The organism is Castellaniella caeni NBRC 101664 (assembly GCF_001592225.1).
GTDB classification, from domain to species: Bacteria; Pseudomonadota; Gammaproteobacteria; order Burkholderiales; family Burkholderiaceae_B; genus Castellaniella; species Castellaniella caeni.
Window position 1 is genome coordinate 57,226 of sequence record NZ_BCWN01000007.1, and the last position, 55,884, is coordinate 113,109.

Genomic DNA, 55,884 nt, shown 5'->3' on the forward strand with positions numbered 1-55,884 from the left:
GGGCGACAGGAGCCTGGGCCCGCACCGGCCCCGGCGCCACGATGGACACCTGATAGCGCTGAGCGCCAGTGGCCGTCTGGACGTCGAGCAGCAGATCAGCCAGCGCCCCGGAGAAGGCCTGGCTGGAATGGATGCGCAAGACCCGGCGCGTGCTGCCCCGGGCCTCTGGCGCCACGCTGACACTGAGGCTGTCGAGCGGCACGGGCGGCGTCAGCCCGGCGCTGGCCCAGTCGGCGGCAGCGGCGGGCCGGGCCGACAGCGCCTGCAGGTCGGCGGCCGTCAGGTGCGTGACCGGCACCAGCACGAGCAGCGGCTGGCCGACTTCTGACACCAGGCGCGCGTGGCCGAAGCTGGCGGCCTGCGCCGCGCCGCCCGTGGCCAGCGCCAGCACGGCCAGCAGCCGGGCCATCTGGCGGGTGCCGGCACCCATCAAAGTTCACCCAGCGCAATGCGCAGCATACGGCGCAGCGGTTCGGCGGCCCCCCACAGCAGCTGGTCACCCACGGTGAAGGCACTGAGGTATTCGGGGCCCATGGACATCTTGCGCAAGCGCCCCACGGGAATGTCGAGCGTGCCCGTGACGGCCACGGGCGTGAGCGCCTGGACGGAGGATTCTTTGTCGTTGGGCACGAGCTTGGCCCAGGGCGTGCCCGTGCGCACCGCGTCGTTGATCTCGTCGAGCGGGACGTCGCGGCGCAGCTTGATGGTGAGCGCCTGGCTATGGCAGCGCATGGCGCCGATGCGCACGCACAGGCCATCGACCGGCACCGGCGTAGCGCCGAAACCCGGCCCGCGGCCCAGGATTTTATTGGTTTCGGCCCCACCCTTCCATTCTTCGCGCGACATGCCGTCGCCGAGATCTTTGTCGATCCAGGGGATGAGGCTGCCGCCCAGGGGCACGCCGAAATTTTCTTGCGGCAGGCTGGGGTCTTGCTGCGCCTTGAGCACCCCGCGATCGATGTCAAGGATGGCCGAGGCCGGGTCGGCCAGCTGTGCGCCCACGGCCTGGTTGAGCAGGCCGAACTGGGTGAGGAGTTCGCGCATGTGGCGCGCCCCGCCGCCGGAAGCGGCCTGGTAGGTCATGGAGGTCATCCATTCGACCATGTCGGCCTTGAACAGGCCGGCCAGCCCCATCAGCATGCAGCTGACCGTGCAGTTGCCGCCGATGTAGTTGCGCACCCCGCGCTGCAGGGCGGCATCGATGACGGGCCGGTTGACCGGGTCGAGCACGATGATGGCGTCGTCTTTCATGCGCAGCGTGCTGGCGGCGTCGATCCACAGGCCGTCCCAGCCCGTTGCGCGCAGCTTGGGGTAGACGGCGCTGGTGTAGTCGCCCCCTTGCGCCGTGACGATGATGGGCAGCTTGCGCAAGGCCTCGATGTCGTAGGCATCTTGCAAGGGGCCCGCACCCGATGCCCACGCCGGGGCCGCCCCGCCCGCATTGCTGGTGGAAAAGAACACCGGCTCGAAAAACGCGAAATCGTTTTCATCCCGCATGCGCTGCATGAGCACCGAGCCCACCATGCCGCGCCACCCGACCAAACCTACTGCCTGCGCCATAAAACCCTGCCTGAACAAAAAATTGAGAATCCCGAATTGTTTATTCTAATGCCTTCAGTACGGCATCGCCCATCTCCGTGGTCGAAACGCGCGTCGTACCGTCTTCGTAAATGTCCGCCGTGCGCAAGCCTTGCGCCAGCACCGCCTGCACGGCGGCCTCGATGCGATCGGCGGCGGCCCCCGCATCCAGCGAATAGCGCAGCAGCATGGCCGCCGACAAAATGGTGGCCAGCGGGTTGGCGACGTTCTGCCCGGCGATGTCGGGCGCCGAACCATGACTGGGCTCGTACAGGCCCTGGCGGCTGGCATTGAGCGAGGCCGATGGCAGCATGCCGATGGAACCCGTGAGCATGGCGGCCTCGTCGGACAGAATGTCGCCAAAAAGGTTGCCGGTGACGACCACGTCGAAGGCCTTGGGCGCGCGCACCAGCTGCATGGCGGCGTTATCGACGTACATGTGCGAGAGTTCGACCTGGGGGTATTCGCGCGCCACGTCGATCATGATGTCGCGCCAGAACTGCGAGGTCTCGAGCACGTTGGCCTTGTCCACGCTGCACAGCTTGCCCTGACGCTTGGCGGCGGCCTGGAAGGCCACGTGGGCGATGCGCCGCACTTCGGTTTCGGCGTAGTGCATGGTGTCGAAACCCTGGCGCTCGCCGGCGAACGGGCCTTCGGACAGCGTGCGCACCCCGCGCGGCTGGCCGAAGTAAATGTCGCCCGTCAGCTCGCGCACGATGAGGATGTCGAGCCCGGCAACGACTTCAGGCTTGAGCGACGAGGCGTTGGCCAGCTCGGGATAAAGAATGGCCGGGCGCAGGTTGGCGAACAGGCCCAGCGCCTTGCGCAGCCCCAGCACCGCCTGCTCGGGGCGCAGGGCGCGCTCGAGGTGGTCGTATTTCCAGTCGCCCACCGCGCCAAACAGGATGGCGTCGGACTGCAAGGCCAGGTCAAGCGTGCTTTGCGGCAGCGGGTGACCCTGCGCGGCATAGGCGGCCCCACCTACGGGAGCCTCGGCAAAGTCGAGATCGAGGTCAAGCGCGCGCAACACGCGCACGGCCTGTTCGACGATTTCCGGGCCGATACCGTCACCGGGCAGTACTGCAATTTTTGAGGTCATGCGAAATCCAGCAAATTCAAACTAAAACGGCAAGACAGGCCCATCCGGAGATGGGCCACCGAGGATGGGCCGCCGCAGCGCCCGCCCGCGGGCCGAACCGAAACGGCCTGACCGTGGGCTGCGCGCCGACCGCGCTTAGCGGGTGCCCGGTGCCACCTTGACCAGCCAGGGGTGCTGCGCCAGGCGCCTGGCCTCGAAGGCGCGGATTTCGTCGGCGTGCAGCAGGGTCTGGCCGATTTCATCCAACCCCTTGAGCAGGGATTCTTTGCGGTAGGCATCGACCTCGAACGACCAATGCGTGCCATCCGGGGCCGACACTTGCTGCTGCGCCAGATCGACGGTGAGCTGATAGCCTGGCGTTGCGGCAACCGCCTGGAACAGGCCATCGACCACCGCCTCGGGCAGGATGATGGGCAGCAGGCCGTTCTTGAAGCTGTTGTTGAAGAAGATGTCGGCATAGGACGGCGCAATGAGCGCGCGAAAGCCGTACTGCTGCAAGGCCCAGGGCGCGTGCTCGCGGCTGGAGCCGCAGCCGAAATTCTTGCGGCACAGCAACACGGAAGCCCCCTGGTAGCGCGGCTGATTGAGCACAAAATCAGGGTTCAGGGGCCGCTGGCTGTTGTCCATGCCCGGTTCGCCATGGTCGAGGTAGCGCAGCTCGTCGAACAGGTTGGGGCCAAAGCCCGTACGCTTGATCGACTTGAGAAACTGCTTGGGAATGATGAGGTCTGTATCGACGTTGTCGCGATCCAGGGGGGCCACCAGGCCCTGATGCGTGGTAAAGGCTTGCATGATGAAATCCTATTGGAAAGTGCGCACGTCCACAAAGTGGCCCGCAATGGCCGCGGCGGCCGCCATGGCGGGGCTGACCAGGTGGGTACGCCCGCCCTGCCCCTGACGCCCTTCGAAGTTGCGGTTCGAGGTGGACGCGCAGCGTTCGCCCGGGTCGAGGCGGTCGGCGTTCATCGCCAGGCACATCGAGCAGCCCGGTTCGCGCCACTCGAAGCCGGCGTCCAGAAACACGCGGTCGAGCCCCTCGCGTTCGGCCTGGGCTTTCACCAGGCCCGAGCCGGGCACCACCATGGCAAGCTTCACGTTGGCGGCCACGGTGTGGCCCTTGGCCACGGCGGCGGCGGCGCGCAGGTCTTCGATGCGCGCATTGGTGCACGAGCCGATGAAGACCTTGTCGATGGCAATGTCGGTCATGGCCGTGCCCGGCTGCAAATCCATATAGTGCAAGGCGCGTTCCATGCCCTTGCGGCGCACGGCATCGGCCTCGGCGGCGGGGTCGGGCACCTGGCCGCCGACGTTGGTGACCATCTCGGGCGACGTGCCCCAGCTCACCTGCGGCTGAATCCGCGCCGCGTCGATTTCGACGACACGGTCGAAGACCGCGCCCGCGTCGGAATGCAGGGTCTGCCAATCGCTGACCGCCTGATCCCAGGCCTCGCCTTCGGGCGCGTAGGGCCGCCCCTTGAAGTAGTCGATGGTGGTCTGATCGACGGCAATCATGCCCGAACGCGCACCGGCCTCGATGGCCATATTGCAGATGGTCATACGGCCTTCCATGGAGAGGGCCTGGACGGCGCTGCCGCCGAACTCGATGGCGTAGCCCGTGCCGCCCGCCGTGCCGATCTGGCCGATGACGTACAAAATGAGGTCTTTGGCCGTACAGCCGAAGGGCAGCTGGCCATTGACCCGCACCAGCATGTTGCGGCTTTTTTTCATCAGCAGCGTCTGTGTGGCGAGCACGTGTTCGACCTCGGAGGTGCCGATGCCGAAGGCCAAGGCGCCCATGGCCCCGTGCGTGCTGGTGTGGGAATCGCCACAGACGACCGTCATGCCCGGCAGCGTGGCACCCTGTTCGGGGCCAATGATGTGCACGATGCCCTGGCGGCGGTCGTTCATGCGGAATTCGGTGATACCCCAGGTTTCGCAGTTTTTGTCGAGCGTATCGACCTGCAGGCGGGAAATGGGGTCTTTGATGCCCTGGGAGCGGTCGGTGGTGGGCACGTTGTGGTCAGCCACGGCCAGGTTGGCGGCGATGCGCCAGGGCTTGCGGCCCGCCAGCGCCAGGCCCTCGAACGCCTGCGGGCTGGTGACTTCGTGCACCAGGTGGCGGTCGATATACAGCAGACAGGTGCCGTCGGGGCCCTGGTGCACCACATGGGCATCCCAGAGTTTGTCGTACAGGGTTTGAGGCATGGTCGTGGTCTCGGCTAGGAAAAACAAGACCGATCGGGCGGCGCGGCGTGCGGCGGGGCCGCGGCGCGCTGGCGGCAATCGGTCACCTTGAAGCCATTATGCCAGTACCGTTCTCACTGACAAGGCCAGCATTCATCCTAGTATTACAGGTAATTGGTACTCGTTTCACCGGTCGTTTGAGCAGACGCTGGTGGGTCGTATCCATCCACCTCCATCCGGGCCCATCCGCGCCCCGAACGGCCGCAACCATGCCAGCAAGCCCGCGGGCCGATCGCTCTGGTGGCCAGGGAAGCGATGCGTGTTTATTTCTTGGCTTGCTGGTACAGCGGCAGCACCTGGGCTGATACCTTGTCGAGGTCTTGCATGCGGCTGGCCGACGACGGGTGGGTAGACAGGATCTCGGGCGGCGCACTGCCGCCCGCCTGGCCCATCTTCTGCCACAAAGTGATGGCGGCCCGCGGGTCGTAGCCCGCGCGCGCCGCGAGTTCGACGCCCATGTGATCGGCCTCGGTCTCGTTGGCGCGACTGTTGGGCAGGGTGAACATCACCTGGGTCAGGTTCGAGCCCAGGTCGGCCACGGCCTGGCTGCCGGTGATGGCGGCCAGGATCGAAATGCCCACGCTGGCCCCCATCTGGCGCGACACCTGCTCACGGGCGTGCTCGCGCAGCGCGTGTGCGATTTCGTGCCCCATGACGGCGGCCAGCTCGGCGTCCGTGGGCTTGATCTTGTCGAGCAGGCCCGTGTATACCGCGATCTTGCCGCCCGGCATGCACCAGGCGTTGACCTCGTCGGACTTGAGCACGTGGATTTCCCAAGCCCACTGTGCGGCATCGGGGCGAAAGGCGCCCGTTTGCGCAATAAGACGCCGGGCAATGGCCTGTACGCGCTGCGTCTGCGCCGCCGAGGGGTCGAGCGCCTTCTGCGTGCGTGCCTTGTCGAGAATCTGGCGGTACTGGGTGGCCGCTTCCTGGTTCAGTTCGGTGCTGGAGACCAGGCTGGACATGTACTGGGTGCGGTTGACACCCACCAGCCCGGATTGCGTGGTCTGCACCGGGGCGCAGGCCGACAGGCCGACCAGCACCGCTAGAGCCACGGCAGTACGCATCGTCCATGACTTCCAGGCGGGCATCGATTGCATGATTTTCATCAGCTGTCTCCTGCGGGGCGCATGGTGCAGGGTGGACAGTTGCCAGCGCCAGACACGCACACACCTTCTTTAACAGAGTCCACCGGCGGGTTGATTGCTTATCGGGCGCACTGGCCGCGATGGCGCAAGGCGTGATCCATGAGCACGATGGCCAGCAGCGCCTCGGCGATGGGTGTGGCGCGGATGGCCACGCACGGGTCGTGGCGGCCGATGGTCTGCACCATCACCGGATCGTTGGCGCGGTTGACCGAGCGGCGCTCGACGCGGATGCTGGACGTGGGCTTGACGGCCAGCGATACCGTGAGCGGCTGGCCGGAAGAAATGCCGCCCAGCACGCCGCCAGCGTGATTGGCGAGAAAACCGTCGGGGCTGAGCTCGTCGCCGTGTTCCGACCCACGCATGGCGATGCAGTCGAAGCCTGAGCCGATGGACACCCCCTTGACGGCATTGAGCCCCATCATGGCGTGGGCGATGTCGGCGTCCAGGCGATCGTAAATGGGTTCGCCCCAGCCCGCGGGCAGGCCCTCGGCCTGCACCTCGATGCGTGCGCCGATGGAATCCCCGTCGTGACGCAGCTGATCCATGAAGGCCTCGAGCTGTGGCACGATCTGGGCGTTGGGCGCGTAAAAGGGGTTGGTGGAAACGTGATCCCAGGAGTCGAACGGAATGGGGATGGGCCCCAACTGGCTCATGTAGCCGCGGATGCGCACGCCGCATTCTTGCAGCAGCCACTTGCGCGCCACGGCCCCCGCCGCCACCGTGGGCGCCGTCAGACGCGCCGACGAGCGGCCGCCGCCACGCGGATCACGGATGCCGTATTTTTTCCAGTAGGTGTAATCGGCATGCCCCGGGCGGAAGGTATCGGCAATATTGGTGTAATCGCGGCTGCGGGCGTCGGTGTTGCGGATCAGCAGCCCGATGGGCGTGCCGGTGGTCTGGCCCTCGAAGACGCCAGAGAGGATTTCCACGGTGTCGGGCTCGCGCCGCTGTGTAACGTGGCGCGAGGTGCCGGGTCGCCGCCGGTCGAGCTCGACCTGGATGTCGGCCTCGGTGAGCGGCAGGCCTGGCGGGCAGCCATCGATGACGGCGCCGATGGCGGGCCCGTGGGATTCACCGAAGTTGGTCACGCGAAACAGAGTACCCAGAGTATTGCCGGACATGGTCGATATGCGGTGGGAAAAATTGAACGAAAGGAAGGCCCATTATGGCATGGGCATCGCCCAGATTCAGGACGAGCAGCTGACGGCCACCGGCAGGACGTTCGCGTCGGGCGGGCGCGCGTAGGCGTCGAAACCGGGTCGCTCGGCATAGGGCGCGGCCAGCAGCCGCATCAAGCGTTCGATCTCACTGCCGTCGCCAGCCTGCGCCGCGACGATGGCCTGCTGCGCCAGGTGATTGCGCAGCACGTACAGGGGATTGGCAGCGTCCATGGCCCGTCGGCGCTCGGGCGCGGGCACCGGACTTTGCGCCAGCCGTGCCCGGTAGCGGGCCAGCCAGCCCCGCGCCGCCGCCGGATCGGCAAACAGCGCCAGCCAGGCCGAGGCGCCTGCCGGGTCGGCGGCCAGACAACGGAAGGCCAGGGTGAAGTCGGCGCGCTGCTCGTGCAGCAGAGCCCACCAGTCGTCGCCCAGCTGGACGTCTTCGGCGCGCCAGTCGGGCAAGCCCAGTTTGCGCGCCATCCCGGCGTGGTAGGCCTGCAAGAATTCGGCCTCGAAGGGCGCCAGCGCGGCTTCGAGGTCTTCCCGGACGCAGCCCAGCACCATCAGGCTGCCCGCCAGGCGGTACAGGTTCCAGCGCGCCACCGCGGGCTGGGCGTTCCAGGCGTAGCGCCCCTGCGTGTCGCTGTGGTTGCAGACGTGATTGGCCTGGAAGGTATCCATGAAGCCGTAGGGGCCGTAGTCCAGGGTCAGCCCCAGGATCGACATATTGTCGGTATTCATGACGCCATGGCAGAAACCCGCCAGCTGCCACTGGGCGATCAGGCGCGCGGTGCGACGGCAGACTTCGGCCAGCAGCTGGCAGGCCGTGGCGGGCAGGTCGGGCGCCGCATCCGGCCCGACCAGGCACTGCGGATACCAGTGCCGCACGACGTAGCACAGCAAGGCCGCCTGATCGTCGTGCGAACCCGCCCAGTGCTCGAAATGGCCAAAGCGTACGAAGGTGGGCGCCAGGCGCGTGACGACCGCCGCGGTTTCAAGGGTCTCACGCATGACGGGGTCGCGCGAAGCCACCAGCGCCAACGCCTGGGTAGTGGGAATGCCCAGGCCAGCCATCGCCGCACTGGCCAGGTATTCGCGCACGCTGGAGCGCAGCACCGCCCAGCCGTCGCCCATGCGCGAGAACGGCGTGCGGCCCGAGCCCTTGAGCTGGATTTCAAAGCGGCCCCGCGGCCCCGCGACGTCGCCCAGCAAGTGGGCGCGCCCATCGCCCAGCTGCCCGGCCCAGACGCCGAACTGATGGCCGCTGTACACAGTGGCCAGCGGCGCCACGCCCGGCAAACCGTCCTGCCCCGAGCACAGGCGCAGAAAGGCCGCGGAATCCAGGTCGGCGGCATCCAGGCCCAGCAAGGCAGCCGCCGCCGGATTGGCGTGCAGCAGGCGCGGCTCGGTGAGCGGACGCGGCCGAACCTGGCGATAAAACGTCGCGGGCAGACTGGCAAACGAGCACCCCGTCCGCCCGGGCGCGAAAAGCGCATGTGACGTGCTCATGGTGCCCATGGTCGTGCTCACTTGGCGGCCGCCTTGGCCGCCCGCTTGGCGGGGCGCACGTACAGGATGGCGGCCAGATACAGGCCCAGAGCCAGGACGATTTCAAGCCCCGCCAACGCGCGCGACAGCGGCAGGATGTCCGACCAGGCCCGCACGACCCCTTCCATCAGGTACAGCAGGCTGAGCATCGAGACCCATTGCAGGGTATAGAGGCGCGCGCGCAGGACACCGCGCACGGCAAACAGCAGCGGCACGGCCTTGAGCGCCATGAGCGAACCGTGGGGGCGCAGGGGCGCCCACCAGAGTTCCCAGCCGACGCACAGTGCGATGAGGCCCAGCAGGCAGGCGCAAGCCAGCCGATGCAGGCCTGGATTCAGTTTGGTTTCCATGCTGCTATTATGGCTCGAAACCCGGTAGCCCCTCCATGACCAGCCCGCCACAGACCGCCCCCGAGCCCCCCGCCCAGCGCCACGCCCGTGCGCTGGACATGCTGCGCTTCACGCTCGACTTCGCCGGCCACCGCAAGCTCACGCGCGTGGCCTCCAGCCTCACCTTCACCACGGTGCTGGCTATCGTCCCCACCCTGGCCGTGGTGCTCGCGCTCTTCACGGCGTTTCCGCTGTTCGCGCAGTTTCACCAAGCGCTCGAAACCTTCCTCAGCGAAAGCCTGCTGCCACCCTCGGTGTCCGACACCATCATGCGCTATCTCAACCAGTTCGCCGCGCAGGCCTCGGGGTTGACGGCGGTGGGCGGCGGCTTTCTGGTGGTGACCACGATTCTCCTCATCATGACCATCGACGAGGCCTTCAACGAAATCTGGAACGTCGCCCGCCAACGCCCCCTGCGCCAGCGCCTGCTGGTGTACTGGGCCATCATCTCGCTGGGGCCCATTCTCGTGGGCGCCAGCCTCTGGGCCACCTCGGTACTGGCGCGCGCATCGCTGGGCTACATTGGCGACCTGCCCGCCGGGCTGGGCCTGCTGCTGGGAATCGTACCCTTCCTGGTGTCGGTGCTGGGCTTCACGGCCCTGTTCGTGTTCGTGCCCAACTGCCGCGTGCTCTGGCGCGACGCCCTGCTGGGCGGCCTGGGCACGGCCCTGGTGCTGTCCCTGATGAAGGCCGCATTCACCTGGTATCTGACGGCCTTTCCGTCCTATACCGTCATCTACGGCGCCTTCGCCACGCTGCCCATTTTCCTGCTGTGGATTTACCTGTCCTGGCTGGTCGTGCTGCTGGGGGCCACAGTGGCGTCGCTGCTGCCCGCCCTGCGCCTGCACCGCTGGGCACTGCAGCGTCAGCCCGGCGCCCAGATCATCGATGCGCTGGGCATTTTGCGACTGCTCTGGCGCGCGCGCGACGGCCTGCCGCCTGGCCGCAGCCTGGGCTTTCTCGAAAAACACCTGCGCATGCATCCGGACACGCTGCACGACATCCTGGCGGTGCTGCGCGAACTGGGCTATGCCGTGCCCACCGCCGACAGCGAGCTGTGGGTGCTGGCCTGCGACCCGCAGCGGGCCAGCCTGGGCCCGCTCACCGACCACATGCTGCTCGATCGCGGCCAGGCCACGCTGCGGATCGGCACGCTGGACGCGCTGGCGCGCACGCTGCAAGGCCAGGCGCCCACGCTGGATGAATTCTTCCTGAACGACGCTACCGCAAACCAAGGGGATGATGCACAATAACGAAAATGGCCCGTGTGTGGCACGAAGGAAACCATCATGTTGAAAGTCAATGAAATCCTCAGAGTGAAGGGGCACACTCTATATACCGGAAGCCCCGACATGCCGGTGAAGGATGCAATTTCCACCATGAGCCAGCTCGACATCGGCTCGCTGGTCATCATGGAACACGGCCAGCTGGTGGGCATGCTCACCTTTCGTGAAATCATCAACCACCTGAACGCACACCAGGGGCAGACCGGCGACTACACCGTGCGCAGCATCATGGACGATGCCCCGGTCAGCGTCACGCCCAACACCGACGCCGACGAAGTGCAGCGCCTCATGCTCGACAAGCACGCCCGCTACATCCCGGTGATGGACGGCCCCACCCTCATGGGCGTCATCTCGTTCTACGACATGGCGCGCGCCATCGTCGAGGCCCAGCAGTTTGAAAACGACATGCTCAAGGCCTATATCCGCGACTGGCCCGCCGAAGACGCCAGCGCCGCGCGCTGACGCGACAGGGCATCGCCCGCCCAGCGCCGACGGCTTCGCATCCAGCCTGCGTTCAGGCCTGGATGCGGGCTTCCAAGCACTACGCCGCCATCAAGGTCTGCCAGGCCCGACGCAACAGCGCCGGGCCTTCCGCTTTCAGGGCCTTCGGGTCGGACAGCAGGCGGCGCCATTGGCGCGCGCCCGGGCGCCCCGTGTGCCAGCCTAGCAGGCCACGCACCAGAATGTGCAGCGGCACGCCCTGCGCGTGCTGCTCGGCGACATAGACCAGCAAGCGTTCCAGTATCTGCTCCGCGTCCAGCGGCACAGGCGGCTGGGCGGTGCCCGCCGTCGTACCGGCAGGCGACACGGCGGTACGCGCCGCGTAGGCGGAGACGCCGTGGGAGGCGGCAGGAGCCGCGTCCAGCCCATCCAACCGCTGATCGAGCTCGGCCAGGATGTCCGGATGGTGCCAGGCCGCGCGCCCCAGCATGATGCCGTCCAGGCGCTGCATCCATTCGACGCAGGCGTCCACCTCGCTGAGCCCGCCATTGAGCACGATGACGGCATCGGGGAAGTCCTGCTTCAGGCGCAGCACCTCGGCGTAGCGCAGGGGCGGTTTTTCGCGATTGTCTTTTGGCGACAGGCCCTTGAGTACGGCGTTGCGCGCATGGGCGATGAAGACGCGGCAGCCAGTGTCGTACAGGGTGCCGACGAAGTCGCGCACGAAACCATACGATTCATCGTAATCGAGCCCGAGGCGGTGCTTGACGGTGACCGGCACCGAGACGGCATCTTGCATGGCGCGCACGCAATCAGCCACCAGCCGCGGCTCGGCCATCAGGCAGGCGCCAAAAGCCCCCTTCTGCACGCGTTCGGACGGACAGCCGCAGTTGAGGTTGATTTCGTCATAACCCCAGTCAGCCCCCAGCCGGGCGCTGCGCGCCAGCGCCTGCGGCTCGCTGCCGCCCAGCTGCAGAGCCACCGGGTGTTCGGCGGCGGCAAAATCCAGATGCCGTGCCACGTCGCCATGCAGCAAGGCGCCAGTGGTGATCATTTCGGTGTACAGGCGCGCCCGCGGCGCCAGCAGGCGATGAAAATAACGGCAGTGGCGGTCGGTGACGTCGATCATGGGGGCCACACACAGGCGCCACGACGAATTTTGCAAGGGATCCATCCCGCTATTTTACGGGTGCGGCGGCATCCCGGCGGACACTGCGGCATTTCGGGCACCGGGGCCGCGCGCGCGACGCCGCGGCCCCGTCCGAAGCTTTCGACTAAAATGCCGCGTTGATCGTCTCTCGTGATGGCCGCTCGCGCGGCCTCCTTTGTTCATGGCCGTATTCACTTCCGTCTCCGAAGACGATGCCCGCGTCCTCCTGCAACACTACCGCCTGGGCGAACTCGTTGCCCTGCGGGGCATCACGGCGGGCATCGAAAACACCAACTATTTTCTGGATACGACAGAAGGCGCCTACGTGCTGACCCTGTTCGAGGTGCTGACGGCGCGGCAGCTGCCGTTCTACATCGAACTCATGCACCACCTGGCTACGCGCGGCGTGCCGGTGCCCGAACCGCAGACGCTGCGCAACGGCGCGCGCATCACCGAACTGCACGGCAAGCCCGCCGCCATCGTGACGCGCCTGAAAGGGGGCTACGAGCCCGAACCCGGCCCGGCCCACTGCGCGCTGGCCGGCCGCACCCTGGCGCAGGCGCACCTGGCCGCGCGCGACTTCGGCATCCACCAGCCCAATCTGCGCGGCCTGCCCTGGTGGCAGGAAACGGCGCCCAAGCTGCAGACCTTTCTCAGCGCCAGCCAGGCGACCTTGCTGAACACCACGCTGGCCGAACAATCCGCGCTGGCGGCCTCGGGGCGGCTGGCGTGCCTGCCCGCCGGGCCCGCTCACTGCGATCTTTTCCGCGACAACGTGCTGTTTGACGGCACCTACGAATGCCCCCAGATGGGCGGCTTCATCGACTTCTACTTCGCCGGCTGCGACACCTGGCTGTTTGACGTGGCCGTCAGCGTCAACGACTGGTGCATCCGGCGCGCGTCCGGCGCCTTCATCCGCCAGCGCCTGCAAGCCTGGCTGCAGGCCTACCACGAAGTGCGCCCCTTCACCGACGAAGAACGCGTCGCCTGGCCCGCCGTGCTGCGCGCCGCGGCGCTGCGCTTCTGGATCTCGCGCCTGTACGATTTTTACCTGCCGCGCCCGGCCCAGACGCTCAAGCCGCATGACCCGCGCCACTTCGAGCGCATCCTGCGGCTGCGCAGCACGCAGGCCGCCCCCCCGCTTCCGCTCTGACCCGCATGAACACCTTCTCTTTGCAAGCCGCCCTGCTGCCGCCCAGCGCGGGCTGGGCCTGGATCGCCCAGGGCTACGCCCTCTTTCGCCGCCAGCCGTTGGCGCTGATCTTCTGGAGCACCTTCACCAGCTTTCTCATCAACTTGGGCTCGGCCATTCCCATCATCGGGCAAACGGTGCTGGTCGCCCTGACGCCACTGCTGACTTTTCTCACGCTGTGCGCCTGCCGGACGATCAGCCAGGGGCAGCGCATGCTGCCCGGCCTGTGGCTGCAGCCGCTGAAGACGCCCGGCGTGACGCGCGCCCTGCTGCGTCTGGGGTTCGTCTACCTGGGCTGCATGATGCTGGCGGCGCTGGCGTCGGTGCTGCCCTTTCTGTCGTCGTTGGTGGCGGCCATCGGCACCGGGGCACAGCCCGACTATGAAGCCCTGGCGGACGCCATGACCCGGCCCTTCATCGTCTTCGGGCTGTTCTATGTGCTGCTGTCGGCCCTGTTCTGGCATGCTCCGGCCCTGATGGGCTGGCACGGCCTGCCCCTGCGCCGCGCCCTGTTCTACTCGATGGTGGCCTGCTGGCGCAACAAGTGGGCCATCGCACTGTACGCGAGCAGCTGGGCCGCCCTGTTCTTCGGTCTGCACAGCTTGCTGGATGCCCTGCTGGCCGCGGGCGCCTCGGCCACGGCCCTGGCCTGGGCAACGCTCATACTGGACATCCTGATCACCGCCCTGCTGTATTGCACCTTCTACCCCATCTACGACACCATCTTCCAAAGTCGCACGGCCGATTCCGCCTGAGCCGCCCAGCCGGCCTGGCGGCAGTAGCCGTCCGGCAGCTCCAGCACGCAGGCGGCGCGGCGGCACCCGACCAGCCGGTTGGGCGGCACGCCGCCCGCCAGGCGCAACACCCGGCCCGCCGCATCCAGAAACACCACGTCGAGCGCGCGCCGCAGCCCCAGGGTATGCACGCTGCGGCAGGTGGGCAACAACAGGCCCCACGGCGCGGCGCCCCACCGGGGCGAGCGATGCAGCCCCCAGAAGCGCTGCCCGAACGTGCGCGCCACCACCAGCGCCAGCGGGCCGCTGGCAGGCCCCCAGGCCGGGACGTCATCCGGCCCGCCCCAGCAGCACCCGCCCTGCTCGCGCCCGCTGCGCATCCCTGGATCAGAACCCGGCATCCAGCAGCTTGACGGCAATGGGAAAGCCGATGACGAGGAAGGTACAGGGAAAAATGCAGACCACCATGGGAAACAGCATCTTCACCGGCGCCTGCAAAGCCAGGGTTTCGGCACGCAGAAAGCGTTCGCTGCGCTGACGTTCGGCCTGCGCCCGCAACAAGGGCCCCAGGCTCATGCCCAGCCGGTCGGCCTGCGCCAGCGCCAGCACCAGATTGCGCACGCCCGGCAGATCGGCCCACTGTGCCCAACGTTCAAGCCAGTGCGCGCGCTCGACACCGGTGCGTTCGAGCGCGGCCGCCTCGCGCAGGCTCTGGCGCAAAGGCCCCGCGGGCGCGTGCTCGGCCACCTGGCGCAAGGCGGCGGACAGGCTCAGGCCGGCCTCCACACACAGCGTCATCAGGTCGAGCATGAAAGGCAGTTCGCGCAGCATCTGCTGACGCCGGACGGCCGCCTTGCGGCGCAGCGACTGGCCAGGCAGGCAGTATCCCAGGCAGCCCGCCGCCACCACCAGCACCAGGGCCACGCGCACCGAGGCCTCCAGCATCCAGGCCGAGGCCCCGGCCAGCAAGCCGCCCAGCGCGGCCAGCAGCAGCTGCGCCGCCAGCCAGCGCTCGGGCAGCCAGACGGACGCCAAACCCGCGCGCGGCCCCCACTGCTGCAGCCAGCGGCGCATGGCCCAGGTGACGAAGGGGGCGCACCAGGGGGCCAGCGCCGCGACCCAGGGCCACCAGAGGGGTTGTGCGCGGGCCTGTGGCGCGGACAAACGGGCCCAGGGCCATCCCAGGGCCCAGCAGGCAAGCCATACGGCCACGGCGGCCAAGCCCACCCCCAGCCAGAACCAGATCATTCCTGCCTCCTCTTCATCTCTGTCCCTCTTTGCCTGACGCACCGCGCGGCTGCGGCGTCCGGGCCCGTTCATGATGCTCAGACCTGGATGGCGGCCACGCGCCGAATCCAGAAGATACCCGCCCCTTCGAGCAGCACGATGCCACACAGCACGAGCCAGCCGTACCAGGTCTGCCACAAAAGCGCCATGGCCTGCGGTTCGAGGCGGCTCAGCACCAGCAACAGCAGCAGCGGCAAGCCCGCCATCAGGTGGCTTTGCATGCGGCCTTGCGCCGTCAACGCCCGGACGCGGCCCAGCCAGTGCTGGCGGGTGCGCAGGGTTTGGGCGATGTTTTCCAGCGTGTCGGCCAGGCTGCCGCCCGTCTGCGCGGCAATCCCCAGGGCGGAGACCACCAGGCCGCAGGACTCGGTGGGCATGCGCTGGCGCAGCTGTTGCAAGGCCGCGTGAAAGCCCAGCCCCAGGCGCTGCTCGCGCAGCATGAGGGCGAATTCCTGCGCCAGCGGCGGACGCGACTGGGCAACCAGATGCTGCAGGGCCGCCTGCAGGCCGGCCCCGGCGCGCAAGGCACCGGCCAGCGCCTGCATCAGGTCGGGCAGCTGAGTGTCGAACAGTTGCTCGCGGCGGCGGCGCAGCAGGCGCAAGGCCACGGAGGGCGCCAGCAACATCCCGCACAACAGCGGCAGCACGCCCCACCAGCGGCCCAGCAGCCAGGCGCACAGCAGCAGGAACACCGCCCCGACGCCGAGCACGGCGGGCCGCAGCTGCCGCACGTCGAGAAAGAGAAAGGCGGCGTCCAGCGTGCGCTGGGTTTCGGCGTGCAGGCGATGCTGGTAGTGTTCCCAGGCCTGGAGCGCGCGGCGCAGCAGCAACCAGGCCGCATAGGCGACGCACACGCCGATCACGGGCAGCAGGATCAGCATCAGCATGGCAGCTCCTGGAGGCGCGCGCCGTCCGCCAGTACCGCGTGGCCCTGGCGCACCGTGCGCTGGGAAAACAGGCCGATGTCCAAGGCGGCAAGCCCGGAAAAGCCTTCCGGCAAAAGCCCGCAGCCCTGGAAGACGGCGGGCGGCCCCGCCTCACCGAGAAACAGATCCTGCAACTGGATGCGGCCGCTTTCGATGCCCGTGACCTGAACGATGGCGGTGAGCAGCCGTCGGCCATCCGCCGCCCGGCTCAGTTGCACGATGAAATCGATGGCCGCGGCGATGTGCTCGCGCACTGCGGCCAGGGGAAGATCCATGCCCGCCATCAGAATCATGGTTTCCAGACGTCCCAGGGCGTCGCGCGGGCTGTTGGCGTGCAAGGTGGTGAGTGAACCCTCGTGCCCAGTATTCATGGCGGCCAGCATGTCGAAGGCCTCGCCGCCCCGGCACTCACCGACGACGATGCGGTCGGGCCGCATGCGCAAAGCGTTGCGTACCAGGTCGCGGATGTCGATACGGCCCCGGCCCTCGAGATTGGGCGGACGCGCCTCCAGGCTGACCAGATGATCGTGGTTCAAGCGCAGTTCGGCGGCATCTTCGATCGTGATGATGCGTTCGTGCGCCGGGATGGCGTTGGACAGGATGTTGAGCAGGCTGGTCTTGCCCGAGCCGGTGCCGCCCGACACCACCAGGTTTTTTCGCTGCCGGACGCAATGCGACAGAAAGCGGGCCATGGGCACGTCCAGTGCGCCCGTCGCCAGCAAGTCGTCCATGGTCAGCCTGCGCGCCGGAAACTTGCGAATGGTCAGGCTCGCCCCGCGCAAGGCAATGGGCGCGATGACCGCGTTGACGCGCGAGCCGTCCCGCAGGCGGGCGTCCACCATGGGAGCGCTCTCGTCGATACGACGCCCCAGGGGCGAGACGATGCGTTCGATCACCCCGAGCACCGCCGCTTCGCCGCTGAAGCTCGCGGTGTCGCGCACGAGGCAACCACCCCGCTCGACGAAAATCTCGTCGTGCCGGTTCACCATGATTTCGGTTACCGCCGGATCGGCCAGCAGGGGTTCGAGCGGCCCCAGCCCCACGGCCTCATCGACCAGCTCGCGCAGCAGCCGCGCCGGATCGATCTGCGGCGGCAGCGCGGCGTCTGCGGCCATGAGGTCTTGCAACACGCGCGTCGCCTCGGCGCGCAAGGCGGCATCGCTCATGCCGGCGATGTCCCGCCGCCGCAGCTGCAAGGCAGCGATGAGACCCTCGTGCAGGCGCCGCCGGATCTGCTGCCCCGCGGGCGAGTGTGCGTACCGGTGCGCCGTCACGGGTTCGGGCTCGTGCAGCTCGCAGGCCGCATCCGCGAGGGACGGCACGACCAAAGACGGGGACTGGGCCGACACTGCGGGCGGCGGGGAGGCGGCGGGCGGCACCGCCGGGGCATCTTCGAGCCGCTGGCGCACCTGCAGCAGGCAGGGGCCGATCACCAGTTCGTCCTGCGGCTCGATCGGGCCGAAGGACGCCACCCGGGCGCCATTGACGATAGAACCGAAAATCGAGCCACCGTCCTCCAGCCAGAGCTGATCTTCGCGCAGCACGATCTGCGCATGATGGCGCGCCACCCGCCAGGTCTTCAGATTGAGGCTACACGCCGGGTCCCTGCCGATCGAGACGGGCAAGGGATAGCACCCGCGCTCGATGCGGCCATCCTCAAAACGCAGTTCCAGTTCCACCTGAGCCATGTTGACCTCCAGTTGCCTGATGTTCGTTCGTCTCGCGGCTGTCGCTCGGCAGGCGCGCCGCGGACGACGCAGCGCCCCCACCCTGGCCGTCCCGTGTCCCCACCGGCGTCCGCCACTGGGAGCCGGGCCCGGACGCGAGCGGATCCCAGCGCGGCACGGGCCGGGCAACGGGCAGGCTGCTCGCGGGACGGATCGGGTTCACGAGGCTGGGCGCGGCGGGAAATGCCTGCCGCAGGACGGCAGCTGTGCGCCCGACCCGGGCGCGTATGTCCGGGTGCTCGGCGGTGACGAGCTGCGGCGTGACGAGAATGGCCAGTTCGGTGTCGTTTTTCTGAAACCGCGTTGAACGAAACAGCGCACCGAGAATGGGCACGGATCCCAGGCCGGGCACCCGATCGACGTTGTCCGCCGTTTCGCGCGACAGAAAGCCCGCGAGCACCAGCGTCTGACCCGAGCGCACGTTGAACTCGGTGGCTGTCCGGCGCGTCTTGAGCGAGGGCCCTCCGGGCACCGAGAGCGCCGTATCCACCGAACTCACCTCGACCTCGATGCGCGAGCGCACGGCGCCGTTGCGTTCCACCGAGGGCGTGATCCGCAGGGAAACGCCATAGGGCTTGAAAGCCGTCTGGGTGTTGCCGTTGTGATCCACCGTGCTGTAGGGCACCTCGCCCCCTGCCAGGAACTCGGCGGTAGCGCCGCTTCTGGCCAGCAGCTGAGGCTGGGCCAGCACCACGGCGCGGCCCTCCTGGGCCAGCAGATTGATCTGCGCGGAGAGCAAGGCATTGATGCCGAAATAGCCCGCCGCCCGGGCTGCGGGAAACGCCAGGGGCAGCACGCTCTCGCCCGGACGTTCGGCCAGGCGGCGCGAACCGCCGTCCCAGCCCAGGGCCGCGGTCAACCCGCCCGTGCCTTGCGGATTCCAGCGCAGACCCAGCTCACGCAGCAGGGTTTTGGGCACCTCGACGACCTGCACGTCCAGCAGCACCATCTGATCCCAACCGACCGTGCCGGTGAAATCCAGCAGCTGCGGGTAGCGGCGGCCCAGCTCGGCCAGGCGCTGCCGGTCGCCGTCGGACAGATCATCGCCCTCGATCAGCAGTTTTTCGCCCAGCGCCGTGACGCGCGCCCCCGGAATGCGCTCGAGCACTGTGCGCAGCTCGTCCTGCAGCTGGCGCATCCCCTCGGGCGCCACCTCGACGGCATAGCGCTGCACCTGGCCATCGGCCGTCCAGGCATGCAGGGTGCTGAAGCCAGGCTTGCGTGCGAAGATAATGACCTCGCGGTCGTCCGTACTGACTGCGTTGAGCACCTTGCCGTCGCCCACCGCCACCCGCGCCACGCCGGGGATCCCCAGCACGCGCACTTCACCCGCCTGCAAGGCAAGCGGCGTCTCGCGTTCGCGTGCCGTGGCCGCCACGGCCGGGTTCCACAGCCAGACCCCCAGCCCCGCCAGCAGGCACAGGCGCATGACCTGCCGACGACCGCGCGCGCCGCCCCAGCGTCTCAGAATACGGCTCATGGTCGCTCTCCCGGCTGCTCAAGCAGCCCTTCATGCAGTTCATCCCCCGATTCTTCTTCCGGGCCATCTGTCAACGCCGCACCCGCCGCCAGGCCGTCAGCCCATGGCGCAGGCGCGTCGGACGACGCGGGGAAGCGGCCACGCAACGCCTGCATCCAGGCACTGCTCAGTGCCTGGCCCGGCGGCAGGTCGAACAGGCCCAGGCCCGGGCCTGGCTGCGCCACTTCGCCACGCGCCCAGGCAGGCAGGGCCCGGGCGGACGCGGCGCCGTACAGGATCACGGCCTTGCGCGGCGTCGGCGTACGCGGCGGGTTCACGCCCAGCAGGGCCGCCAGATCGCCCCGGGCCGCGCGACGATCAGCCTGAGCATCTTCGGGGTGCCGCAGAATCGCCGTCAGGGTGCCCGCCTGGCGCGCGGCCACCAGCTTGACCACATCGTCGGGCGCCGCGTCCAGCGTCACGGTCGAGTAGTGCTGCTCGCCCGCGCCGCTCTCTCCCGTGCGCGTCTCGCGCCCGGTGGCCAGCACCAGCACCCCTTGCAGCAGCGGGGCCGTCAACCGTCGACGCTGATGATCGAAGGACACGTAGAGATCGATCAGATCGCCCGGCTGCAGCAAACCCGATAAGGAGTTGACCTGATCCACCGGCAGCGTGATGGCGCGCCGCCCGGGGGCCAGCTGCGCCGAGAAGGCGGTGTGCTGCTGATGCACGTGTACAGGCAAAATGGCCTCGCCCGCCGACAGATTCGCCGTCAGCAGGCGCCCCTCGAGTTCACCGTAGCGCGCGGCGGGCAAGGCATCCCGGCTGACCCACTGCGCGGGAAAACTGCGCACGGCCAGGTGGGACGGCAGCAGCCGCGTGCCCGCCGCGAGATCGCCAGCGGCCACCACGCGCTCGACCATCGCCAGACGCGACTGGTCTTCGATCTGCCGCACCCGGTCACGGACGTGCAGCGCCAGGGCACCCGCCGCCAGGCCGCCGATCAGCAGGGCCAGGACGGCCAGCACCACGGTTTTGGGCAGGCGCATGAGGAAGCGTGTCATGGGGTCTCCCGCGGATAATGCCAGAAGGTCACGGCCACCGAGCTTGTCCGGGGCCGGATGTGCAGGGCCAGGCCGCCCAGTTGCGCATGACGCCAGCGGCTGATGCCGGGCGCCAGCCCGGCGGGCGGCGGCCCATCGGACACCAGGCCACCGGACTCTGGGCCACCTGGTGCCAGGCCGTCCGGCACCAGGCCATCCGACAGCGGGCGGACGGCGGCCTGCTCGGGTTGCCAGTGATCTTTTTGCAAGGCCCGGCGCAAGGCCTGCTCCACCTGCGCCAGCGTGCCGTCGCAATCGAAAGCGCTCAGCACCACGCCTGCGGCCTGGCCGTCGTCGCGCGTCCGCAGCACCTGGCGCGCCCCGGGCGGCACGAGGCGCGCCGCATCGAAGGTCGGCATGCCGGAAGGTGGCGCGGCGGGTGTCAGCGAAGACAGCAGGCCGCGCGTGCCTTGCGGGTCGCCCTGCAGCTGGGCCAGCCAGTGGCTTGGCCCCTGCCCGCCGGACAGCAGCAGGACGCCGCCCGCCCATTGCAGGCGCGCAAAGCGCGCCGGGCCCGAGGCAAGAAGCCGCCGGGCAACTTCCAGCGGTGGCTGGCGCGCCTGGAAGCGATAGAGCGTGACGTCAGCCCCTGGCAGTCGCGGCATTGCTTCGCGCGTCCAGCGCCAGCCCTGATCCGCCAGCGCCTGGACGGGATCCCAGGCGGGCAGGCTCGCCCCGGCGCTGCGACTTGCCAGCAGCGCCAGGCCCAGCAGGATCGCGGCCACCGGGCAGCGCAGTCTATGGGCGCGCGGAACGCGCCCGACGCGTGCGCATCTGTGTGTATGCCTGTCGTTCATGGCTGGTCTCCGGGGTACAGATGGGGGGCGGGCACCTCTGCCGTCCAGGCTCTCAGCCAGTCCCATTCGGGGAGCGCGCGCCCCCAGGCTTCATCGATCCCCCGCAGCCGCTGCGTGACCTGCCGGCCCACCGCCTGCGATTGCCGGGCCTGCTGCCCCCAGGCCTGGCCGCTGGCCCCCAGCACGGCCTGAACCGCCGCATCGCCCGCGGCGGCCCCGGCGCCACGCAGAATGACCGTCTGCCGCCGCAAGGACAACGTGCGCAGATCGACGTCCCACAAGGCGCCCGTGGGCTGCGCAGTACCGCGCGTCCGGGCGCTGGCCTCGGCACGCCAAAGCGCCCCATCGCCCAGGGCCAGCTCCTGGCGCAGCGCGGCAGCTCCCGGATACGAATTGCCAGGCCCGGACACGGCGGCCCCAGGCAAGGGTTCGACGTGCGGCGGGGGAACCGCGGCCAGCAGAGGATCGCCGCGCCGATCCAGACGCCGCGAGGCCCAGGCCGAAGGCCGGGCAGCCCACGTGGCGGCAAGCTCGGCGGGGCTCATTTCCTGGTGCGCGAAGGCAAAGGCGGCTTGCCGGCTGTCGTGCGACAGCTGCAAGGCGGCATCCTGCACCCGCCCCAGCCAGAGCACGCCCACCCACAGGCTGCCCAGCGCCAGCAGCACTGCGAGCGCCTCTGCCACAGCCTGCCCGCGCTGCATCCGCAAACTCCGCCAACGTGCCTGTCCGCGCATCATCTCAGTCTCCGGGCAGGCGGGCCAGCGGCGCCGCCAGCCGGGCCTGCCAATAAGGGTGAAACAGATTGGCGGCTTCACGCTGGCCGTCGGCGCGACGTTCAGGCCGGGAAAACAGTGTCTCGGCGGCGCTGCGCGCATGCAGGGAAGGCCCCTCGGGCATGTCGAGCGTCAGCTCGGCCACGAATCCGGCGGCGGCCTGCGCGCCCTGCCCCGGCGCCACGTCAAAGTAAGCGGCCAGGCCGCGCGACGGCCAGGAAAACTGCTCGAACATGGCGTAGGAATTGGCCAGCGGGTTGGACTGGCCGCCCAGCAGATCCCAAGAAGTGGACGCTTGCACCCAGCGCCAGAAATCCTGCGCGGAAAAATCGGCGGGCGCATCGGGGCTGTAATCGGGGCTGATTTCCTGCCCAGCCTGCGCAGGCATCCAGGCCCAGCCCATGGCGTATTCGCGGTAATAGCACCCGATCCACGGGTTGGAGCGCAGCGCGTGGTACGACACGGTGTCGCCGGCCTGCCAGCGCCCCGAGGCATCGAGCGCGGTGGCGCCTCGGCGGCGCAGCTCGTGGCGCAAACTGGGGCAGCGGGGGCTGACTGACCAGGGATTGCGCGCGGTCGAGTCGCGCGGCCCCAGAAAGGCATAAGGGGCGGCCACCTTGCGCACCAGGGCAAACAGGGCGGCATCGGGTGCGTGGCGTTGCAGCAAGGCAGGCCAGCCATCGCTGGATACCACCGGCCGCAGCGTGTCGGCCGCGCGTTCCGGATAGTGTGCGGCCAGCACCGCTTGCATGGCGGCCAGTCGTGTCTGCGGCAGTTCGCGCACCAGCGCCGCGGACAATTCACGCGCATAGTCGTGCACGAAGGATTCGTGCGCCGCAAAGGCTTGGCCCAGCGGCCCCTGGGTGCGCACCTGCGCCTGCAGGCCGACGGCGGCGGCCGCGCTCAGGTAGGCGCGCCCCTGCCCGGCGCCAAACAGCATGCCGATGAGGTAGGCCGGTGGATTGCCCTGCGCCAGCCGACCCGCCTGCGTGCCGCCAAAATGTGCCCAGCTGCCCAGGGTGAGCAGGTGCGCCATGGCCAGCTGATGGGCCAGCTGCGCCCGGTTGAGATAAGACAGCAGGTTGAGCGTGCGCGCCTGTACCAGCGCGCCGCTGTAGGTGGCCGCATCCAGCCCGTGCAGCAGGCGGGTCTTGGCGGCAACCGTCTGGCCGGTGGCGAAATAGCGTAGCCAGGCCAGGCCCAGCACGGCCACCAGCAACATGCCCAGCACCAGCACCTGGCCCTGTTGCGCACGCACGGCGCCCACGCCCGCCACGTCACTGCCCCGCGGCGGCATTGCCGGTGAACGACTTCAGTGTCTTGGCCGCCGCCTGCGCCGCAGCCGATTCGGCGGCCGACTGCGCCATGCGCGACTGTTCGCTGCCGTCTTCTCCGGCGATCTCGCGCGCCATCGCCGCCGTCTGGGCGCGGATGACCTGGCCAAAAAGCTGATAGACCGCGATGGCGGCCACCGCGACCAGGGCGACCACGATCACGTACTCGACCATGGCCTGCCCACGCTGTCGGTGCAGGCCCCGCGCACGGCTTGAAGGCAGCCCCAGGCCGACCCGCGAGGCAGGCCGCGCAAGGCGATGAGAACACGAGAAAAAGCGACGGTGCAAGCGCATGGCGGGCTCCTGGGAAACGATGGCACTCAGTGTGCCTCGCCGCCAGGCGCCCGCCTATTCGCAGTTTCCGAGCTGGATAAAATCAGCCTAGCGCCGCGGTGCGCAACACGGTGGCCGCCAGCCGGAGCGATTCGCCAAACCCAGGCGTCCGACCCGACGACCTGGTGACCCAAAGAGCCCGCAGGGCTGCTTAATCGATGCGCAGCCGCAGCGTGCCCAGGCCCTCGATGCGGGCTTCGAGCCGGTCGCCTGCCACCACGGCGCCCACGCCCGCGGGCGTGCCGGTGAACACCAGGTCGCCTGCCTTCAGCTCGAACAGGGTGGACAAATATGCCAGCGCCTCGGGCACCGACCAGATCATGTCGGACAAATCGTCCGACTGGCGCGCTTCGCCATTGACCGACAAGCCAATATGCCCGGCACGCAGCAGGCCGGTTTCGGCCACCGGATGCAGGGGGCCCAGCGGCGCGCTGTGATCGAAGCCCTTGGCTGTCTCCCAGGGACGGCCCGCCTTCTTGGCTTCGGCCTGCAGGTCGCGGCGCGTCATGTCCAGGCCGATGGCCTGGCCCCACACGCAGGCCGCCGCCTGTTCAACCGAGAGGTCGCGCCCCCCGCTGCCCAATGCCACCACGAGCTCGACCTCGTGGTGCAGATTGTGCGTGGCGGGCGGATACGGCAACACGCCCTCGGTGCCAGGAGCCACGTTCAGCACGGCATCGGCGGGCTTGGCAAAGAAAAACGGCAGCTCGCGGCCCGTGCCGCCCATCTCGCGCGCGTGCTCGGCGTAGTTGCGGCCCACACAATAGATGCGCCGCACCGGAAACCGCGCCATGCTGTCCTGGACGGCCAGCGTGGCAGCCTGCAGCCGGGGAATGACTGTTTCTTCCATCATGAACTCCAAAAAAATCGCGCCACATGAAATACACCCCCGCCGTGGAACCTGGCCACGCGCGGGGGTGCGGTGCGCGGGCCGCCCATGAGGCGAACGCCCGCGCGGTCTCTGGCCACAGGCTGGCTCAGGCCTTCTTGCCCTGGTGGTAGCGCTGGGCCGAAGCGGTGATTTCCTGCTTGGCGGCATCCAGGCCGGACCAGCCCTGCACCTTGACCCACTTGCCCTTTTCGAGATCTTTGTAGTGCTCGAAGAAGTGCTGAATGCGCTGCAGGTCTTCGGCGGGCAGATCCGCCGTCGATTCGATGTGGCGGTACGGGGGATAAAGTTTGTCCACCGGGCGCGCCAGCAGCTTGGCATCCTTGCCCGCTTCGTCTTCCATGTTCATCACGCCCAGGGCCCGGCAGCGGATGACCGTGCCGACCTGCACGGGAAACGGCGCGAGCACGAGCACATCGACGGGATCGCCGTCTTCGGAAAGGGTCTCCGGGATGTAGCCGTAATTGCAGGGGTAATGCATGGCGGTCATCATGAAGCGATCGACGAACACGGCGCCGCTGGCCTTGTCCACTTCGTACTTGACGGGATCGGCGTTCATCGGAATTTCGATGACCACGTTGAATTCTTCGGGCAGCTTGTCGCCTGCCGGCACACGATCTAGGCTCATGGGGTTCCTTGGTTGACGGTTTAAGACAATCTCTTTACTGCTGCGCGCCGCGATCGGACGTCAGCGACATGTCCACCCCGGGGATGGGGGCGGTGTCGAAATAATCTTCTTCGGGAGCCGCCGCACGCGCGGGCGGTGCGCCTGCTGCCGGGGCCTGGGCGGGCAGCGGCTCGTCGGCCATTGCGTCCTGCCCATAGACGCCGCTGGCGGCTTCGGGGGCCTGCGCGGCCTGCGCAGTGTCGGGCAGCGGCGCGGCCTGCATGAAGCCGGGGTCGTCGCTCAGGTCAGCGGCGGGCAGCACGCGCGGCATCGGGGGCAGCACGGCGTCCGCGGCCTCGGCGGCCTGGCGCCAATGGGCAACGGCCTGCTCGGGATGGCCCAGGGCTTCTTGCAAATTGCCCAGCAAGGCGTGGATGTGGGTATCGGTGCGCAGCGCCAGGCTGCGTTCGAGGTAGTGGGCTCCCTGGCCCCAGAGCTGGGCTGTCAGGCACAGCTGCCCCAGCGCGGCCAGCAGCCCCGCGTGCTGGGGGGCGGCGCGCAGCCAGAGCTCGGCATGCCCCAGGCGCTGGCTGGCCTGCGCCGCATCGCACCGGGCGTATGCACGCAGCAGGCGGTCGTCCAGCGCGCGGTTGAGCGCGGCTTCGAGAATACGCGCGGCTTCTTCGGGATGGCCGAAGCGTTCTTGCGCGCGCGCGCCCGCCAGGGCCACGATGGGATCCAGGCGCTCGGCGGCCGTCAGGTCTTTCCAGAGGGGGGCCCAGTCGGCAGCGGTGGCGGCGTCGAGGCGCTGCGCGGCGGCTTCGCAGATGAACTGGTGCGCCTGAGCCTCGTCGATGGCGCTGCGCCGCAGCAGCAGGCGCGTGAGCGCGTAGACGCGGTCAGCATGCCCCAGCTGGCGGTGCGCGCGCAGCAGCAGACGGGACGCATGCAGAAAGCGCGAGGAGGCATCCTGCAGCGGTTCGAGCAGGTCGAGCGCTTCTTGGGCCCGATTCTGGTCGAGCAGCATTTCCGCGGTGACGGTGTCCACCGCCTGACGCAGGCGGGTATCCTGCCCGGCCCCTTCCTGGGCCAGGCGCAGGGTCTGGTCGCGCCGCGTGTACTCGCCCAGCAAGTGCAAGGCGCGCGCGGCGCTGAGTCCGGCCAACACTTTGCGGTCGGCGGAACGGGTGCGCGCGAGCAGACTGGAGAGGTCTTTTTCGGCCTGGACGTAACGGCCTTCAAGCACGTTGATCCAGCCTTGTTCGAGCAGTTCGACGTCACGCCGCTGTGCCCGGCGCCGACGCCAGGAACTCAAGCGTCCGGGGCTGTCGCCCATCCAGCGCAACAAGCCCAGCAGGCTGTGCAAGACGACGAAAGCCAGCAGTGCCAGCACCACGGCCAGCGGCAGGGAGAGTTCGACGCGCCAGGGCTGCGCCACGACGATGACGTTGCCGCTGTGATCGTGCACGGCCAGCGCCAGCGCCACGGCTGCCGCAAGGAGGATGAGAGTCCAGATCCAGGATCGCATCATGCCCCCTTAAACCGTGCCGGCGCCAGCGGGTGCCTGAACCGACGGCAGTACCCCGGAGCTGGGCGGATCGGCCTCTTCCTGAGGCGCGGCATCGGGGGCCTGCTGCTCGTCTTCGTCGGGGGCGTCGTCTTCCTGGGCTGCTTCGGCGTCACGCGCCGCGGCAATGGCCGTCAAGCTGTTGTTGACGCTGGGCAGACTGACTTCGATGGGAGTGTCGTGCAGCGATCGGGCGATCTTGAGCGCCTGGCGCGAGGATTCGGCGCGCATGTCGTAGCGCTGTTCGATGGCGCTGGCGATGCGTTCGAGCTCGGCCTTCCAGATGTCGGACTGGTGCATCATGAGCGCCAGCTGCGCGGTGACGGCCCGTTGTTTGAGACCTTCGCGAAAGCGCAACGCCTGGTCGGGCGACATTAGCAGGGCCGCCGAATCATCGACCCGGCGCACGTCCATGAGGCCACGCAAATCGTGGGCAACCTGTTGTGTGAACGCCCGCGTCCAGCGCCAGGCTTCGTCGGCGGCGGCACGCCAGCCCGAGGTGACCTCGGCCGCAGCGGCCTCAGGCGCGACAGCGGCTTGCGCCACGGGTTCGGGCGCCGCCTGCGCGGCGGTATCGGGCACCAGCAGCGGCGCCGATCCGACCAGCCCGGAGAGCTGGTTGATCTGCGCCGACAGCGCCGGCAGATTGATGGTGGCCACGGCCCGCAGGCGGTCGAGATCGCCATTGATGGTCTGCTGCAAGGCGGCCAGATTGGGGCGATTGGCCCGCGCAAGCTGCGCCTGGGCCGCTTCGAGGGAAATGATGGCATTGGCCACATTGCCGCCCAGGGCCAGCTGCTGCTGCGCCATCGTGACCAGGTGATCGATGTCGTTGAGCAGCAGCAGGTCGGAGCCGCTGTCGGTCATGAGCTGCAAGGCCTGGTCGAGCTCTTGCACCTGGTTGCTGGTGGCTTCGAGCACCGAGCGCATGTCATCGACCTTGGCGGTCTGCGCCTGCGCCAGCGCCAGCGCCTGGGCGGCCTGATCGCGGGCCTGGGCGATGAGCTGGGTATTGCTGGCGTGCTGCTTTTGCAAGTCGGCCTGCAGCGTCTGGTACTGGCGGTTCTGCTCGTACAGGGCCGCGGCCAGGATGATGGCCAGCAAGGCCAGGACGACCAGCAGCACCCGGCTCAGCCCGGTGGGCTGGCGTTTGCCTGCCGACGCGCCTGCCGGACTGGGCGTCGGGGCGCTGGAATCAGAAGATGAAGAGGACGTGCTGTGCTCGTGATCGCTCATGACGGCGTTCGGATCCTTCAGGGTAACTGCCGGGATGCTGCCACTATAGCCTGAAACAACGCACTCTCATCCGGGCCGCTGAGCACCAGATGCAGGGCCGCGTCGGGCCGCTGGGCATAAAGGCATTGTAAACGTCGGCCGATGCGCTCGTGCAGCGTCACCGCCCAGAGTTGCGCGGGCCAGGCCAGGCCCTGGGCCCGCAGGCTGGCGTCGATGGCGTCCAGGGCCTCTTCGCTGGTCACCAGCAAAATCGTTCGCGCCCCGCGGGCGAGCCGATGGCACTGGGCGGCGTCCCAGGGCTGGGGGCCGCGCTCATAGAGGGCATGAAAATCGACGCGCCAGCCGCGCGCGCGCAACTGCCCGGCCAGCCAGTCGCGCCCGTGCCCCGCCCGCAGGATGTGCGCCGCGCCAGGGGCCGACAGCCGCTGTTCGATGACGGCCAGCAGGGATTCGGAGTCGGCGGCCTGCCCGGCCGACGGCGCCAGGATCCGGTCGCCCGGCACGTGCGCGGCAAGCGCCCGGGCCGTGGCCACGCCGACGGCGCCCGCCCAGGCCCCGGTCGGCCAGGGCTGGCGCATCCGCGAAAAATAGGCCGCCACCGCCTGGCCGCTGACGAACATGAAAAGTTCGCCCGCGACAGGCACGGGCCTCGGCGTATCCAGTTCGCGAATGCGCAAGGCGGGCGCCTCGACCACCGTCAGGCCCGCTGCGCGCAAGCGGTGCCCCAGGGTCTCGTTGCGCCCCAGGGGACGCGTGAGCAGGACACAGGCGCGCGCGCGGGGCTCCATCGGCGCGGCTAGGCGGATGGCGTTGCGAGGCGCGCCAGGATTGCGTCCGCCCCTTGTTCGATGAGCGCGCGCGCGGCCTGTTCGCCCAGCTGCTGCGCCTGCCCACGCGGGCCGCTGGCCTGTGCCCGCAGCACGCGCTGCCCATCGGGTTCGGCGACCAGGGCGCGCAGGGAAAGGGTATCGCCCTGCACGGTGGCGTAGGCGGCCAGCGGCACCTGGCACGAGCCGCCCAGGGCGCGCGAGACGGCGCGCTCGGCCAGCGCGCAGGCCGTGGTGTCGGCGCAGGCCAGCGGCGCCAGCCAGGCCCGCAGCTCGCTGCGGTCGGCCATGATCTCGATGCCCAGGGCGCCCTGCCCGGCGGCGGGCAGGCTGTCTTCGACGGGGATCACCGCGCGGATGCGCTCGGCCAGCCCCAGGCGCTGCAGGCCGGCGGCGGCCAGCACGATGGCGGCGTAATCGCCGCGGTCGAGCTTGGCCAGACGGGTGTCAAGATTGCCGCGCAGGGGCTTGACGAGCAGTTGCGGGTAGCGCGCGCGCAGCTGGGCTTCGCGGCGCAGACTGGAAGTGCCCAGCACGGCACCCGCGGGCAGTTCGTCGAGCGAGGCGACCGTGTTGGACACCAGGGCATCGTGCGGGTCGGCCCGCTGCAGGATCGCGGCCAGATCGAAGGGATGCGTCAGGTCGACCGGCACATCCTTGAGCGAGTGCACGGCCAAGTCGGCGCGGCCATCCAGCAAGGCGGTTTCGAGCTCTTTGACGAACAGGCCCTTGCCGCCCACCTTGGACAGCGTGCGATCCAGGATCTGGTCGCCGCGCGTGGTCATTTCCAGCAGCTCGACCCGGCACCCGGGATACAGGGCCTGCAGGCGGGCCTGCACGTGGCGGGCCTGCCACAGGGCCAGGCGGCTGGCGCGGGTGGCGATGACCAGTTTTTCAGGAGAAGACATCAGAGGGTGATCCTTGAAAGCATCAGGCGGGCGACGATGCCGATGGCGGCAAGCACGATGAGCGTTTGAAGCAAAGAGGGACGTTTCAGTTTCATGGCGAACACGTGGCGCGGCCCGTGCCTGTCCTGCCAGGGCCAGGGCCGCCGACGGCGCAGGACGGTGGTCGGGCAGGATGAACAGGCGCGGGTTTATGAAGCGCGGATTCCAAGCCCACAGTTTAACAAGGGATACGGCATCGCTGTCGTCCCCCGCCCGCGCGGCACCGCGCGGGCACCGGGCACGCACCGCGCGGGAGCGCCGTGCAAGAAAAAAACACCGCCGCGTGTACGCCACGTAGCGGTGCTTGCAAAACGCAGACAAGTGCGCGCAAGGCCTGGCGGGCCGACGCCGGGTATGCGGCAAGCCGCAAGGCCCGGGCGCCGGTGCCAGATGCGCGGACTTACAGCACGGTCTTCAGCAGTTTGCCCATTTCGGACGGGTTGCGCGTCGTGCGGATGCCGCAGGCTTCCATGATTTCCATCTTGGCGTTGGCCGTGTCGGCCCCGCCGGAGATGAGGGCGCCCGCGTGGCCCATGCGCTTGCCCGCCGGTGCCGTGACCCCGGCGATAAAGCCCACCACGGGCTTTTTCATGTTGTCCTTGGCCCACTGGGCGGCGTTGACTTCGTCGGGGCCGCCGATTTCACCGATCATGATGACGGCATCGGTGTCGGGGTCGTCGTTGAACATCTTCAGCACGTCGATGTGCTTCAGGCCGTTGATGGGATCGCCGCCGATACCCACGGCGCTGGATTGCCCCAGGCCCAGTTCGGTGACCTGCGCCACGGCTTCATAGGTAAGCGTGCCCGAGCGGCTGACGATGCCGATGCGGCCCTTGCGGTGGATGTGGCCCGGCATGATGCCGATCTTGATTTCGTCGGGCGTGATGAGGCCCGGGCAGTTGGGGCCCAGCAGCAGCGTCTTGCGGTTTTCGTCGCGCATGCGGTTGCGCACGGCCAGCATGTCACGCACGGGAATGCCTTCGGTGATGCAGATGACCAGATCGAGGTCGGCCTCGACGGCTTCCCAGATGGCGTCCGCGGCCCCCGCGGGCGGCACGTAGATGACCGACACGGTGGCGCCAGTGTGATCCTTGGCGTCTTTGACGGAGGCGTAGATGGGGATGCCTTCGAAGTCCTGGCCGGCTTTCTTGGGGTGCACCCCGGCGACGAAGGCGGCCTGGCCGTTGGCGTACTCGCGGCACATGCGGGTATGGAACTGGCCGGTCTTGCCGGTGATCCCCTGGGTGATGACCTTGGTGTCCTTGTTGATCAGAATCGACATGTTCTATTCCCTGTGATGCTTATTTCGCAGCGGCGACGACGGCGGTCGCAGCTTCGGCCATGGTGTCAGCGCTGATGATGGGCAGGCCCGAGGCCGCCAGCATCTGCTTGCCCTTTTCTTCGTTGGTGCCCTTCATGCGCACCACCAGCGGCACGCTGAGGTTGACCGCCTTGCAGGCCGCGATCACGCCTTCGGCGATGACGTCGCAGCGCATGATGCCGCCGAAGATGTTCACCAGGATGGCCTTCACGCCTTCGTTGCTGAGCATGATCTTGAAGGCTTCGGTGACTTTCTCTGCCGTGGCGCCGCCGCCGACGTCGAGGAAGTTGGCCGGTTCGCCGCCAAAGAGCTTGATGGTGTCCATGGTGGCCATGGCCAGGCCCGCGCCGTTGACCAGGCAGCCGATGTTGCCGTCGAGCTGGATGTAGGCCAGGTCGTACTTGCTGGCGGCGACTTCCGCCGGGTCTTCTTCGTCGAGGTCGCGGTAGGCGACGATCTCGGGATGACGGAAGAGCGCATTGGCGTCGAAGTTGAACTTGGCGTCGAGCGCCTTGATGCCGCCATTGCCTTCAAGGATGAGCGGGTTGATTTCGGCCAGCGAGGCGTCGGTATCCCAGTAGGCTTTGTAGAGCTTCTGGAATTCGGCGGCGGCCCGGGCGACCGAGGTCTCGGGCACGCCGATGCCGCGCGCCAGGCCCTCGGCATCGGCGTCGGTCAGGCCGGTGGCCGGATCGACGAATACCTTGAGAATCTTTTCAGGAGATTTTTCCGCCACGACTTCGATTTCCATGCCGCCTTCGCTGGAGGCCATGACGCACACGCGCTGCGAGGCGCGGTCGGTGACGATGCCGACGTAATATTCTTTCTTGATGTCGGCGCCTTCTTCAATGAGCAGGCGGCGCACTTTCTGGCCTTCCGGGCCAGTCTGGTGCGTGACCAGCTGCATGCCCAGGATTTCGCTGGACAGCTGACGCACTTCGTCGATGGAGCGGGCGAGCTTCACGCCGCCGCCCTTGCCACGCCCACCGGCGTGGATCTGGGCCTTCACGACCCACACAGGCCCACCCAATTTTTCGGCTGCCGCCACGGCCTCGTCGACCGAGAACGCGGGAATGCCGCGCGGGACAGTCACGCCAAACTTCTTCAGCAATTCCTTGCCTTGATATTCGTGAATTTTCATGAGTTACCTGTCAGTGAAGAGAAAAGAAAACCACCAGCGGGCCGTTTCGGCACGCCGGCCAGGGCCAGGCCCGGAAGTCTAGCCTTCATGCTGCTCGGCCTGTGCCGGTTCGTACCAGGGTACGTAGTACTGCCGCACCACCGGGCCATCGACGCGCAGAGCATGACAGCCGTCCAGCTGAAAAGGTCGCTGGCCGTCTGGGTCTTGACGCCGCCGACCGGCCATGGTCTGGATGGCGACGGTCGGCAGGACATTGGTGAGTTCGGTGACGTGCGTGCACCCGGCGGTGCGGCCAAAGCGTTCGCGCACGTGCTTGCGAAACTGATTAAGGAGGTTCAGCCCCACCAGCTGGCCGTATTCAGGCGCAATGGCGCTGCAGAATTCGCCATAGGGCGCGGCATCGTAGGCCACCTGGGCATCGGTGATGTTGAATTGCGCATCGATGGTGACCCGCAGGTGCATATGGTGCACGGGGGCCCCCGCCGGATGCACCTGCCCGCCCCGGATCGGAAAGTCGTATGCCTTGGTGTCGATGAGTTCGGCTTCGAGATCGAACTGGCCGTCGTCGCGCACGTAGGTCTGGACACGAATGGATCGTGTGTGCAGGGGCTGGCGGTTACACGCTGGCGCGGTCAGGGGCATGGGAAGGCAGGCGAACGGATACGGTTTAACCGGTGGATTATACCGTGCATATGAATTCGCTTATGGTCGCTTGCGGGCGCGCACAGGCAAGGGCCTGCGAGGCCCTTGAGGCCGCTGCCGACAACAGCCCGCTCAGGCCGCCTTGCGCAGGGCCTTGGCTGCCTGCACCATGGACTCGAGCGCGGCGCGGGTCTCGGGCCAGGCGCGGGTCTTCAAACCGCAGTCCGGGTTCACCCACAGGCGCTCGGCGGGCAGGCGCTGGGCCGCCTTGTGGATGAGGTTGACCATCCATTCTTCCTTGGGCACGTTGGGCGAGTGAATGTCGTACACACCCGGGCCGATGTCGTTGGGGTACGAGAAGTCCTCGAAAGCACCCAGCAGCTCCATGTTCGAACGCGAGGTCTCGATGGTGATGACGTCCGCATCCATGGCGGCAATCGCCTGGATGATGTCGTTGAACTCGGAATAGCACATGTGCGTGTGGATCTGCGTATCGTCGCGCACGCCGCTGGTGGTGAGGTGGAAACTGTCCACGGCCCAGGCCAGGTAGGCCGCCCAGTCGCCGCGGCGTAGCGGCAGGCCCTCGCGAAATGCCGGCTCGTCAATCTGGATGACGGTGATGCCGGCCTTTTCGAGATCCTGGACTTCGTCGCGCAAGGCCAGGGCGATCTGGCGGCAGGTCTGCTCGCGCGGTTGGTCGTCGCGCACGAACGACCACTGCAGAATCGTTACCGGGCCAGTGAGCATGCCCTTGACCGGCTTGTCGGTGAGCGACTGGGCGTAGGACGACCAGGCCACCGTCATGGGGGCTAGGCGCGCCACGTCGCCATAGATGAGGGGCGGCTTGACGCAACGTGAACCATAGCTTTGCACCCAGCCATAGGCGGTGAAGGCAAAGCCGACCAGCAGTTCGCCGAAATACTCGACCATGTCGTTGCGCTCGGGCTCGCCGTGCACCAGCACGTCCAGGCCGATTTCTTCCTGGAAACGGATGACGCGCTCGATCTCCGCGCGGATGGCCTTCTCGTAGGCGGCGTCGCTCAACGCGCCCGAACGCCAGTCGCGGCGCAGAGTACGGATGTCGGAGGTCTGCGGAAACGAACCGATGGTGGTCGTGGGAAAGCGCGGCAGGCCCAGGCGCTTTTGCTGCGCCTGGATGCGCTGGGCAAACGGCGTGCGCTGACGCGCAATGGCGGCAGACTCGGTCAGGCGCTTGGCCACGTCCTGGCGGTGGATGCGGCTGGAGCGCGCACGATCTTGCACAGCCTTGCGAGCGGCTGCGATGGCCTGCTTGTCCTGCTCGCTGGCGCCGCCGTCCAGCAACACCTGCAACAAATGCAGTTCGTCAAGCTTCTGGAGGGAGAAGGCCAGCCAGCTGCGCAGCTCGGCGTCCAGGCCGGTTTCCAGATCGAGGTCGATCGGTGTGTGCAACAGCGAGCACGACGGAGCCAGCCACAGGCGCGCGCCCAGGCGTTCGACGGCGGGCTTGATCAGTGCTTGCACTTTGTCGAGATCAGCGCGCCAGACGTTACGCCCGTCGATCACCCCCAGCGACAGGACTTGATCGTCCCGCACGCCCGCCAACACGACATCCAGTTGGCCGGGGGCTCGCACGAGATCGACGTGCAGGCCCTGCACCGGCAGCGCGCGCACCGCGTCCAGATTGGCGCCCAGGCCGCCGAAGTAGGTAGCCAGCAGCACCTTGGGGCCTTGCTGGCTCAGGCGCGCATAGACCTCGCCCAGGGCCTTTTGCCAGGCGGCCGGGAGATCCAGCACCAGGATGGGCTCGTCGATCTGCACCCACTCGACCCCTTGCGCGGCCAGGCGCTGCAAGACCTGTTCGTACACGGGCAGCAGGGCCGACAGCAGGTCGAGCTTGGCGGCATCGGCGGCGCCCTGCGCGAAGGCGTCGCCCTTGCCCAGCCACAGCCAGGTCAGGGGGCCGGGGATGACGGGACGGGCGCGGTAGCCCAGCTTCTGCGCCTCGGCCACTTGTTCGAACAAGGCCTCACGGGCGATGCGGTAGGTTTGCCCCGGATGCAGCTCGGGCACGATGTAGTGGTAGTTGGTATCGAACCATTTGGTCATTTCGCAGGCGGCGGCCGGGGTGCCCGAGGGCGCGCGGCCACGGCCCATGCGAAACAGGGTGTCGAGTTCGACGGGAGCGGCGTCGTCCTGGCCGAAGCGCGCGGGCACGGCGCCCAGCAGTGTCGTCCATTCGAGAATGTGGTCGTACCAGGCGAAGTCTCCCACCGGCACCCACTGCAGTCCGGCCTTGGCCTGGGCGTCCCAATGACGCGACCGCAGTTCGCGGCCTGTTTCGAGCAGGCTGGCCTGGTCGGCCTTGCCGGCCCAATAGGCTTCTTGCGCGCGCTTGAGCTCACGGGCGGCACCGATGCGGGGAAAACCTAAATTATGAATTACCGTCATGACAAATCCTGATAACATTAAAATCATTCAATGAAGCAATTGTGCACGGGATCGAGAAAAATAAAAACTCAAATACCGCACACTTAACTTGAGAAAATTTCATGATAGAAGTTCGCCACCTGGAAACCCTGCTGGCTATCCGCGACGGCGGCAGCCTGCAAGAGGCCGCCGAGCGCCTGCACGTGACGCAATCCGCCCTCTCGCACCAGCTGCGCGACCTCGAAGTACGCCTGAAAACCCCCTTGCTGAACCGGCGCACCCGTCCCGCCCGCCTGACCACCGCGGGCCTGCGGGTGCTCGCCCTGGCCGAAGACGTGCTGCCACGCATCCGCGCCACGGAACTCGAACTGCGGCGCCTGTCGGCCGGGCGTGCTGGACGCCTGCACGTGGCCATCGACTGTCACTCGTGCTTTCAGTGGCTCATGCCCACACTGGATACGTTTCGCAAAGACTGGCCTGAGGTCTCATTGGATCTGTCGGCGGCCTTTTCGTTTGCCCCCCTGCCCGCCCTGGCTCGCGGCGACCTGGACGTGGTGATCACCTCCGACCCCGAGCCCCTGGAGGTCGTGCAGTACATGCCGCTGTTCTCGTATGAGATGGTGCTGGCCGTACCCAGCCAGGGACCGCTGGGCGCCGCGCGCCAGATCGAGCCCGCCGACCTGGCAGATCAGGTGCTGATTACGTATCCGGTCGAGCGCAAGCGCCTGGACATTTTCAACGTCTTTCTCGACCCTGCCAACGTCGAGCCCGCCGCCGTGCGCACGGCGGAACTCACCCCCATGATCGTGCAGCTGGTGGCCAGCGGGCGGGGCGTGGCCGCCCTGCCCAGCTGGGCGTTGGACGAATACCGCAACTTGCCAGGTATGAAAATCATCCGCCTGGGCAACGGCATCTGGCGCACCCTGCAGGCCGGGGTGCGCGCCGAAGACGCCGATACGGCCTATGTGCAGGCCTTTCTGGAGCAGGCCCGCAAGACCTGCTTCGAGACCTTGCCCGGCATCCGGGCGGCCCAACCGCAGGCAATGGCCGCGAAGGCGGCCAGCCTGCCGCCGCCTCACCGCCTGGGCATCGTGTGATGACCAGGCCAGATCCGTGCCCGGCCCAAAAAACTCGGGCCCGTCACCTTTGATGCGGCTAGAAACCGGGTGTCAGGATTCATCCGGGGGCGGGACGTCGCCATCGGGCGGCTCGAACCGCGCCGACAGAACGCGGCGGATGCTGTCGGTGGAAAAACCGCGCCCGGCCAGGTAGCGGTACTGGCGGGCGTAATCGCGCGCATCGACCGGCGGCTGGCCAAACTTGCGCTGCCAGACAGCCTGCGCCCGGGCGGGCTCTGAGGTTCTGAGCGCTTCTTGCACGTCGGCCAGCTGTTCGTCGCCCACCCCTTGCTGACGCAGTGCCTGAACGATGCGCCGGGCGCCTTGGCGGGGCGCTGTGCGATGCACATAGGCCTGTGCGTAGCGGGTGTCCGACTGCCAGTGCGTGCGCTGCAGTTCGTCGAGCACGGCCTCGATTTCGGCGGGGTCGTCGCTGTACGCCGCCAGCTTGCGGCGCAATTCGAGGCGCGAGTGTTCGCGCCGGGACAGATAAGCAACCGCCCGGGCCTTCAGGCTGGGCCCGGGCCGACTTGCGTCATTCGCCATCCGCGGGCGCGGTCGCGGGGGCTGCCGCGCTGCCTGGCGCGCGGGCGGGCTCGGCGCGCAGGGCGATACCCAGGCTTTCGCGCACGCGGTTTTCGATCTCGAAGGCCAGGTCGGCGTGTTCTTTGAGGTAATCGCGCACGTTGTCCTTGCCTTGGCCGATGCGGGTGCCGTTGTAGCTGTACCAGGCCCCGGACTTGTCGATGAGGCCCGCCTGCACGCCGAGGTCGATGATTTCGCCTTCGCGCGAGATGCCCGCGCCGTACATGATGTCGAATTCGACCTGCTTGAAGGGCGGCGCCACCTTGTTCTTGACGACCTTGACGCGGGTTTCGTTGCCCACGACCTCGTCGCCTTTCTTGATGGAGCCGATGCGGCGGATGTCGAGGCGCACCGACGAATAGAACTTGAGCGCGTTGCCGCCCGTGGTGGTTTCGGGGTTGCCGAACATGACGCCGATCTTCATGCGGATTTGGTTGATGAAGATGACCATGCAGTTGGCGCGCTTGATGGTGGCGGTGAGCTTGCGCAGCGCCTGGCTCATGAGGCGAGCCTGCAGGCCGGGCAGCGAATCGCCCATGTCGCCTTCGATTTCGGCCTTGGGCACCAGAGCGGCCACCGAGTCGATGACGATGAGATCGACCGAACCCGAGCGCACCAGGGCATCGGTGATTTCGAGGGCCTGTTCGCCCGTGTCGGGCTGCGAGATGAGCAGGTCTTCGAGGTTGACCCCGAGGCGCGCCGCGTACTGGACGTCGAGCGCGTGTTCGGCATCGACGAAGGCGCAGGTGCCGCCGATCTTTTGCATTTCGGCGATCACCTGCAAGGTGAGCGTGGTCTTGCCCGAGGATTCGGGGCCGTAGACCTCAACCACCCGGCCACGGGGCAGGCCGCCCACGCCCAGGGCGATATCGAGCCCCAGCGAACCGGTGGACACGACCTGGATGTCGTGCTCGACCTGGTTGTCGCCGTAGCGCATGATGGAGCCCTTGCCGAACTGCTTTTCGATTTGCGACAGCGCGGCGGCCAGCGCCTTGGCGCGTTCGGGGTTGGCCTTGCCGGTGCGTTCGTCCATGGAGAGGTTCCTTTTCTTGGGTACAGAGTTGTTTGCTGACATAAGGGAAATTATGGCACTAAATTGTACTGTATAAATGATCAGTTGTGCTGCTTATGTCCCGCCTCTCGCCACCCGGCGGGCGCACCATACCGCGGGCCGCCATCGTTAACCCTAAATGACGCGCCCCGCCCACCCATGAGACAATCCGCAGCATTCGGGCGCGTCCGCGCCCACTCCCTTCCCTGGATGTCTTTCCCGCCATGCGTATCCTGATTGCCGAGGACGACAGTATTCTCGCGGATGGGCTGTCCCGATCGCTGCGCTACGACGGCTATGCCGTGGACGTAGTCCACGACGGCTCCAGCGCCGATTCCGCCCTGCAGCTGCAAACCTTCGACCTGCTCATCCTCGACCTGGGCCTGCCCAAGATGAACGGCCTGTCGGTGCTGCGCAAGCTGCGCCAGCGCGCCACCCCGGTGCCCGTGCTCATCCTCACAGCGGCCGATTCCATCGAACAGCGCGTCGAAGGCCTCGATCTGGGCGCCGATGACTACATGTCCAAGCCCTTCGCCCTGAGCGAACTCGAAGCGCGCGTGCGGGCGCTCATCCGCCGCCACGGCGGCGCGCGGGCGTCCATGCTGCGCCACGGGCGCCTCAGCTTCGACCTCAATGGCCGCATCGCCACCATCGACGACACGCCCATCGAACTCTCCGCCCGCGAAACCAGCCTGCTCGAAATCTTCCTGTCGCGCAGCGGGCGCATGATCAGCAAACACCAGTTGGTCGATCTGCTGTGCGAATGGGGCGAAGAAGTCACCACCAACGCCATCGAAGTCTACATCCACCGCCTGCGCAAGAAGATCGAACCCGCCAACGTGCGCATCCTCACGGTGCGCGGCCTGGGCTACTGCCTCGAACCCGAGAACCGCAGCCAGGCCGTTGACGCGGCGGCCGTCGACTGACGGCCCATGTTCGCCGACCATCGTCTCACCCGCCGTCGGCGCGCCGGACGCCACGCCACCCTGCTGGGCCGCATCCTCCTGTGGATGATCGTGCCGCTGTTCGTCCTCTGGTCGATCGGCATCGTCATCACCTATTTCATCTCGCTGAACATCGCCAACTCGCCCTACGACCGAACGCTCGCCAGCCACCTGCGGCTCTTGCGCCACGAGGTCGAGCTGCAGCGCCTCACGTCCGGCGTGACGCTCTCCGAATCAGCAAGCACCGTGCTGGCCGGCAATAGCGACGATCCGGCCACGCTCTGGCAGATTCTCGACGCCAACGGCCACCTGATGGCGGGCGACCCGCACATCCCCACGCCGGAAAACTGGACCTACGACATCGACCAGATCCGCTTTCGCAACGCCACGCTCGAACACCAGGCCATCCGCCTGGCCTACATGTGGGGCGGGCGCGACCGCGACGGCGCGGGCTTTCTCACCGTGGTGGCCGAGCCCGCCGAGGCCCGCGCCACCCTGCAGCAGGAAATCCTCACCGGCATGCTCACGCCGCAGCTCATCATCTTGCCGCTGGCGGCCATGCTGGCCGGGCTGGGCCTCACCCAGGGGCTCGAACCCCTCAGCCTGCTGCAAGAGCACATGCGGCGGCGCAAGCCCAGCGATCTTTCGCCCATTCGCGACGACCTGGCCCCGGCGGAGATCGTGCCGCTCATCGCCGCCATGAACAACGTGCTGCAGCGCCTGGCCGCCTCCATCGAGTCGCAGCAGCGCTTCGTGGCCAATGCCGCGCACCAGCTCAAGACGCCGCTGGCGGGCATCCGCACCCAGTGCGAGCTGGCGCTGCGCGAACCAGAGCCCGCCCGCCTGCGCGCCAGCCTGCAGCAGCTGATCGCGGGTTCGCAGCGCGCCACCCGCCTGGTCAACCAGCTGCTGCTGCTGGCGCGCGCCGAATCGCTCGACCCCAACCAGTCGCGCAACACCGAGCAGATCGACCTCTACCCCCTGGCGGAAACCTGTACGGGCGAATGGGTGCGGGCCGCCATGCAGCGCAATATCGACCTGGGCTTCGAATCGCCCGGCGAACCGCTGCCGATCTTTGGCAACCGCACCATGATCTGCGAGCTGCTCAACAACCTCATCGACAATGCCTTGCTGTATACGCCCCGTGGCGGGCAAGTAACCGTGCGGGCCTTTGCCGAGGACGAGCAAATCTGCCTGGAAGTGCAGGATTCCGGCCCCGGCATCCCGCCCGAAGAACAGACCAAGGTCTTTGACCGCTTCTACCGCATCCTGGGCCACGAGGCCGAGGGCAGCGGCCTGGGGCTGGCCATCGTGCGCGAGGTGGCCGAACACCACCGAGCCACCGTCGCGTTCGTCCCCCCAGGCAACCACAGCAACCCGGCCAGCGCCGGCACCCGGCTACGCGTGTCATTTCCGCGTGACAACGTCCCGAGAACCCGCACATGAACCAGACCCGCTTCATGCCGCCCGATACCGCCGACGACGCCAGCCGCCCGATGACGCACGAAGAGCGGCGCGTCATCCTGGCTTCGTCCATGGGCACCGTCTTCGAGTGGTACGACTTCTACGTCTACGGCTCGCTGGCGGCCATCATCGCGCAGCACTTTTTCTCCAGCCTCAACCCCACGGCGGGTTTCATCTTCGCGCTGCTCACCTTCGCCGCGGGCTTTGCCGTGCGCCCCTTCGGCGCCCTGGTCTTTGGCCGCCTGGGCGACATGGTGGGCCGCAAATACGCCTTCGTGGTGTCCATCCTCATCATGGGGCTGTCCACCTTTCTGGTGGGCGTGCTGCCCTCGTCGTCGTCCATCGGTTCGGCGGCCCCCATGATCCTGCTGCTGCTGCGCCTGCTGCAAGGCCTGGCGTTGGGGGGCGAATACGGCGGCGCCGCCGTCTACGTTGCCGAACACGCCCCGAACAACCGGCGCGGCTTTTTCACCAGCTGGATCCAGACCACCGCCACCACCGGCATGTTCCTGTCGCTGGTGGTGGTGCTGGGCACCCGCGCCACGCTGGGCCAGGAGGCCTTCGACGACTGGGGCTGGCGCGTGCCTTTCCTCATTTCCGTCCTGCTGCTGGTGATCTCGGTGTGGATACGCATGCGGCTGCATGAATCGCCCGCCTTCACCCGCATGAAATCCGAGGGTCTGATTTCCAAAGCGCCCATCAAAGAGGCTTTTGGCCGCTGGCGCAACCTGCGCCTGATCCTGCTCGCCCTGATCGGCCTGACGGCGGGCCAGGCAGTAGTCTGGTATACCGGCCAGTTCTATGCCCTGTATTTCCTGACGGAAACCCTGGGCGTGGACGCCAACATCGCCAATATTCTGGTAGCGCTGGCGCTGCTGCTGGCCTGTCCGTTTTTCCTCATCTTCGGCGCCTGGTCGGATCGCATTGGCCGCAAGCCCATCATCATGGCGGGCTGCCTGATCGCCTGCCTGACGTATTTCCCGGTTTTCAAGGGGCTGACGCACTACGCCAACCCGGCGCTCGAACGCGCCCAGGCGCGCGCGCCGGTGTACGTCGTGGCCGACCCCGGCAATTGCTCGCTGCAATTCAATCCGGTGGGGATCGCTTCCTTCACATCCTCCTGCGACCTGCTCAAGGCCTTCATGGCGGGTCACGCCGTGCACTACGTGAACCAGGCCGCCCCCACGGGCACGGTCGCCTATGCGCTGGTCGGCGACCAGCGCATCGACAGTTTCGAGGGCACGACCCTGCCGCGCGCCGAATTCGCCCGGCGCAACGCCGTGCTGCAGGCCACCTTGCGCCAGGCGGTACGCAGCCACGGCTACCCGGCCTTTGCCGACCCGTCACAGATCAATTACGGCATGGTGCTGTTGCTGCTGTTTTTTCTCGTGCTGCTGGTCACCATGGTGTATGGCCCCATCGCGGCCATGCTGGTGGAAATGTTCCCCACCCGCATCCGCTATACCTCCATGAGCGTGCCTTACCATATCGGCAATGGCTGGTTCGGCGGCTTCCTGCCGCCAGTGGCCTTCGCCACTGTGGCCACGACCGGCAGCATGTACGACGGCCTGTGGTATCCCATCATCATCTGCGCCATGACCCTGGTGGTGGGCGTGCTGTTCGTGGACGAAACCCGGCACAAGGATCTGAACGCGCCTTGAGCGGCGACACAAACGGGGCAACATCATTCAGCCAGGCTTCAGGGGCGGTTCAGAGTGTCGTCAGCGGTCTGGCCTTAGAATGCACGGGTGCGCCGGTCTCTGGTTCAGGTGTCTCGTTCCCCCTTGCCACCCCAGCCTTTCCGCACCGACGCGCCTGCGCCTGCACGCCCCCCGCGAGCTTTTTGTGTGCAGACGACAGCCCTCCTGGCCCGGTTCAATCCGGGCCATTTTTTTGGTGCGCCCGCCTGCCCGGCCTTCTGCATGCCGCAGCAGTTCTCGTTTGCGCGCTACGCCCCAGCGGCAGCCTGAGACGTCAGATGCCAGACACCTCTTCAAACCCCATCGCGTACAATCAAGGCCCTCTTTCATTGCCGCCCGCCGGGCTGTCCAGACACGACCATGTGGTTCAAAAATCTCAAGCTCTATCGCCTTGCCCCCAACGCCTCCTTCTCCGCCGCCGAACTCGAAGCCGCGCTCGAACCGCTGGCGTTCCAGCATGGCGGCAGCCAGGATAGCCAGGTCTCGGGCTGGCTGGCGCCGCGGGAAGACAGCGGGCTTGCCTTCATGCAGCACGGCCAGATCCTGCTGCGCCTGCAGACTGAAAAGAAGCTGCTGCCCGCCACCGTCATCAACCAGGCCAGCCGGGCACGCGCAATACAAATCGAAGAGCAGCAGGGCTACAAGCCGGGCCGCAAGCAGATGAAGGACATCAAGGAACAGATGACGATGGAGCTGCTGCCGCGCGCCTTCGCCATCACGCACGACACGCACGTCTGGATCGACACGGTGAGCCGCTGGGTGGCCATCGACGCCGCCGCCACGGCGCGCAGCGACGAAGTGCTGGGCCTGCTCGCCAAGACGCTCACGCCCTTCCCCATCATGCCGCTGCACGTAGAGATGTCGCCCGCCGCCGCAATGACGCTCTGGCTCACGGACGACGAGCCGCCCGCCGGATTTTCCATCGACCAGGACACCGAGCTGCGCTCGACGGGCGAGTCGCGCGCCACCGTGCGCTACGTGCGCCAGACAGTGGACGCCGACGAGGTGCGCCGCCACATCGACGCGGGCAAGCAGTGCACACGCCTGGCCATGACCTGGAACGACCGCGTGTCCTTTGTGCTGACGGACAACCTGGACATCAAGCGCGTCGCCCCGCTGGACGTGCTCAAGGACAATCAGGACGCCCAGGCTGCCAACGAAGCCGAGCAGTTCGAGGCCGACTTCGCCCTGATGACCGGCGAGCTTGCTCGCATGCTCGACGACTTGGTGGCCGCGCTGGGCGGCATGCGACAAGAGACCAAATAAGCCGCCCCCCGCACACGCATTTCTCGCACATCGAACCGGGAGCAGGCGGTTCTCAGGCCGCGCGCCGCCCCCGGAACGCGTCAATACATCCCGTGAAACACGCTGTCGTCGGGCCCGATGTGTGATGGCGGCGCCCAGGTGACATCCCGCAGGGAATGCTGCACCAGGCCTTCCACCCCCAGCAGCACGGCGAAGATCGCCATCCGCACGGGGATACCGTTGTCGGTCTGGCGGAAAATCGCCAGACGCGGATCGTGGTTCAGGTCGGTGCTGAGGTCGTTGGCCCCATCGCGGCTGTCGCGCGGCAGCGGGTGCATGACGATGACGTCGGGCCCGCAGCAGGCATCGACGATGGCGCGGTTCACCTGGAAGTCCGCCGTGTAGCCCTCCAGGCTCTCGCCGCTGAAACGTTCTTTCTGCACGCGCGTGGCGTAAATGACGTCCGCGCCCTTCAGGCCTGCGGCCAGATCGTGGGTCTGCTCGATGACGTGGCCGTTCCGGCTCACCTTGTCGAGCAGATAGTCGGGCATCTCCAGCCCCGGCGGCGAGACCAGGGTGAACTTCAGGCCACGATAGAGCGCCAACAACTTGATGAGCGAGTGCACGGTACGGCCATATTTCAGGTCGCCCGCCATGACGATGTGCGCACCGTCCAGCAGCTTGCCCAGACGGGAAAACTCGGTGAGGATGGTGTAGAGGTCGAGCAGCGCCTGGCTGGGGTGCTCGCCCGCGCCGTCGCCGCCATTGACCACCGGAATGTTGGTCGCCGCCGCGAACTCGGCCACTGACCCTTTCTCGGGGTGGCGGATGACCATGGCGTCCACATAGCCGCTCATCACGCGGCTGGTATCGTAGATCGACTCGCCCTTGGCCATGGACGAAAAGGTGAAGCCTGTGGTGTCGCACACCGAGCCGCCCAGGCGGCAGAAAGCGGCCCCGAAGCTGACCCGCGTGCGCGTGCTGGCCTCGAAGAACAGGTTGCCCAGCACGGCGCCTTCCAGCACACGCGACACCTTCTGGCGTCGGGCGATGGGCTGCATGAGATCGGCCACGCGAAAGAGCTCTTCGGCGGATTCGCGGGTGAACTGATCGACGGACAAGAGCTGATGCTTGTTATCGGCTGCGATTCGGTCGCGCAAGGGGCCGGACTGTGCGCTTTGCGCATATTTCTGCATCAGGCTGTCGTTCTCGACGATTTCGGTGACGAAACGCGCGACGACTTCCGGCATGTTGCGCGCTTCTTGCGAACCTTCAGGCAACAGCCAGGTGTCCAGCGCACGGCGCTTGACCCCGATGCGGGCGGCGAACACGTCGCGGGTGAGGTTGAGGCGACGCATGGCGTCGCGCAGGAAAACTTGTTGAGAAACCGCCATGACAGGCTCCGATATACGCAATGCGTAGATTTTTACTCAACAAGATATCGATTGGCAAGCGGAAATCCGAGAAATTTTCTCTTTCTGTCTAAAAAACGACGGACGCCGCCTTGGCTACCGCACCCCGGCCACCGAGCGCGCCGCCAGCTCGGCGTTGTGCACCGAGCCCACACCAAAGGCCAACTGCTGCTGGCGGATGGGGGCGGCGTACGCCGGCGCGGCCAGCATGATCTTGTCCACCACCAGCGCCAGGCGCAGCCCGGGGTGCGCCGCCGTGGCGGCCCGCAGCTTGGCCAGGCCTTCGTCCTTGAGCACCAGCACCAGAATGCCACCGCCGTTCTGGTCGGAGGCCGACTGGATGCCCATCAGATCACTGCGGTCGATGATGGCGTCGGTGCGGACATACAGCAGCCCGGAAGGCTTAAGCGGGACGGGCGTCCAGCCGGGATGCGCCTTCGTATCGGCCAGGAAGACGCGCAGGTCGGCGGCCTGCGCAGCCGTGTCGCCCGCCGATGCCACCGGCAACGTCCGGGAAACCGTCCGTCCCGCTGGCGCACCGGGTGCCTGCGCTGCCAGCCCATGCCCCACAGGCCCCTGACAGGCTGCAAGCAGCGCAGCCGTCACGCACGCCGCCGCACAGGCCGCAGGCCTGCGCACACGCGTCCCAATTTTTATCCATGATCTGTGCATTGTGCCGCAGCCCCCTCCTCGTGTGCGTCTTGACGGATTCCGGCCCAGAGTAACGCATCCGCGTGGGCAGAGGCCAGCGGGACGCCCCCGCTTTGCCTGGAAAACCGCCACCAACGACCAAAGTGACTAGACCATTTGGCCTGACGCGCTGCCCCATGAGACCAATAGGCAGCGCGGCGCGCCTTGCGTAGTCTGGAGCCCGATAGATTCTCCGTCCGCAAGGTTCATACCATGTCATCCTCCCACGCTGGAAAAGCCATGTCCGTGCTGCTGGCCAGCACATTCGCCTTCACCATCTGCTTTGCCGTCTGGACGGTATTCTCGGTGCTGGGCATCCCGATCAAGCAGCAACTGCAGCTGAACGAAACCGAGTTCGGCCTGCTGGCCGCCATGCCCGTGCTCTCGGGCGCGCTGGTACGCGTCCCCCTGGGGATCTGGACTGACCGCTACGGCGGGCGGATCGTCTTTCTTCTGACCATGCTCGCGGCAGTCGTGCCGCTGTGGCTGCTGTCCTATGCCACCCACTACTGGCAGTTCCTGATTCTGGCCGTATTCATCGGGCTGGTCGGTGGCACCTTCTCCGTCGGAACCCCCTACGTGGCGCGCTGGTTCAAGCGCGAACGCCAGGGCTTTGCCATGGGGATATTCGGAGCGGGCAATTCCGGCTCGGCCGTCACCATGTTCGTCGCCCCCGCCCTGATCGCCGCAGCGGCGGGCGCCTGGACGATCGTCCCCCAGGTGTACGCCGCGAGCCTGCTCGCCACGGTCGTGCTGTTCTGGCTGTTCACCGCCACCAATCCGGCGCACTTGCAAACCACCGCCAGCACCGACTTTCGTGCCCAGCTGCAGCTGCTGAAAGACCCGCGCGTCTGGCGTTACTGCCAGTACTACTCGGTCGTCTTCGGCGGCTACGTCGCCTTGGCTCTGTGGATGACCCGCTACTACATCGGCGAATACGGCTATTCCATGAGTTCGGCTGCCTTCCTGGCTGCCTGTTTCTCTTTGCCCGGCGGGGTCTTGCGCGCCCTGGGCGGCTGGATTTCCGATCATGTCGGCGCCTACCGTACCACCTGGTGGGTGATGTGGATCATCTGGGTCGCCTTTTTCATCCTCAGCTATCCGAACACCGAGTTCACGATTCAAACGGCACACGGCGCGCAGACATTCCACCTGGCGCTGAGCCCCACCTTGTTCACGCTGCTGATGTTCACCGTCGGGATTGCCATGGCCATCGGCAAGGCCTCTGTGTTCAAGTTCATCTCTGACGACTTTGATGGCAACATCGGCGCCGTCTCCGGGCTGGTCGGCCTGGCCGGCGGCCTTGGCGGATTCATCCTGCCGATCCTGTTCGGCATCTTGCTGGACTACACCGGCATCAATTCCAGCTGCTTCATGCTGATGTACGGCACCGTCTGCGTCTCGCTGATCTGGATGCACTACGGCTTCCCTGGCAAGGATGCCCGCGCCACCCAAAAAGGGCCCAGCACCGCAAGCTCACAGGAGATCCCCCAGGCCGACGCTATACTGGGCTGATTCGCCCCACGCCTTGCGCCCAGCATGCAAGCTCCCCAGCCTTCATACTTCGACACCGCCAGCCCGCGCAACCGCCTATCGACACGCATCATCTGCACAACGGCGGTCGTGCTGCTGCTGGGGCTGGGCATGATCGGCTGGACGCTCTGGCTGTCCTGGCTGCTGGAAGGTGCGGGTGCCGCCATCAACAACGCCGGCAGCCTGCGCATGCGGGCCAATCAGGTGGCAATTGCCCTGCAACAAGAAAAAAACGGCGCCCCGCCATTTGTCGCCGACACCGACACGCTGCTGCAGGCCCAGGCGCAGATGCTCGAACACCTGCGCGCGGAAGAAGCCCGGCACTCGCAACTGCTGCCCAAAAGCCCGGCCATCCAGATGCGGATGACGCAGGTTGCCACCTTGTGGAACACTCAGCTGGCGCCCCGCGCGCGGCGCGTCCAGGCGGGCGCCCCCCTGGCGGTATATCTCGATCATCTGAACGACTTCGTGACCCAGGCCGACCAGTTGGTGCGGGCGATCGAAGCCGACAGCGCCCGCAAGACCAGCCGACTGCGCTTTTCCCAGGCCACGCTCATCGTCATGGCATGCGCCGCCACACTGGCGCTCGTCTGGCTGCTCTACGTCTGGATCATCCATCCTGTCCGACGCCTGCAAGGCGGCTTGCGCGGCATGGCGCAGCGCGACTTCAACCTGCGCCTGCCCGTCGACCGACGCGATGAATTCGGCGTGCTGGCGGTCGGCTTCAACCGCATGGCCGACGAGCTGCAAAGCCTGTATACCGGCCTGGAGGCCCGAGTCGCCGAAAAAACAGCCCAGCTCGCCAACCAGAACGCCACGCTGGCGACACTGTACGACATGGCCGCCTTTCTCAACCGCCCCAACGACATCGAAACGGTCTGCAAGGGCTTTCTCGACCGCATCCTGCAGCGCTTCCAGGCCGATAGCGCCACCCTCCAGCTCAGCGGCCCGCCGGGCAGCCCGGGGACGCACACCACGCTGTCGGTCGGCTGCACGACATCTCACGCCGCCAGTGACCAGGCCCGCTTTCCGGTGCGTTCGCACGAAGAAGACATGGGCAGTTTTGCGCTTTTCTTTGCCGCCCAGCGCCTGCTGGACGACAGCCAGCGCCACCTGCTGGAAACCCTGGGACAGCACCTGGGCATTGCCATCCAGAACCGGCGCCTCAGCAGCCAGGCCCGCCAGCTCGCCATGGAACAGGAACGCTCGCTGGTCGCCCAGGGCCTGCACGACAGCATCGCCCAGGGCCTGAACTTTCTCAAGCTGCAGCTGCAGCTGCTGGATCGCGCGGCTCAGCGGGGCGATCTGGCGGAAATCGACGAAATCATCCCGCTGTTGCGCACCGGGGTGGACGAAAGCTACCAGGACGTGCGCGAACTGCTGAACAATTTCCGCTCGCAGCTGGGGGACGGCGGCCTGCTGGACGCGGCCGAAGAAACCGTCGCCCGTTTTCGTCGGCAAACCGGCATCGAAGTGGCCCTGCGCGCCGATGGCCTGGCGAGCGGCCCGCCCCTGACCCGCGTCCAGCAACTCGAGGCCCTGTTCATTTTGCAAGAAGCGCTATCCAATGTCCGCAAGCATGCCGAAGCCAGCAAGGTCGAGATCCACCTGAGCAACCGTCAAGGCTTCCGGATGAGCATCAGCGACGACGGCATTGGCTGCGACCCGGGGGCGCTGGAAAACACGCGCACCGACGACCCCATCGGCCACGTGGGGCTGCGCATCATGCAGGAACGCGCCCGACGCATGGGCGCCCGTCTGAACATTTCAGCCGCGCCTGGCCAGGGGGTGGCCATCCTGCTGGCGCTGCCCGCCGAACGCCAGGCACCAGCCTGAGACCCCACTTTGACGCCACCGGCATGACCATACGCATCCTGCTCATCGACGACCACAGCCTGTTTCGCACCGGCATCCGCCTGTTGCTGCAGCGCCACCCCGACTTCAGCATCGTGGGCGAGGCCGCCGATGGCGTCGAAGGCATCAAGCTCGCGCGCAAACTGGCCCCCGACCTCATTTTGCTCGATCTGAACATGCCTGGCCTCTCGGGCCTGGCCACCTTGCAGATTCTCACGCAGGAAGCCCCCGACTGCGCCGTGCTGATCCTCACGGTGTCCGAAGACGCCGACGACCTGGGGCAGGCGCTGCAAGCCGGGGCCAACGGCTATCTTCTGAAAAACGTCGACGGCGACGCGCTGGTGGCGGCCATACATCGCATTGCGGCAGGCGACGCCATCGTTGCCGACGAGATGACGCGCAAACTGGTAGAGCAGTTCCGCCAGCGCGGCGGGTCAGAATCCGCCGCCCCCCGCGGATCACGCGACCGGCTCACCCAGCGCGAACGGGAAATCGTCCAGTGCCTGGTGCGCGGAGAAAGCAACAAGCTCATCGCCCGCTCGCTCGATCTGTCTGAGAGCACGGTCAAAATCCACATCCAGAACATCCTGAAAAAACTCAACCTGAACAGCCGGATCCAGGTGGCTGTTTACGCGGTAGAGCACGGTCTGCTCGATGGGAATCCAAGGGGTTGATCCAGATCATTATCCACATTTTTCGTAGGGCTTAAGGTTTGGATTCCCCTCTCAGGAGCATCCTTCATGAGTACTCCGCTCACCCCTCAGGCCACCCATGCTCGCCGTGGCCACTTGCTGACCATCTGGACACCCGAAGACAAGGCCTTCTGGGCTCGCGAAGGCAGCGCCATTGCCAACGTCAACCTCTGGATATCGATCCCCGCCCTGTTTCTGGCCTTTGCCGTCTGGCAAATGTGGAGCGTCGTGGCCGTCAATCTGCCCAATCTCGGTTTCAAATACAACAGCAACCAGCTGTTCTGGCTCGCCGCCCTGCCCGCCCTGTCGGGCGCCACCCTGCGCATTTTCTACTCGTTCATGGTGCCCGTCTTCGGCGGGCGCCGCTGGACGGCCCTGAGCACCGCCAGCCTGCTGCTGCCCACCATCGGCGTGGGCCTGGCCGTACAAAACCCATCGACACCCTACTCCACCATGCTGATCCTGGCCCTGCTGTGCGGCCTGGGAGGCGGCAATTTTTCGTCCTCGATGTCCAACATCAGTTTCTTTTTTCCTAAGGAACGCAAGGGCTCAGCCCTGGGGCTCAATGCCGGCCTGGGCAACCTCGGGGTCTCTTCGGTGCAATTTCTCGCCCCGCTGGTCATCAGTCTGGGCATTCTGGGGCCCTGGGCCGGCAGCCCTCAGCTGGCTCAGCTGACGGGCCAGCACAGCGCTCCCGCACAAATCTGGGCACAAAACGCAGCCTTCATCTGGGTGCCCTTCATCATCATCGTTTCCATGATTGCCTGGGTCGGCATGCACGACATTGCCGACGCCAAGGCTTCGTTTCGTGAACAAGCCGTCATCTTCCGTCGCAAGCACAACTGGATCATGAGCTTTCTGTACCTGGGCACCTTCGGCTCGTACATCGGCTTTTCCGCCGGATTTCCGCTGCTCATCAAATATCTGTACCCGGACATCCGCCCGCTGCAATACGCCTGGCTCGGGCCGCTGGTCGGCGCCCTGGTGCGCCCCGTTGGCGGCTGGCTGTCCGACAAACTGGGGGGCGCGCGCGTCACCTTCTGGACATTTGGCTGGATGATGATCGGCGTGCTTGGCGTCATGGCCTCACTGCCCGGCCCCCAGTCCCCAGGCAGCTTTACCGGCTTTTTGTTGGCCTTCCTGTTCCTGTTCTTCCTCACCGGCATCGGCAATGGTTCTACGTTTGCCATGATCCCGGTCATCTTCACCACGCAAGCCAAGCGCCGCTTGCCAGACCCCGGCCAGGCCGCGCAGGCGGAATCCGAAGGCGCCAAAGAATCCGCGGCCGTACTGGGCTTCAGCGCCGCCATTGGCGCTTACGGCGGCTTCTTCATCCCCAAGAGCTTCGGCACGTCCTTCGACCTGACCGGCACCCCCTACGCGGCCCTGGCTTCATTCATCGCGTTCTATGCCATTTCGGTTGGCATCACCTGGTGGTACTATGCTCGCCGCCGGGCGGAGGTGCCTTGCTGATATGTTGCCCGCGGCAAACAGAACCCCGGTTTATGCGATAATTTGAAGCTTTCCGGCGGCGTTGTCGTTGTCGAACCGCCCGGCGGCCACTGGCACGCAATGCAGTCATGCGCGCCGGTCATGCCGCCAACCGGCATGTCATCACACGGTTTCGGGCCTCTAGCTCATGCCTGGTTAGAGCAGTGGACTCATAATCCATTGGTGCCGAGTTCGACTCTCGGGGGGCCCACCAAAAATGCAAGGGGAATCAATCGATTAGGTGACTGGTTCCCCTTTTTATTTTCCGTTGCGTCGTCAACTGTCAACGAAGTGTCAACGGATTTTGGGCGAGTCCTGTTGTAGTGCGCCCAATACTTCGGAACAGGTCGCCCCATTGTTTGGAATGGTAAATTGCCTCCGTTACCGCAGCGTAGCCAAACGACAGAACCGCAACTATGGGCAAGACGATAATCCCCAGCCCGAACAGGATGACCCCCAAGTCGCCTTCCGCCAGGAAGTCGATCATCCCTTCCCTGTCTACCTCGGTGGCTTTCCACACGCGCTGCAAGATAGTCATGGTCTCCCCTTCTCTCACCCTACTTCGCGCTCGGTAGATAGGATCGGACGCCGACGATCACGGCGTCGAGACCGTGGTCACACGCAACGTGGCCGATTTCAAGCCGACGGGAGTGGCCATCGCCAACCCGTGGGGGCCGTCGCCATGACTTCCCGCAGGTTCAAGATTGCCCGGAAGGCGGTACGCCAGCGGTATGAGGTTTCATACGCCCAAAGCGTCAAGCGGACGCATTCAGATACAGCCAACGCCCGTCTACTCGCACAAATTGGCTGATTTCGTGCAAGCGTGTGGCACGCCCCTGAACACGCACGCGGGCAACGAATTCAACCATGGCATGATCCGCATCTGTCTGGCTATAACGACGTACATTCAGCCCCAGCCAGCGCGTGCCGGGTTCATTGGGTTCCAGCGTATCCGGGCGTGTATCCGGGTGCCAGGTTTGCAACACATAGTCGAGCTCATCCAGCACATAGGCGCTATAGCGCGAGCGCATCAATGTCTGCGCATCGGGCGCCTGCAGATGCAAAACACCGTGATGCCAGCGTCCACAGCACGCGGCATACGCAGCGGGCAAACCGCAGGGACAGGGAATGATGGCGGGGACGCGTTTCATGTCGGGGTAGGCTGGGGAATCCTGACTTCCCCGAGTTTACCAAGCACCCGACAAGGACAAGCGCGCTATTGCACCAGCGGATTGCTGACGGCACCCAGATCGGCCCCCTCGATCTTGGCGCGCCCCGCCAGCACACGCACATACTGCTCAAGCGCGCGCTGCTCGGACGCGTTGCGCAAATCCTGGGCCACGCGCTCGGCCACGGCGTCAAAGGGCGGCAGTTCGCCGGGGATGCGTCGATCGACGGCCACGATGTGAAAGCCATGGCGGCTGCTGATGAGCTCGGGCAGCACGCCCAGATCGGTGCCGCCGAACACCTGGCTGGCAAACTCGGGCATGCAGTCGTCCTTTCGCAGCAGACCCAGTGTGCCGCCCTGGGCACCCGAGGGGCAGTTCGAGCGCTCGCGCGCCCGGGTGGCAAAAAGCGCTGGTTGACTATAGAGTTCGGCAAGCAGCTGCTCGGCCAGGTCACGGATGGCACCCACGGGCACCCCAGGCGTGACCTGCAGCAAGATGTGGCGCGCCTCGACCTGATCGCCGTGGCGATAGCGCCCAGGACGGGCGATGTAATAGCGGCGGCATTCTTCCGGCCTGGGGACGGGCACCTTCACCTGCCGGCGCAACAGCGCCTCGATGGCATCCGACACCAGCGTGTTGTCCTCGCCATCCGCCGCCGACAGCAGTTTTTCTTGCAGCGCTTGCTGACGCAGCAGTTCGTGGATCGCCGCCAGCGTCGGATCGGGCCAGACGCTGGTATCGACGGCAACGCCGTTGACGCAGACAGTCATGATGGAATTCTCCAAAGTAGCGTGAAACAGGCCGACCGCCACGCATGAGGCTCAGCAGCCTGGCCCTGGATGATGGTCAGTGCTGCAGCCGCTTGCGCGTGCGCACCAGCTGATAGGGCCGCGCCAGATAGGCAAGGCTGCCCACGCCGCTCCAGACGTGCACCATGCGCGTAAAGGGCGACACCAGGAAAATCGTGAACCCCAGCAAAATGTGTACCTGGTACACCCAGGGAGTGCCCTGCAGCAGGGCGGCAACGTTGCCCTGAAAATACACGATCCCCTGCACATAGGCGCACAGGCGCTCGAACATGGCGCCATCCAGATGCTGCGCCGAGAGCGGCACGGTGGCCAGGCCCAGCAGCAGTTGCAACAGCAGCATCAGCACGATGGTGATATCCCAGCCGCGGCTGTTGCGCCGCACGCGCGCGTCGCCCAGGCGGCGCATGATCAGCAGCACGATGCCAACCAGGGCCAAGGCACCCGCAAGCCCGCCTACCACCATGGCCAGCCACTGGTGCTGCGCCGGGCTGAGCAGCCAGTCGATGGCCCAGCCGGGGGTAAGGAAACCGGCGAAATGCCCCAGTACGACGGTCAGGATGCCGACGTGAAACAGGTTCGAGCCCCAGCGCAGCGTGCCCGTGCGCAAAGTCTGCGAGGAATCGCTTTTCCACGAGTAAGGTTCGCGGTCATAGCGCACCAGGCTGCCCAGTAGCAGCACGGCCAGACAGATATAGGGATAGATCGCGAACAGCAGGAAGTTCAGGGTATCTGGCAGTCTCATTCAAGCGTCTCCTGAAGCAATGACTTCATGCGAATTTTCAAAGGCCGGACGCTCTTCCCACTCGCGGTCGATGTCTTCGCGCGGCACGACCGTGGGGCCGTCCTCGAACGGCGCCTGCCCCGCCAACTGCAGCAGCGCGGCAATGATCGCGGCATAGGCGCTTTGCCGATGCCGCAGCGCGGCCCCCAGGCGCCGCAGCACGTGGGCGCATTCTCCCAGCAGCGCGACCGTCTCGTCGGGCTCGCTGCAACTGAGGTATTCCAGCATCAGCGGCAGGTAGTCCGGCAGCTGGTAGTCGGCCTGCGCCAGGCCGACACCCGCATAGCGCTCGCGCAACGCCAGCATGGCCTCGCCCCGCGCGCGGCTGTCGCCATAGACGTGCTCGAAGAGGTTCAAAGACGTCGAGCGGCCATGGTCGAAGAGATCGACATAGCGCATCTGGCTGTCCAGCAGCTCGTCTTGCGCCAGCGCATCGAGCAGCGGCATCAGCGCCTGGCGCTCGGCCTCGTGCAGCGCAGGGCTGGCCCGCAGTGCGGCGTCGATTTCAGGCAGTGCGGCTTGCAGGTCTGCGTCGGGATACACCAGCAGCGCCGACAGGGCGCGCAAGAGCGCGGTGTGCTCAGTGAGCATGATGTTTCTCCTGTTCGGCCTGCAGTGATTCCAGCCGCGGCAGCACCCTGGGGCGCACGCCGGGTTTGGCCCCCGCCGCGCCGGGCGGCTGCATCGCGCGCCGCCCCATCTTCCCACCGAACAGCCCTTCTTTGGCATCGATGCCGTCGCAGCCATTGCCAAAGGTAAAGCCGCAGCCACCGCGCAGCTGATAGGCCTTCTCGGCCTCTTCGCGGTGGGCAGTGGGGATGACGAAACGGTCTTCGTAGTTGGCGATCGCCAGGTAGCGGTGCATGTCCGCCGCCATGGTCGGCGTCATGCCTTCACGCTGCAGCAGTTCGGCATCCTGGGGTTCGCCCAGCTTGGCCGCACGGAACCAGGCGCGCATGGCCAGCATGCGCCGCAAGGCCGCCACGACGGGGGTCTCGTTGCCGCCCGCCAGCAGATTGGCCAGGTAGCGCACGGGAATGCGCAGCGATTCGACGTCGGGCAGCCCGTCGCGCGCCTGGACGTTGCCCGAATTGGCGTGCGACTGGATGGGCGACAGGGGTGGCACGTACCACACCATGGGCAGGGTGCGGTATTCCGGGTGCAGGGGGAAGGCGATTTTCCATTCCACCGCCATCTTGTACGCGGGCGAGTTTTGCGCGGCATCCAGCCAGTTTTCGGCAATGCCATCGGCGCGCGCCTGCGCGCGCACCTGCTCGTCGTAAGGGTCGAGGAAAATGTCCAGCTGCGCCTGATAGAGGTCTTGGGGGTTTTCGGTGGCGGCGGCCTCTTGGATGCGGTCGGCGTCGTACAGCAGCACCCCCAGGTAGCGGATGCGGCCCACGCAGGTCTCGGAACAGACCGTGGGCATGCCCGCCTCGATGCGCGGGTAGCAGAAGGTGCACTTCTCGGCCTTGCCGCTGGCCCAGTTGTAGTAGATTTTCTTGTAGGGGCAGCCGCTGATGCACATGCGCCAGCCGCGGCATTTGTCCTGGTCGATCAGCACGATGCCGTCTTCTTCGCGCTTGTAGATCGAGCCGGACGGACAGGACGCGACGCAGGTGGGGTTGAGGCAGTGCTCGCACAGGCGCGGCAGATACATCATGAAGGTGTTTTCAAACTGACCGTAGATGTCTTTCTGGACAGCTTCAAAGTTGTAGTCCGCCTTGCGCTTTTCAAATTCGCCCCCCAGGATTTCCTCCCAGTTGGGACCCCATTTGATCTTTTGCATCGGCTTGCCGGAAATCAGCGACAGGGGCCGCGCCACGGGCGCCGCCGGGCCTTCGGGCGCAGTCTGCAGGTTTTCGTAGTCGAAGGTGAACGGCTCGTAGTAGTCGTCGATCTCGGGCAAGACCGGGTTGGCAAAGATTTTGGCCAGCAGGCGAAAGCGTCCGCCCTGTTTGGGCACCAGCTTGCCGTTGGGGCGGCGTTCCCAGCCGCCTTGCCAGCGGTTCTGGTTTTCCCAGTCTTTGGGATAGCCGATGCCAGGCTTGG

General features: G+C 66.8%; 52 protein-coding genes, 1 tRNA gene and 1 pseudogene (2 of these 54 cut by a window edge). 14 read left to right on the plus strand and 40 right to left on the minus strand.

The annotated features are described in order from the left end of the window. From CCA01S_RS06345 to CCA01S_RS06385, 9 genes are all read right to left on the minus strand, one after another. On the minus strand, window positions 1–430 hold the beginning of the coding sequence (locus CCA01S_RS06345) for a type IV pilus assembly protein FimV (protein WP_066455690.1). The gene continues 1,127 nt to the left of window position 1, outside the view; the window shows 430 of its 1,557 coding nt (coding positions 1–430); it begins with the start codon at window positions 428–430; its stop codon lies off the left edge, out of view. Continuing rightward, window positions 430–1,560, minus strand: a complete 1,131-nt coding sequence (gene asd, locus CCA01S_RS06350) for an aspartate-semialdehyde dehydrogenase (RefSeq protein ID WP_066455693.1) — start codon at window positions 1,558–1,560, stop codon at window positions 430–432. The genes CCA01S_RS06345 and asd overlap by 1 nt, the downstream gene beginning before the upstream one ends. 40 nt (window positions 1,561–1,600) lie before the next feature. Next, a complete protein-coding gene (gene leuB / locus CCA01S_RS06355; RefSeq protein ID WP_066455695.1) occupies window positions 1,601–2,677 on the minus strand; it encodes a 3-isopropylmalate dehydrogenase in 1,077 nt (358 codons plus the stop codon). Between the two features lie 135 nt (window positions 2,678–2,812). Continuing rightward, a complete protein-coding gene (gene leuD / locus CCA01S_RS06360; protein ID WP_066455698.1) occupies window positions 2,813–3,469 on the minus strand; it encodes a 3-isopropylmalate dehydratase small subunit in 657 nt (218 codons plus the stop codon). Between the two features lie 9 nt (window positions 3,470–3,478). After that, the gene (leuC, locus tag CCA01S_RS06365) at window positions 3,479–4,882 is read right to left on the minus strand and encodes a 3-isopropylmalate dehydratase large subunit (protein WP_066455899.1); all 1,404 of its coding nucleotides are present in this window, start codon (window positions 4,880–4,882) and stop codon (window positions 3,479–3,481) included. Window positions 4,883–5,184: 302 nt separating this feature from the next. Next, the gene (locus CCA01S_RS06370) at window positions 5,185–6,030 is read right to left on the minus strand and encodes a M48 family metallopeptidase (RefSeq protein WP_373278624.1); all 846 of its coding nucleotides are present in this window, start codon (window positions 6,028–6,030) and stop codon (window positions 5,185–5,187) included. Window positions 6,031–6,128: 98 nt separating this feature from the next. Further along, the gene (aroC, locus tag CCA01S_RS06375) at window positions 6,129–7,190 is read right to left on the minus strand and encodes a chorismate synthase (protein WP_066455700.1); all 1,062 of its coding nucleotides are present in this window, start codon (window positions 7,188–7,190) and stop codon (window positions 6,129–6,131) included. Between the two features lie 66 nt (window positions 7,191–7,256). Continuing rightward, the gene (locus tag CCA01S_RS06380; protein ID WP_066455904.1) at window positions 7,257–8,738 is read right to left on the minus strand and encodes a protein adenylyltransferase SelO; all 1,482 of its coding nucleotides are present in this window, start codon (window positions 8,736–8,738) and stop codon (window positions 7,257–7,259) included. A gap of 17 nt (window positions 8,739–8,755) precedes the next feature. Continuing rightward, a complete protein-coding gene (locus tag CCA01S_RS06385; protein WP_066455702.1) occupies window positions 8,756–9,127 on the minus strand; it encodes a DUF2069 domain-containing protein in 372 nt (123 codons plus the stop codon). 35 nt (window positions 9,128–9,162) lie between these two features. On the opposite strand from CCA01S_RS06385, the gene CCA01S_RS06390 reads away from it, so the two are divergent. Both CCA01S_RS06390 and CCA01S_RS06395 read left to right on the plus strand, forming a co-directional pair. Next, the gene (locus tag CCA01S_RS06390; RefSeq protein ID WP_066455705.1) at window positions 9,163–10,419 is read left to right on the plus strand and encodes a YihY family inner membrane protein; all 1,257 of its coding nucleotides are present in this window, start codon (window positions 9,163–9,165) and stop codon (window positions 10,417–10,419) included. A 36-nt stretch (window positions 10,420–10,455) separates the two neighbouring features. Then, window positions 10,456–10,914, plus strand: a complete 459-nt coding sequence (locus CCA01S_RS06395) for a CBS domain-containing protein (RefSeq protein ID WP_066455708.1) — start codon at window positions 10,456–10,458, stop codon at window positions 10,912–10,914. Between the two features lie 79 nt (window positions 10,915–10,993). Here the strand turns inward: CCA01S_RS06395 and dusA are convergent, their stop codons facing one another. Then, window positions 10,994–12,058: a tRNA dihydrouridine(20/20a) synthase DusA gene (dusA, locus tag CCA01S_RS06400; protein ID WP_084386564.1), complete on the minus strand. Its 1,065-nt coding sequence runs from the start codon at window positions 12,056–12,058 to the stop codon at window positions 10,994–10,996. Window positions 12,059–12,224: 166 nt separating this feature from the next. Between dusA and CCA01S_RS06405 the strand changes: the two genes are divergently transcribed. Continuing rightward, window positions 12,225–13,196, plus strand: coding sequence for a homoserine kinase (locus CCA01S_RS06405; RefSeq protein ID WP_066455912.1), 972 nt, complete (start codon window positions 12,225–12,227; stop codon window positions 13,194–13,196). A gap of 5 nt (window positions 13,197–13,201) precedes the next feature. After that, window positions 13,202–13,990 (plus strand): BPSS1780 family membrane protein, encoded by a 789-nt coding sequence (locus CCA01S_RS06410; protein ID WP_232304987.1) that lies wholly within the window; start codon window positions 13,202–13,204, stop codon window positions 13,988–13,990. Here CCA01S_RS06410 and CCA01S_RS06415 read toward each other — a convergent pair. The 20 genes from CCA01S_RS06415 to metE form a co-directional block, all read right to left on the minus strand. Continuing rightward, window positions 13,948–14,349, minus strand: a complete 402-nt coding sequence (locus CCA01S_RS06415; RefSeq protein WP_066455717.1) for a DUF192 domain-containing protein — start codon at window positions 14,347–14,349, stop codon at window positions 13,948–13,950. The two genes, CCA01S_RS06410 and CCA01S_RS06415, sit on opposite strands and share 43 nt — an antisense overlap. Before the next feature lie 7 nt (window positions 14,350–14,356). After that, on the minus strand, window positions 14,357–15,217 hold the full coding sequence (locus CCA01S_RS06420) for a type II secretion system F family protein (RefSeq protein ID WP_066455719.1): 861 nt from the start codon (window positions 15,215–15,217) through the stop codon (window positions 14,357–14,359). A 77-nt stretch (window positions 15,218–15,294) separates the two neighbouring features. After that, window positions 15,295–16,143: a type II secretion system F family protein gene (locus tag CCA01S_RS06425; protein WP_066455722.1), complete on the minus strand. Its 849-nt coding sequence runs from the start codon at window positions 16,141–16,143 to the stop codon at window positions 15,295–15,297. After that, a complete protein-coding gene (locus tag CCA01S_RS06430) occupies window positions 16,137–17,870 on the minus strand; it encodes a TadA family conjugal transfer-associated ATPase (RefSeq protein WP_066455731.1) in 1,734 nt (577 codons plus the stop codon). Before CCA01S_RS06430 ends, CCA01S_RS06425 begins: the two co-directional genes overlap by 7 nt. Further along, the gene (locus CCA01S_RS06435) at window positions 17,839–19,338 is read right to left on the minus strand and encodes a type II and III secretion system protein family protein (protein WP_084386567.1); all 1,500 of its coding nucleotides are present in this window, start codon (window positions 19,336–19,338) and stop codon (window positions 17,839–17,841) included. The genes CCA01S_RS06430 and CCA01S_RS06435 overlap by 32 nt, the downstream gene beginning before the upstream one ends. Before the next feature lie 47 nt (window positions 19,339–19,385). Continuing rightward, window positions 19,386–20,432, minus strand: a complete 1,047-nt coding sequence (cpaB, locus tag CCA01S_RS06440) for a Flp pilus assembly protein CpaB (RefSeq protein WP_232304989.1) — start codon at window positions 20,430–20,432, stop codon at window positions 19,386–19,388. Next, a complete protein-coding gene (locus tag CCA01S_RS06445) occupies window positions 20,429–21,196 on the minus strand; it encodes a hypothetical protein (RefSeq protein ID WP_066455733.1) in 768 nt (255 codons plus the stop codon). The genes cpaB and CCA01S_RS06445 overlap by 4 nt, the downstream gene beginning before the upstream one ends. Before the next feature lie 68 nt (window positions 21,197–21,264). Continuing rightward, the gene (locus CCA01S_RS06450) at window positions 21,265–21,969 is read right to left on the minus strand and encodes a hypothetical protein (protein ID WP_066455735.1); all 705 of its coding nucleotides are present in this window, start codon (window positions 21,967–21,969) and stop codon (window positions 21,265–21,267) included. A 37-nt stretch (window positions 21,970–22,006) separates the two neighbouring features. Beyond that, window positions 22,007–23,338, minus strand: a complete 1,332-nt coding sequence (locus CCA01S_RS06455) for a hypothetical protein (protein ID WP_066455737.1) — start codon at window positions 23,336–23,338, stop codon at window positions 22,007–22,009. Continuing rightward, complete coding sequence (locus tag CCA01S_RS06460) at window positions 23,319–23,549, minus strand: hypothetical protein (protein ID WP_066455917.1); 231 nt, start codon at window positions 23,547–23,549, stop codon at window positions 23,319–23,321. Before CCA01S_RS06460 ends, CCA01S_RS06455 begins: the two co-directional genes overlap by 20 nt. Before the next feature lie 310 nt (window positions 23,550–23,859). Next, window positions 23,860–24,561: a fumarylacetoacetate hydrolase family protein gene (locus CCA01S_RS06465; RefSeq protein ID WP_084386550.1), complete on the minus strand. Its 702-nt coding sequence runs from the start codon at window positions 24,559–24,561 to the stop codon at window positions 23,860–23,862. A gap of 124 nt (window positions 24,562–24,685) precedes the next feature. Further along, window positions 24,686–25,225 (minus strand): inorganic diphosphatase, encoded by a 540-nt coding sequence (gene ppa, locus CCA01S_RS06470; RefSeq protein ID WP_066455743.1) that lies wholly within the window; start codon window positions 25,223–25,225, stop codon window positions 24,686–24,688. Window positions 25,226–25,259: 34 nt separating this feature from the next. Beyond that, a complete protein-coding gene (locus CCA01S_RS06475; RefSeq protein WP_232304990.1) occupies window positions 25,260–26,735 on the minus strand; it encodes a heme biosynthesis HemY N-terminal domain-containing protein in 1,476 nt (491 codons plus the stop codon). 6 nt (window positions 26,736–26,741) lie between these two features. Beyond that, window positions 26,742–28,007 carry a uroporphyrinogen-III C-methyltransferase gene (locus CCA01S_RS06480; protein WP_084386552.1) on the minus strand — a complete coding sequence of 422 codons (1,266 nt, stop codon included), beginning with the start codon at window positions 28,005–28,007 and terminating at the stop codon, window positions 26,742–26,744. A gap of 17 nt (window positions 28,008–28,024) precedes the next feature. Next, window positions 28,025–28,795 (minus strand): uroporphyrinogen-III synthase, encoded by a 771-nt coding sequence (locus CCA01S_RS06485; RefSeq protein ID WP_066455750.1) that lies wholly within the window; start codon window positions 28,793–28,795, stop codon window positions 28,025–28,027. A gap of 8 nt (window positions 28,796–28,803) precedes the next feature. After that, window positions 28,804–29,742 (minus strand): hydroxymethylbilane synthase, encoded by a 939-nt coding sequence (gene hemC / locus CCA01S_RS06490; protein ID WP_066455753.1) that lies wholly within the window; start codon window positions 29,740–29,742, stop codon window positions 28,804–28,806. Between the two features lie 439 nt (window positions 29,743–30,181). Further along, window positions 30,182–31,063: a succinate--CoA ligase subunit alpha gene (sucD, locus tag CCA01S_RS06495; RefSeq protein ID WP_066455756.1), complete on the minus strand. Its 882-nt coding sequence runs from the start codon at window positions 31,061–31,063 to the stop codon at window positions 30,182–30,184. A gap of 19 nt (window positions 31,064–31,082) precedes the next feature. Beyond that, entirely contained in the window at window positions 31,083–32,243 is a 1,161-nt protein-coding gene (gene sucC / locus CCA01S_RS06500; protein ID WP_066455759.1) for an ADP-forming succinate--CoA ligase subunit beta, read from the minus strand. A 78-nt stretch (window positions 32,244–32,321) separates the two neighbouring features. After that, window positions 32,322–32,885: a DUF2889 domain-containing protein gene (locus CCA01S_RS06505; RefSeq protein WP_066455762.1), complete on the minus strand. Its 564-nt coding sequence runs from the start codon at window positions 32,883–32,885 to the stop codon at window positions 32,322–32,324. A 132-nt stretch (window positions 32,886–33,017) separates the two neighbouring features. Continuing rightward, complete coding sequence (gene metE / locus CCA01S_RS06510) at window positions 33,018–35,315, minus strand: 5-methyltetrahydropteroyltriglutamate--homocysteine S-methyltransferase (RefSeq protein ID WP_066455765.1); 2,298 nt, start codon at window positions 35,313–35,315, stop codon at window positions 33,018–33,020. Between the two features lie 101 nt (window positions 35,316–35,416). Here metE and CCA01S_RS06515 point away from each other — a divergent pair, with 101 nt between their 5' ends. Continuing rightward, a complete protein-coding gene (locus CCA01S_RS06515) occupies window positions 35,417–36,391 on the plus strand; it encodes a LysR family transcriptional regulator (protein ID WP_066455768.1) in 975 nt (324 codons plus the stop codon). Between the two features lie 72 nt (window positions 36,392–36,463). Here the strand turns inward: CCA01S_RS06515 and recX are convergent, their stop codons facing one another. Together recX and recA are read right to left on the minus strand one after the other, a co-directional pair. Then, the gene (gene recX, locus CCA01S_RS06520) at window positions 36,464–36,958 is read right to left on the minus strand and encodes a recombination regulator RecX (RefSeq protein ID WP_066455771.1); all 495 of its coding nucleotides are present in this window, start codon (window positions 36,956–36,958) and stop codon (window positions 36,464–36,466) included. Next, window positions 36,948–38,030, minus strand: a complete 1,083-nt coding sequence (gene recA / locus CCA01S_RS06525; RefSeq protein WP_066455774.1) for a recombinase RecA — start codon at window positions 38,028–38,030, stop codon at window positions 36,948–36,950. Before recA ends, recX begins: the two co-directional genes overlap by 11 nt. A 242-nt stretch (window positions 38,031–38,272) precedes the next feature. Between recA and CCA01S_RS06530 the strand changes: the two genes are divergently transcribed. The 4 genes from CCA01S_RS06530 (at window position 38,273) to CCA01S_RS06545 (ending at window position 43,422) form a co-directional block, all read left to right on the plus strand. Beyond that, on the plus strand, window positions 38,273–38,974 hold the full coding sequence (locus CCA01S_RS06530) for a response regulator (RefSeq protein WP_066455777.1): 702 nt from the start codon (window positions 38,273–38,275) through the stop codon (window positions 38,972–38,974). 6 nt (window positions 38,975–38,980) lie between these two features. Next, the gene (locus CCA01S_RS06535; RefSeq protein ID WP_066455780.1) at window positions 38,981–40,438 is read left to right on the plus strand and encodes a sensor histidine kinase; all 1,458 of its coding nucleotides are present in this window, start codon (window positions 38,981–38,983) and stop codon (window positions 40,436–40,438) included. A gap of 50 nt (window positions 40,439–40,488) precedes the next feature. Next, the gene (locus CCA01S_RS06540) at window positions 40,489–42,117 is read left to right on the plus strand and encodes an MFS transporter (protein ID WP_066455923.1); all 1,629 of its coding nucleotides are present in this window, start codon (window positions 40,489–40,491) and stop codon (window positions 42,115–42,117) included. Window positions 42,118–42,516: 399 nt separating this feature from the next. Next, window positions 42,517–43,422, plus strand: a complete 906-nt coding sequence (locus tag CCA01S_RS06545; RefSeq protein WP_066455782.1) for a recombination-associated protein RdgC — start codon at window positions 42,517–42,519, stop codon at window positions 43,420–43,422. Window positions 43,423–43,502: 80 nt separating this feature from the next. On the opposite strand, the gene CCA01S_RS06550 is transcribed toward CCA01S_RS06545, so the two are convergent. Beyond that, on the minus strand, window positions 43,503–44,795 hold the full coding sequence (locus CCA01S_RS06550; protein WP_066455785.1) for an aspartate carbamoyltransferase: 1,293 nt from the start codon (window positions 44,793–44,795) through the stop codon (window positions 43,503–43,505). 114 nt (window positions 44,796–44,909) lie between these two features. After that, window positions 44,910–45,314: a hypothetical protein gene (locus CCA01S_RS06555; protein ID WP_103035333.1), complete on the minus strand. Its 405-nt coding sequence runs from the start codon at window positions 45,312–45,314 to the stop codon at window positions 44,910–44,912. 402 nt (window positions 45,315–45,716) lie between these two features. Here CCA01S_RS06555 and CCA01S_RS06560 point away from each other — a divergent pair, with 402 nt between their 5' ends. From CCA01S_RS06560 to CCA01S_RS06580, 5 genes are all read left to right on the plus strand, one after another. Next, window positions 45,717–47,018, plus strand: a complete 1,302-nt coding sequence (locus CCA01S_RS06560) for an MFS transporter (RefSeq protein WP_066455794.1) — start codon at window positions 45,717–45,719, stop codon at window positions 47,016–47,018. Window positions 47,019–47,042: 24 nt separating this feature from the next. Continuing rightward, a complete protein-coding gene (locus tag CCA01S_RS06565) occupies window positions 47,043–48,872 on the plus strand; it encodes a histidine kinase (protein ID WP_066455796.1) in 1,830 nt (609 codons plus the stop codon). A gap of 23 nt (window positions 48,873–48,895) precedes the next feature. Beyond that, on the plus strand, window positions 48,896–49,564 hold the full coding sequence (locus CCA01S_RS06570) for a response regulator (RefSeq protein WP_066455798.1): 669 nt from the start codon (window positions 48,896–48,898) through the stop codon (window positions 49,562–49,564). Between the two features lie 66 nt (window positions 49,565–49,630). Beyond that, window positions 49,631–51,055, plus strand: coding sequence for a NarK family nitrate/nitrite MFS transporter (locus tag CCA01S_RS06575; RefSeq protein ID WP_066455800.1), 1,425 nt, complete (start codon window positions 49,631–49,633; stop codon window positions 51,053–51,055). Between the two features lie 153 nt (window positions 51,056–51,208). Then, window positions 51,209–51,287, plus strand: a tRNA-Ile gene (locus CCA01S_RS06580). A gap of 69 nt (window positions 51,288–51,356) precedes the next feature. On the opposite strand, the gene CCA01S_RS06585 is transcribed toward CCA01S_RS06580, so the two are convergent. From CCA01S_RS06585 to narH, 6 genes and pseudogenes are all read right to left on the minus strand, one after another. After that, window positions 51,357–51,611, minus strand: coding sequence for a hypothetical protein (locus tag CCA01S_RS06585; protein ID WP_066455805.1), 255 nt, complete (start codon window positions 51,609–51,611; stop codon window positions 51,357–51,359). A 217-nt stretch (window positions 51,612–51,828) separates the two neighbouring features. Next, window positions 51,829–52,224 (minus strand): YchJ family protein, encoded by a 396-nt coding sequence (locus CCA01S_RS06590; RefSeq protein ID WP_066455807.1) that lies wholly within the window; start codon window positions 52,222–52,224, stop codon window positions 51,829–51,831. 65 nt (window positions 52,225–52,289) lie between these two features. Next, window positions 52,290–53,012, minus strand: a complete 723-nt coding sequence (locus CCA01S_RS06595) for a peptidylprolyl isomerase (RefSeq protein WP_066455926.1) — start codon at window positions 53,010–53,012, stop codon at window positions 52,290–52,292. A 76-nt stretch (window positions 53,013–53,088) separates the two neighbouring features. Next, window positions 53,089–53,787, minus strand: coding sequence for a respiratory nitrate reductase subunit gamma (gene narI, locus CCA01S_RS06600; RefSeq protein WP_103035352.1), 699 nt, complete (start codon window positions 53,785–53,787; stop codon window positions 53,089–53,091). A gap of 6 nt (window positions 53,788–53,793) precedes the next feature. Continuing rightward, window positions 53,794–54,423: a nitrate reductase molybdenum cofactor assembly chaperone gene (gene narJ / locus CCA01S_RS06605; protein ID WP_066455811.1), complete on the minus strand. Its 630-nt coding sequence runs from the start codon at window positions 54,421–54,423 to the stop codon at window positions 53,794–53,796. Window positions 54,424–54,532: 109 nt separating this feature from the next. Further along, window positions 54,533–55,884, minus strand: a pseudogene (narH, locus tag CCA01S_RS06610) (nitrate reductase subunit beta); its annotated part runs 136 nt beyond the window's last position; the annotation flags it as partial.

What these genes read in the sequence shown, in the direction of transcription:
- narJ (WP_066455811.1), bottom strand. Translation starts at nt 54,423, where the DNA reads ATGCTCACTGAGCACACCGCGCTCTTGCGCGCCCTGTCGGCGCTGCTG.
- CCA01S_RS06540 (WP_066455923.1), top strand. Translation starts at nt 40,489, where the DNA reads ATGACGCACGAAGAGCGGCGCGTCATCCTGGCTTCGTCCATGGGCACC.
- metE (WP_066455765.1), bottom strand. Translation starts at nt 35,315, where the DNA reads ATGACGGTAATTCATAATTTAGGTTTTCCCCGCATCGGTGCCGCCCGT.
- CCA01S_RS06480 (WP_084386552.1), bottom strand. Translation starts at nt 28,007, where the DNA reads ATGAGCGATCACGAGCACAGCACGTCCTCTTCATCTTCTGATTCCAGC.
- CCA01S_RS06475 (WP_232304990.1), bottom strand. Translation starts at nt 26,735, where the DNA reads ATGATGCGATCCTGGATCTGGACTCTCATCCTCCTTGCGGCAGCCGTG.
- CCA01S_RS06370 (WP_373278624.1), bottom strand. Translation starts at nt 6,030, where the DNA reads ATGAAAATCATGCAATCGATGCCCGCCTGGAAGTCATGGACGATGCGT.
- aroC (WP_066455700.1), bottom strand. Translation starts at nt 7,190, where the DNA reads ATGTCCGGCAATACTCTGGGTACTCTGTTTCGCGTGACCAACTTCGGT.
- CCA01S_RS06380 (WP_066455904.1), bottom strand. Translation starts at nt 8,738, where the DNA reads ATGAGCACGTCACATGCGCTTTTCGCGCCCGGGCGGACGGGGTGCTCG.
- CCA01S_RS06485 (WP_066455750.1), bottom strand. Translation starts at nt 28,795, where the DNA reads ATGGAGCCCCGCGCGCGCGCCTGTGTCCTGCTCACGCGTCCCCTGGGG.
- CCA01S_RS06395 (WP_066455708.1), top strand. Translation starts at nt 10,456, where the DNA reads ATGTTGAAAGTCAATGAAATCCTCAGAGTGAAGGGGCACACTCTATAT.
- leuC (WP_066455899.1), bottom strand. Translation starts at nt 4,882, where the DNA reads ATGCCTCAAACCCTGTACGACAAACTCTGGGATGCCCATGTGGTGCAC.
- CCA01S_RS06390 (WP_066455705.1), top strand. Translation starts at nt 9,163, where the DNA reads ATGACCAGCCCGCCACAGACCGCCCCCGAGCCCCCCGCCCAGCGCCAC.
- leuB (WP_066455695.1), bottom strand. Translation starts at nt 2,677, where the DNA reads ATGACCTCAAAAATTGCAGTACTGCCCGGTGACGGTATCGGCCCGGAA.
- CCA01S_RS06450 (WP_066455735.1), bottom strand. Translation starts at nt 21,969, where the DNA reads ATGCAGCGCGGGCAGGCTGTGGCAGAGGCGCTCGCAGTGCTGCTGGCG.
- CCA01S_RS06405 (WP_066455912.1), top strand. Translation starts at nt 12,225, where the DNA reads ATGGCCGTATTCACTTCCGTCTCCGAAGACGATGCCCGCGTCCTCCTG.
- sucD (WP_066455756.1), bottom strand. Translation starts at nt 31,063, where the DNA reads ATGTCGATTCTGATCAACAAGGACACCAAGGTCATCACCCAGGGGATC.
- CCA01S_RS06460 (WP_066455917.1), bottom strand. Translation starts at nt 23,549, where the DNA reads ATGGTCGAGTACGTGATCGTGGTCGCCCTGGTCGCGGTGGCCGCCATC.
- CCA01S_RS06560 (WP_066455794.1), top strand. Translation starts at nt 45,717, where the DNA reads ATGTCATCCTCCCACGCTGGAAAAGCCATGTCCGTGCTGCTGGCCAGC.
- CCA01S_RS06585 (WP_066455805.1), bottom strand. Translation starts at nt 51,611, where the DNA reads ATGACTATCTTGCAGCGCGTGTGGAAAGCCACCGAGGTAGACAGGGAA.
- CCA01S_RS06575 (WP_066455800.1), top strand. Translation starts at nt 49,631, where the DNA reads ATGAGTACTCCGCTCACCCCTCAGGCCACCCATGCTCGCCGTGGCCAC.
- ppa (WP_066455743.1), bottom strand. Translation starts at nt 25,225, where the DNA reads ATGAGCCTAGATCGTGTGCCGGCAGGCGACAAGCTGCCCGAAGAATTC.
- CCA01S_RS06530 (WP_066455777.1), top strand. Translation starts at nt 38,273, where the DNA reads ATGCGTATCCTGATTGCCGAGGACGACAGTATTCTCGCGGATGGGCTG.
- CCA01S_RS06515 (WP_066455768.1), top strand. Translation starts at nt 35,417, where the DNA reads ATGATAGAAGTTCGCCACCTGGAAACCCTGCTGGCTATCCGCGACGGC.
- CCA01S_RS06465 (WP_084386550.1), bottom strand. Translation starts at nt 24,561, where the DNA reads ATGATGGAAGAAACAGTCATTCCCCGGCTGCAGGCTGCCACGCTGGCC.
- CCA01S_RS06425 (WP_066455722.1), bottom strand. Translation starts at nt 16,143, where the DNA reads ATGCTGATGCTGATCCTGCTGCCCGTGATCGGCGTGTGCGTCGCCTAT.
- CCA01S_RS06430 (WP_066455731.1), bottom strand. Translation starts at nt 17,870, where the DNA reads ATGGCTCAGGTGGAACTGGAACTGCGTTTTGAGGATGGCCGCATCGAG.
- CCA01S_RS06385 (WP_066455702.1), bottom strand. Translation starts at nt 9,127, where the DNA reads ATGGAAACCAAACTGAATCCAGGCCTGCATCGGCTGGCTTGCGCCTGC.
- CCA01S_RS06435 (WP_084386567.1), bottom strand. Translation starts at nt 19,338, where the DNA reads ATGCGCCTGTGCCTGCTGGCGGGGCTGGGGGTCTGGCTGTGGAACCCG.
- CCA01S_RS06505 (WP_066455762.1), bottom strand. Translation starts at nt 32,885, where the DNA reads ATGCCCCTGACCGCGCCAGCGTGTAACCGCCAGCCCCTGCACACACGA.
- leuD (WP_066455698.1), bottom strand. Translation starts at nt 3,469, where the DNA reads ATGCAAGCCTTTACCACGCATCAGGGCCTGGTGGCCCCCCTGGATCGC.
- CCA01S_RS06415 (WP_066455717.1), bottom strand. Translation starts at nt 14,349, where the DNA reads ATGCGCAGCGGGCGCGAGCAGGGCGGGTGCTGCTGGGGCGGGCCGGAT.
- recX (WP_066455771.1), bottom strand. Translation starts at nt 36,958, where the DNA reads ATGGCGAATGACGCAAGTCGGCCCGGGCCCAGCCTGAAGGCCCGGGCG.
- CCA01S_RS06455 (WP_066455737.1), bottom strand. Translation starts at nt 23,338, where the DNA reads ATGCCGCCGCGGGGCAGTGACGTGGCGGGCGTGGGCGCCGTGCGTGCG.
- CCA01S_RS06535 (WP_066455780.1), top strand. Translation starts at nt 38,981, where the DNA reads ATGTTCGCCGACCATCGTCTCACCCGCCGTCGGCGCGCCGGACGCCAC.
- cpaB (WP_232304989.1), bottom strand. Translation starts at nt 20,432, where the DNA reads ATGACACGCTTCCTCATGCGCCTGCCCAAAACCGTGGTGCTGGCCGTC.
- CCA01S_RS06410 (WP_232304987.1), top strand. Translation starts at nt 13,202, where the DNA reads ATGAACACCTTCTCTTTGCAAGCCGCCCTGCTGCCGCCCAGCGCGGGC.
- CCA01S_RS06420 (WP_066455719.1), bottom strand. Translation starts at nt 15,217, where the DNA reads ATGATCTGGTTCTGGCTGGGGGTGGGCTTGGCCGCCGTGGCCGTATGG.
- CCA01S_RS06590 (WP_066455807.1), bottom strand. Translation starts at nt 52,224, where the DNA reads ATGAAACGCGTCCCCGCCATCATTCCCTGTCCCTGCGGTTTGCCCGCT.
- CCA01S_RS06545 (WP_066455782.1), top strand. Translation starts at nt 42,517, where the DNA reads ATGTGGTTCAAAAATCTCAAGCTCTATCGCCTTGCCCCCAACGCCTCC.
- CCA01S_RS06565 (WP_066455796.1), top strand. Translation starts at nt 47,043, where the DNA reads ATGCAAGCTCCCCAGCCTTCATACTTCGACACCGCCAGCCCGCGCAAC.
- CCA01S_RS06595 (WP_066455926.1), bottom strand. Translation starts at nt 53,012, where the DNA reads ATGACTGTCTGCGTCAACGGCGTTGCCGTCGATACCAGCGTCTGGCCC.
- recA (WP_066455774.1), bottom strand. Translation starts at nt 38,030, where the DNA reads ATGGACGAACGCACCGGCAAGGCCAACCCCGAACGCGCCAAGGCGCTG.
- hemC (WP_066455753.1), bottom strand. Translation starts at nt 29,742, where the DNA reads ATGTCTTCTCCTGAAAAACTGGTCATCGCCACCCGCGCCAGCCGCCTG.
- sucC (WP_066455759.1), bottom strand. Translation starts at nt 32,243, where the DNA reads ATGAAAATTCACGAATATCAAGGCAAGGAATTGCTGAAGAAGTTTGGC.
- CCA01S_RS06550 (WP_066455785.1), bottom strand. Translation starts at nt 44,795, where the DNA reads ATGGCGGTTTCTCAACAAGTTTTCCTGCGCGACGCCATGCGTCGCCTC.
- asd (WP_066455693.1), bottom strand. Translation starts at nt 1,560, where the DNA reads ATGGCGCAGGCAGTAGGTTTGGTCGGGTGGCGCGGCATGGTGGGCTCG.
- CCA01S_RS06570 (WP_066455798.1), top strand. Translation starts at nt 48,896, where the DNA reads ATGACCATACGCATCCTGCTCATCGACGACCACAGCCTGTTTCGCACC.